Raw genomic sequence first — 57671 nt, 5'->3', positions numbered from 1 at the left:
GCTTCCTCAAACTCCCAAAAATTTAAAAAGAGACGGTGTAGACGAGGAATTCTCTCGTGAGATCGCAGACCAAGCAGATATGGAAGCTCAAGCTAGAGCTAACGCTGCTAATCAACGTCAACAAACAAACAGAAAGTGATAATAGTGTAGAAAAGGAGTGGAAAACCCACTCCTTTTTATTATGTGAATAACTATTGTCGAAAATGTGGATAAGTTTAATTAAAAATTGTGAATATTGTTAATAACTTGTTAATATCTCCAGCAATCGTTTTCATTTTATCCACAATTTTATCCCATAAGCGTTGTCACCCTAACCTAATATGCTGTGGACAATGTTAATAACTTTTCACATTGTTCATATTTTTCACAATAAATACTCCTTTTTCATAATCTATAACGTATTGGTTTGTATTAATAAAATGACAGGGGTGTTTATTAGTTGGCATACGAGATCACTCGAGATTATATTCGTACTGGTAATTCTCGGTCTGGGCAACGTATTGGGACTGTACGCTTTATTGTCAGCCATGATACTGGAAATCCAGGCTCTACAGCTTATGGTAATCGCAATTATTTCGATAATCAGCAACCTTCCGCATCTGCACACACCTTTATTGATGATAAATATATACTTGAAATTATTCCTTTAAGCGAAAAGGCTTGGCATGTTCGTTCTAATGTACCAGGTGACAATAGTCGATATGGTGCTAATTCAAACGATGCTGCCATCGGAGTGGAATTGTGTCACGGCGGGAAAATCAATTTTCAACAAGCCTACAATCGCTATGTCTGGTATCACGCATATCTATGTGATAGATTTAATCTAAATCCGAAATCAGATATTATTGCACACGCAACTTTAGATCCCTCAAGAAGAACAGATCCAATAAATATATTAAGAACACACGGAATTTCCTGGTCGATGTTTATCGATGATGTTGTTGAAGTACTTCGGAACTTCAACGGAGCAATTCCATCAGCTCCTGCTGCACCGTCAGCACTTTCAAAACCACAAACTTCTAAACCACCTGCTTCAGTTGTTAAAGGTACAACCGTTACATTACCGATTGGTGAAGGAGATTCCGGTCCCTTTGTTCGTGATATTCAACAAGAATTAATAAAAGCTGGTTACAGACTTCCCAGATTTGGAGCAGATGGAAAATTCGGAGAAGAAACTGAAAATGCTGTAATGAAATTTCAAAGAGATAATAATCTGGCTGTAGATGGTTTGGTTGGACCCGTTACTTTAAACCGACTACAAGAGGTTAATCATCAAAGAGTATCTGCCTCAGATTTCCCATTACCAACAGGTGTTTATCGTCGTGGAGATCAAGGAAATGCAGTTAAACAAATTCAAAGAGCTTTAAAACAAATAAATTTTAATCCCGGATCAATCGATGGCATCTACGGACCAAATACGGAAGATGCCGTAAAAAGATTTCAATCAATGTATAGAGCACTAGCTGATGATGGTATTTATGGTCCAAATACACGAAAATATATAAGAATGGAATTAGATGATTAATTCTTAAAATTTCATGTATAACTATCGCCAATGCAACATAAAGTATTATTACAACTCAGAACTTACACCACGTTTCTAGAAAGCACGCTGCTCATATAGAGTGGCGTGTTTTATTGTCACAAAAGCGCAAGCGACTTGAACAGCCTCTGGCAAATTAGCTACCAGCTCCAGCGCCTAGCTCATCTAGGGTCTAGCTAATTTAGAATTGAATTCAAAGAACGTCTTCTATTCTAAATATGTCGTGCGCTTATCCACAGTTTAAGCATTTAAGAATTTTCTAAACAATAAAAAAAGCTTGAAGGTCTGACAAATTATATCAGACCATTCAAGCCTATGCTTCAACTAATTCACCTTTATATAATCTGTTCTTTTTCAAAGTTATACCTAGCTCATTTGCCAATTTCTTCAATTCTCTTACTTCTCGTTCTGTTACAATTGACACAACTGTTCCTGAAGCCCCTTGTCTCCCTGTTCTTCCTGAACGATGAACATACTGTGATGCATTAGCTGGAAGGTCAAAATGGATTACATGAGAAAGCCCAACGATATCTAAGCCTCTTGCAGCTACATCTGTTGCAAGAAGAAGTCCTTGTGTATCTGTTCTTAAGCTTTTTAAAGCAGCTTCTCTCTCTTCTTTTTTAGTATCACTGTGCAAGAGGTGTAAATCAACGCCCTTGAACTCTAATTTTTCAGCGAGCACATCAAGACTGCCTATATCTTTCACAAACCCTAAAGCTTTCATTCGAACTGTTTTAGCTAATCTTTCTAAAATGGTTATTTTTTCTCTCTGCTCACAAACAAGATAAACATGCTCCACATCACCTACAGGCACTTCTTCTAAGCCAACTTTTATGATCTCAGGATTACCTTTCATAAGATCTCTCGCCTTTGATTCTGTGCTTTCATTTAAGGTAGCTGAAAACAACACTACTTGGCGTTCATTCAGTGTTGTTTTAATAATATCTTTCATTGTATTTTTATGTTCAGGAGTGAGTAGCTGATCCCCCTCATCTAATACAATTGTTTTCACCTCATGCATTTTTAACTTTTTCATTTTAATCAATTCATGAATTCTTCCTGGCGTTCCGACAATTACTTGCGGGCTTTTTTTCAGCTTCTCAACTTGTCGTTTAATATTTGCACCACCTATAAAAGAAGCGCTTGTTAATCCGCTACCTTCAGACCACTTTTTAATTTCATCAAAGATTTGCATAACAAGTTCCCTTGAAGGGGCAAGAATCACGATTTGGGCATTCTTCTTATTTGCATCAATATTATTTAACAGTGGTAGTACATATGCTAGTGTTTTTCCTGTCCCAGTTGGAGATTCAGCAATAACATCTTTCCCTTCTAAAATAAGGGGAATTGTTTTAATTTGAACCGCAGTTGGCTCTTGAAAATTTGCCTTTTCCCAATTTGTTTGAAGGAATGGTTTTATATCCGTTAAAAAATTCGCTTGTGTCATGAAAAGCTATCTCCTTTACTTAACAAAATTCGTTACTTTCATGATGATAAACTACCTATAAAATTATGTAGTCTTCACGTTATTTTATAAATTGCTAACTCTAGCAAAACCGATTTTTAACTATTGGTCACCCTTTTAGGTGCTGGGAGTTTTACTGCCCGTTAACAATGGGATAAACAGAATAAAAGTCAACCATTATAGTACAGCTAAATAACAATAAAAGCAAAGGGATTCTATAACGCAACAAAATCTATGTATGTTTTTGGAACCTCAAGATTTCTCAAAAAGATAAAGAACGCCATTTTTCGCCCTAGTAATTTTAGGACCACTAAAACCATTTTTAACAAGGTATTTCTGAATATATATCATTAATGCACCATGACTGACAATTAGGATATTCTCCTCTTCATTTTCCATTGCCTTTTTCACAACATATTCAATTCGATTTATTACATCAACTTTCTTTTCCAGTTGAGATTTATGATTCACCATCCATGAGAGTCTTATTAATAGCATCCATAGAGGAAATGGCATTTTCACATTTCGTTTAAATAAAGGATAGATAGGTATTTCTCTTAATTCCTCCATTATATCAATGTCACCTTTATAGATCTGCCTTGCTGTTTTTTCGGCTCTATATAAGTCACTTGAAAAACATCTATCCCATGTGGTTCCTTTAAAATTGACTTCTTTACCTTCTATATCTGATGAATCATATTCCTGTATCCATTGAAATAGCCTCTCTTGAGTTAAACTAGCACTTGGGTAACCTTTCATAACCTTAAAATGACGAACTAAACCAATTTTCATATATTCTCCTCAAAACAATATTTCGGCATATTTCCCCAGAAATAATTATCATTCTGCAAATAAACAGAAAACAATGACAAATTATTTACTAGTTTTCTCTAGAAGAAAAACCTCATATCCAGAATTTTTGATAATTTCCGTGCAACCTACACCCGATTTTTACACCATTCACATCTTTCTTTACTAGTATTCTATTTTTCTCTTTTTTTATGGATCCCACAAAAAAAGAAACACTCTTGTTGAATTTAAAAACAAAATAGCTGACACATTTATATCTAAATTCTAAGAAGAGAAATGTGTCAGCATCTTTGTGTTAACTGAGGCAGGTAGGAAAGTGGGTTAGCTTAACATATGTGAGATCAGGTTAAAATTCCATTAAAGCCACTACTTCTTTATGACTCCTTTTTAATAATCGCCACTTTGAGATAGTTACCCTCTTTAAATTCCTTTATTGTTTTAAAATCATTTGGAAGGCTAAATTCCTCAAGGATTTTGTATGTCTCCCCAGAAGCTTTAAAAGCCTTTTCAATAAAGCCTTTAAATTTACTCATTCCAAATGTGCTACAGTTGGAGGAAGCAACAATGATTCCATTTTTTTCTGTAATGGTTATCGCTTGCTTTAATAAATCCGGATAATCTTTACCTGCACTAAACGTATGTTTTTTTGAACGCGCAAAGCTTGGTGGATCGAGAATGACCATACCGAATTTTAATTGCTTTCTTACAGCATATTTAAAGTAATTAAAGACATCTTCAACAATAATATCGTGTGCCGCGTAGTCTAGTCCATTTACACTAAACTGTTCAATCGTCTTAGGCTTGCTGCGATTTGCTAGATCAACACTCGTTGTTTTTGATGCTCCACCTAATGCTGCTGCAACAGAAAAAGCACCTGTATAAGAGAATGTATTTAGTACATGCTTACCCTCTGAATATTTATCACGAATCGTTTTACGTACATCTCTTTGATCAAGGAAGACCCCAACCATCGCACCATCATTTAAATAAGTCGCAAAGTGAATTCCATTTTGCTTCACTATTAAGGGAAAATTAGCCCTCTCTCCTGCTACAAAATCATCATCTTCTATATATGTACCTTTATCGTCAAATCGTTTCTTTTCATATAGTCCCTTAAAGCTCACTAGGTTTGTCAGTGCCTCAATCACATAGTCTTTAAACCGATAAATCCCCTCACTATACCAGCTCGTGACATAATAGCCATCATAATAATCAATGGTTAAGCCACCAATCCCATCGCCTTCACCATTAAACACTCGGAATGCAGTTGTTTCAGGATCTTCAAAAAGAGCTTTTCTATAATCCAAAGCCTGTTTTATTTTCCCCTGAAAAAAAACTTGATTAATTTCTTCCTGCTTATTTCTAGTTAGAACCCAACCTCTTCCTTTGTTTTGCGTACCATAATATCCTTTTGCAAGAAATTGATTTTTATCATCAAAAAGATCGATAATTGTTCCTTCTACTTTTAATACTTCACTATTTTTAATTGCATCCTTATTTATAAGTGGATAACCTGATTTGAAATACTTTACAAAATCTGATTTCACCTGTAAGTTGATTGTTTTAGTCATTTATTCACCCAATCATTCTTTTATTTAGGGGTATGACCCCTTTCCAACTATTCCATCATACCCATTTTTGCTAGAAAAATAAAACCCCTCTTGTTTTCAAGAGGGGTAGTGTCAGCTTATACCCACCACATTTGTGATGGCGTTTCATTAATTAATACAGTTTTAAGATTTGTAACAGCACGTTCAAAGCCTTCATCAATTGACATGATAGGATCTTCGTGCTCAATGCTCACAACATAATCATAGTTATATGTACGAAGCGCACTCATGATATCATTCCACTCAGTTAGGCTATGACCACATCCAACAGATCTAAATGTCCAAGCTCTTGTTTGAACTTCTCCATATGGCTGCATGTCTGTTAATCCATACATATTCACATTGTCTTGATCGATATATGTATCTTTTGCATGGAAGTGGTGAATTGCATTTGCTTTACCTAAAATTTTAATTGCTCCAACTGGGTCAATTCCTTGCCACCAAAGATGACTTGGGTCTAAGTTAGCTCCGATCGCATCACATGTTGCCTCGCGAAGTTTTAGCAATGTATATGGTGTGTGAACTAAAAATCCACCGTGTAATTCTAAACCAATTTTCACATTATGCTCCTGTGCATATTGGCCAACTTCTTTCCAATAAGGGATTAATTTCTGTTCCCATTGCCATTTTAATACATCGCCGTATTCATTTGGCCATGGTGTAACAGGCCAGTTCGGATTTTTCGCATCTTCATTGTCTCCAGGTGTACCTGAGAATGTGTTAACAACAGGAACATTTAATAAAGATGCTAGTTTAATTGTTTTTAATAATGTTTCATGGTGATCTTGTGCTAATTCTTTATCTGGAGAAACAGGATTTCCGTGACAGCTAAATGCACTAATGATTAAGTCGCGTTCTTGTATCTTAGCCAAGTATTCATTACGCTTTTCTTCACTCTCTAATAGAGTATCTAAATCACAATGTGTATTCCCTGGATAACCGCCTGTGCCGATCTCTACTGCATGTAGTCCAGAAGCCTTCACTCTATCTAGCATGTCTTCAAAAGATTTATCATTAAACAGAACTGTAAATACACCTAATTTCATAGTATTTCCTCCTTATTTTGTCACTTCAGCAGACTTATATATTTGATCGATAATTTGTGATACCTGTAACGCTTCCTCAGGCTTGACAACAAGTTCAGCTTTTCCGAGACAAGTATCAATGAAGTTTTTAGCTTGGGCAAGTCCAGGGTCATCTTCACCAGGTACCCAGGCTGCTTGACTATTCATAAGCATTCCATTTTTTGCTGTATAAAGCTCAAGTGGAAACACACTCAATCCACCTTCAACACCAGAAATACTCACGTGCTCTTGGTCATCTAATATATTAGCTGCCCAAGAGGTTTCGAGTAAAAGTGATGCTCCATTTTCGAATTTAATATAGGCGGTGACATGATCGTCTACATCAAATGTTTCATGGTCAAATGTTCCCCATTGATTAACACTATTAGGGGTTTTACTTAATATATTATAGGTACTACCATTTACAGAAATATGTTTCGGACTACCCATTAACCAAATGGCTAAGTCTAGCAAATGGCAGCCGTAATCAATTAAGCTACCTCCACCTTGAAGGGATTTGTTCGTAAACACACCCCAGCCCGGTACCTTTCGACGTCTCAATGCTTGTACTCTTGTTACAAGGGGTGTTCCAACATCTTGCATCATTTGTTTTGCCGCTTGAGAGTTCTTCATAAATCGGTAGTGGTAGGCAATCGCTAGTACTTTATTTGAACGCTTTGATGCCTCTAGCATTTCCTCACATTCTTCTGAAGAAAGCGCCATCGGTTTTTCACAAAGAACGTTCACACCTGCTTCTAATGCAGCAATGGTAATCTCTGCATGGAACTTATTCGGTGTACAAATACAAACAGCATCTACTTTTTGAAACATATCACGATAATCTTCATACACGTTTTCAATGTTATACTTAGCAGCAACTTCCTGTGCTCTTTCTTTATTCACATCACTAACTGCTGAAATCTCACAATCTTCATTAAGTTTTTGAAAGGCTGGGATATGACGTCCCTGCGCAATGCCTCCCACCCCGATGATTCCAATTCGTAATTTAGTCATCGTAATCACTCAAATACTTTTGCGATTGTTTTCGTGTCGTTCGATTTAATTGCTGCAAGAATAACGGCTAAAGATTTCATGCCTTCTTCTCCATTAATTAATGGCTCTGTGTTATCAACAATAGATGCCACAAAGTTATCAATTACATGTGTTGTGTTTTGGCCGCCCTCAGCATTTGATTGAATTTTGCCAAGCTCATAGTTAACAACTTCACCATTAGTATATTGAACTACAAGTGAATATGTTGGGTTATCTTCTAAACGGATAATTGCTTTTTCTCCGTAAATAATTGTTGAATTATCTTCTTTTGCTGTATAAGACCAGCTAGCAGCCAGTGTACCGATGATCCCGCTTTCTGTTTTTAATGCACATACTGCAGTATCATCTACATCAGCAAATTCCTTTGCAGTTGTTTCAATAAATGCACCAACTTCAACAATCTCTTCTCCAAGTAAATAGCGGAGTAAATCTGTTTTATGGACTCCTAAGTCACCCATTGCACCGATATACGCTTTCTCTTTCTCAAAGAACCAGCTTTCTTTTCCATCAATGCTCCAGCCTTCTGGGCCAGGGTGTCCAAATGCTGTTCTAAAGCTATAAATTTTCCCAATTGTACCGCTTTCAATTAATTGACGAGCAAGCTGGTGTGAACGTACAAAACGTTGATTGTGAGCAATCATTAATTTTTTGCCACTTTTGTTCGCTGCTTCAATCATGGCGTCTGCTTCTTCTTGAGAAGTAGCCATTGGTTTCTCACATAAAACATGTAGACCATTAGTTAGTCCTTCTATTGAAATAGGTGCGTGTAAATAGTTTGGTGTACACACACTTATGGCATCAACTTCTCCACTTTGTATTAGTTCTTTGTAGTCTGTAAATGCTTTTGCGTTATATTTTTCAGCAACTTCCTTCACACGATCCTCAACTATATCACATACCGCAACTAGCTCAACCTCATTATTTAAAGAATACTCAGGTAGATGACGATATTGCGCAATACTTCCACAACCAATAACACCGATTCTTAATTTTGCCATTTTATTTTCCTCCCGTTTTTGTGGAGAGTAGATGGAGCCCTTTGCTCCATTCCTCCCCTACCATTTTCTATATAAATTTTAAAAATCCTGTTCAATTCTTTATTTTGCTGAAATTGTTTCTAACGGCTGTGCATTTCCATAAACAGGGCGTTTACGTTCTACTGGTTTTACATATTTCACCGCATTTTTAATTACTTGTTGTACTTGTTCATTATAATAGGTTGGGTATGTTTCATGACCCGGACGGAAATAAAAAATCTTACCGTTTCCACGCTTGAACGTACATCCACTACGGAAAATTTCTCCACCCTCAAACCAGCTAGTAAAAATCAACTCGTCTGGTGCTGGGATATCAAAGTGTTCTCCATACATTTCTTCTTTTTCAAGTTCAATGTATTCCCCAATACCTTCTGCAATTGGGTGAGTTGGGTCAACTACCCATAGGCGTTCTTTTTCATCTGCTTCACGCCATTTTAAATCACAGCTTGTTCCCATTAACACTTTGAAGATTTTTGAAAAATGGCCTGAATGAAGGACAATAAGACCCATTCCATCAAGTACGCGTTGCTGTACCTTTTTTACAATTTCATCTTGGACTTCATGGTGTGCAAGATGCCCCCACCAAACTAGTACATCTGTATTTTCTAACACTTCTTCTGTAAGTCCATGTTCTGGTTCATCAAGTGTAGCTGTTCTTACTTCATAGTTATCTGACTGTAGAAATTCAGCAATTGCTCCATGAATTCCCTTTGGATAAATCTCACTTACTACAGGATTTTTCTGTTCATGTCTATTTTCATTCCATACAGTTACTCTTGTCATAGTTTTCACCCTAATCTATTATTTTTATATATCGTGTTTACATTCATAAGTGAACCGGTTAACAACTGATAATTTTACAACTTGATTAGATGAACTCACCCCCTTAAATGTTTGTCGTAGAATCTCGAACAACAAGTTCAACAGGCAGCATAATTTGTTTTGGTTGAAGATCCTTATTTTCAATGGCATCAATTGCAGTCTCTGCTGAAACCGCTCCTTTACGAAAAACATCTTGACGTATAGTCGTTAAACTTGGCGATGAATATCTACTAATCATCAAGTCATCAAAACCGACAATCGAAATATCTTTTGGTATCCTTTTACCAGAATCATTAAGCGATTTCATTATTCCTAGTGCAGTAATATCTGATGACGTAAATATTGCGGTCATCTGTTGGTTTTTGGCAATTTCTGTTCCTATTCTATAGCCATTTTCAAAAGAATTAGCTTTTCCTTCAATGATCATACTTGATTTAAATTCAATATTCGCCTCAGACAATGCTCGTTTATACCCTTGGAAGCGCTGTCCATCGACATTACAATCTACTCTCCCATTCGGAACAAAACTAATATTCTTATGTCCTAATTCAATTAAATGCTTCGTTCCTAAATATCCTCCATGTTCGTCGTCTATTCGGATATTATGATAAAAATTTGCATATTCTTCAAACGAATCGACAAACACTAAAGGTGTGGATAACGTTTTCATTTCTTCATATACTTTAAGAGGAAACCTTCCAAATACAAGAAGTGCATCTAAATTTCGTTTCATAACCCAGTTTTTGCATTCCTCTGGCTTTGAGATACCAGAGATTAGAAAATCATAGCCATTTTTACGACATACATATTCTACCCCACTGAGCAGTTCACTAAAGTAATGATTTTCTTTAAAAATTGGTGATAATGAATCATTTACTAAAGGCATAATAACGCCTAACATTTTTGACTTTCGTTTGGATAAGCTAATTGCAGTAAAATCAGGCTGATAGTTTAGCTCTTCAATAGCTAAAAGAACTCTCTCTTTTGTTTCTTCTGATACCTTATTTACTCCATTTAGCACATAGGATACTGTTGCAGATGAAACTCCAGCGTGTTTTGCTACATCTCGTATCGTTATTTTTTGATTCATATTGCCTCCAGTTAAGCGGTTAACTAACTTTAAGATGATTATATAATAGCCTGCCTAGAAGTTCAATAAATTATTTTTGATTTTATTAAATAAAGGCACTTTTCTTAGAGGTTGTTGCTTTTAAAACGAAAACTGTTTAAGTTTGTTTGGAGCGGATTGCGAGACTCCTGCGGGAGTAGCGGGACAGGTGAGACCCCGCAGGCGTTTACGCCGAGGAGACTCACCTCCCTCCTCGCGGAAACGAGCATCTCTCGCTGCAATCAACCACGCTGCACAACTTGGTAAATAGCAACAAAGTTTGGCGAGTCAGCCTAAAAAAGAAAAAGATTCATCTAGTTTACACCTATGAGGGTTTAGGCTACTCTATAGAGATACAATTCAAAAAAAGAAAAGAGGCAGATCATTGAACGGTCAAGAACGAAAGAACATCACAGCTGGGATATCTGTCAAAATTGTTTTGAAGCAACACCAAAGAACTGGTACTTTAACTGAAGGTGTTGTAAAAGATATCCTTACTAACTCGAGTTTTCATCCTCACGGTATTAAGGTAAGGCTAAAAGATGGACAGGTTGGAAGGGTGAAGGAAATTTTAAACTAGGATACTTTTTTCATTTTCTTTTAAGATCCTAAAACTTCTTTAAATCCTACTTTCTGACATACTTATAGCTGCTCAGATATTTAAACCACATTTCCACTTCATAAATAATGAAATGAAAAATCACACTCCAATTTTAAAGAGTGTGATTTTTCTATAACATACCTTTTATAATAAAGCTAAAATCCTCAAACCCTAAGCGAATTTTAATAAAATGATTACCTTAGTAAGTAAATGCAATTTTCACTGTTAAAATAATAAATGTTAGGAATCCTACCTTTGAATTTTTCATTTTGACAGCCCCTTTACCTTTGATACTTTAACAATACAGCATCCAAAAGTACTTGTAAGTATTCACGTCAGGTTATGTAACATGGTTTTTTATTCAATTACTCTTCTTATTTGCCACCTATGTAACAAATACTCACAAAAGCATTTAAGTTCATTTGCATGTCTTGTTGGCAATAATCTCGCTGATGAATGTGCTATTATTTTTTTACTCACTTTTTCAATGTATATACTCTATAAAAATGGTAATAATGTTTTTTATACTTAAGAGATTGTGAGGTTACTAAAATGAAAAGTATATTACCTGCTACTTTTTTAGTATTTTTTACACTTGTTGGATTTTGTTTGTATTTTCTTTATCAACTTAGTATATTCACTGTTAAAGTTATGGTTTTTGCACTATAGAGATTAACAAGCATGGCTAGAAAATCAATATCTAGTTAGTACACCAAGAATGTGAAAATAGTGATTAACGAATGAAGGGAAGCAGCATCAAATGCTGCTTCCCTTCATTTTTAGCCGCTTACCTCTGCCGTAATTGGCTTTCTCTCCATCGCAATCCATGCAAGACCGAAAATGATGACAATGCCACCAATTATTTGTGTAATCAATATTTGCTCATTAAAAAAGAATGCACCAGTTACCGCGGCTGCAGCAGGTACAAAATATCTGTAAAAATTCGATTTTGCTGCACCTACTTTATTCATTGATAGATTCCAAATAACGAATGCTGCAACAGTACATAGTATAACGTTGTAGGCAATTGCCCCCCATACACCTATTGTAAAATCATTCCACTGTATAGTTTGCCACCCTCCCAAAGTTACAGGAAATAAGAGCAATGAACCAAATAATATATACCATGCTGATACACGTAAGGGTGAATATTTTTTCATTAAAGGCATACAGGCTAAATTAAACAATGCTCCTATTAAGCTAATCAACAGTGCAAGTATGTTTCCCAGCATATACTGAGAACTAAAATCAAATCCATCCTTACCACCTAAAATAATAAGGAACACCCCGATTAATGCTACAAATCCACCAATCGCTAATCTAGGTGTCATCACTTCCTTTGTAAAAAGGGGTGCAAAAAGAGCGGCAAAGATTGGCCATGGTGCAACATTTAATAATGAAGCGTTTGCAAGTGTCGTAAACTTTATTGAATACATCACTAATATTTCTAAAACAGTTACCCCAAAGAAACCGATAATTGCCAACTTTAGTAGATCGCCTTTCTCTACTTTCACACTTCCCTCTGTCCATTTCAATACTCCAAACAAAATCGGTAGAGCTAAGCCAAACCTAAGAAAAACAAACACCTCAGGAGAAAACACTTCCATTGCAAAACGAGAAATTCCAAAATTAACACCCCAGATTATGGCCACGAGGATAAGGCCTACATAATAAAATTGAGTATTTTTCACATCGTCCATCCTATTCTTTTAATCTAGCTGAATTTGAGTTAATTATAGCAATATTCGCGATATTAAACCTTATATTTTATATAAAAAAGTGCCAGGCATAGTTACCTAACACTAAATCCCAAGAGCTCCAGCTACATCATAGAGAGATACATCAATCTCTGTCTTCTCCCCTAGTGCCAGTTTTGCAAGCTCAGATCCTAAATATGGACCACTTGTTAACCCCGAGGCACCTAACCCATTAGCCAGTAAGAGCCCTTCGTAATTCGGTAAAGCACCTATAACAGGAAGGAAACCAGGAGTAAACGGCCGAAAACCTACTCTTGTTTCAAGCATCGTACAATTCGCTAAGCCTGGTGCAACTGCCAAGGCCTTTCCAAAAATTTCATTCAGTCCACCAGCTGTTACTCTATAGTCTAGTCCAACCTCATCTTCATGTGTTGCACCGACAACAACTCGACCATCTTCAAACGTTAAAATATATTGGTCATTTGGTGGCATTACAACTGGCCAATGACTCGTATCCGTACCTTGAATTTCAAGGTGAACAATCTGTGCTTTTTGAGCGGTTACTAAAAACCGGATACCTAATGGCTCAATTAATTCCTTTGACCATGCTCCAGCAGTGACAATAACCTGGTCAGCATTTAAAACCTTTTCATTCAGTTTGATTCCACTGACTCGTTCATCTTTATGTACTAGACTGGCGTCACCTAGGTGAAATACAGCACCATTCTTTATAGCAGCATTTATTAAAGCTTTACGGATAGCTCGTCCGTTTACGCGTGCTCCTCCACTCACATGAACAGAGCCATATTCCTCAGAAAGTGGAGGAAATAGTTTTTTTGTCTCAGCCGGCGATAAAATTGTAATTTCACCAATCTCTGGTGCATCCTCACGTCGTTTCTGTGCACGTTCAGCCATCTTTTTTAGCTTTTCCTCATCCGTATGGAGGCTAATTGCCCCAACACACTTATACCCTGTTTCCTTTTCACCGTCATCTTCTAATTTTTTAATCAATTCAGGATAATACTTTGCTCCACCCTTTACAAGCTGATACCATGCTTTATTGCGTCGTTGTGAAAGCCATGGACAAACAATCCCAGCTGCTGCATCTGTAGCCTGACCTTGGTCATGACGATCAACTATTGTAACATCAGCCCCTGCATTTGCAAGGTGATATGCGGTCGATGCACCGAGAATCCCTGCCCCTACTACGATAAATTTTCTCATTCAATACACCTTCATTTTATAATGACTTTTTTTTATTTTACAGAACATTTACATTGTACTCAATTTAGATATTAGATTTAGAGAAGGCTTCCAAAATCAAGTATACAACGAAATACTGACGTTTATGCTTGATGATCTCAGGTCATATTAACCACCAAATACTATATTTAATATTCACATTCAATAATGGGAATATTAAAAAACGGTGTAAATACACCAACTAACTACGATGTGGAGGAAAATGACTATGAATATTCGTGAAGGGTTAATTCCAACTGCATTAGGCTCAGCAGTAACAGCTACAGGTTATGTGTTAAAGCAAAAACGTGGTTCTAATAAAATGGTTGCAAACACTGTTTTTGGTTTTGGTTTAGCTCACGTTGTATTAGGAGCCATTGACCTTGTTCAACATCGTCGTTAGGGAGTAGAAGGATGACTTGAAACCTTGGCTGTTGAGTCATACCTTTTATAAAAAGTAAGAATCCTTGCAATTAAGCAAGGATTCTTTAATTTTGCATTGTTTACTTAAGGTATATCACTTCAACAACTTATTAAGAAATTTCAGTCTACCTTCCGCATTTTCTTTAATAATGATATCTACACCACTATCAATGTTTTTCTCAACCTTTTCTCCCTCTGCAACTTTTAATGCGTTTTCAACACTTAAGTAACCCATATCATATGGATTTTGTGCTACTGTACCAGGTAACGTCCCATCTTTAATTAATTCAAGCATTTCGGTAGTTCCATCTGCTCCTGTAACCGGTATGTTCATTCCACGCTCATTAATAACATCTAGAGCCTTTAGTGCAATCTCGTCATTTGATGCCATTACTCCTTTAATATCATGGTGATTCTTTAAAATTGTTGTCATTGCATTTCTTACTGGTTTAGAATCATTGGATAATTCAGTAATTTGCGCCGCAACTATGATCCCAGCATCTTCTAAACTTTGTTTAGCTCCTCTCATTCGATCACCAGATACAGGGCTTGATAGGTCGCCGCCAATAAGAGCTACTTCATCTCCAGGCTGAAGGTGGGATGCTATTAATGATCCTGCTTTTTCACCTAATTCAAAGTTATTAGTACCAATATAACTTGTTTTATTTGCCCACGGATCATCTGTATCCAAAAGTAATACAGGAATTTCGATTTCAACAAATTTTTCCAATATTGGTATGGCCTCGGATGGTACAATTGGCGAAACGACCAATACATCAGGCTTTTCTTTAAGTACCTGTTCTAATATTGCATTCTGTTCTTCAATTGTCCCGACTCGAGGTGCAAGTACTTTACCATCTATACCAAAGTCTTGAAACCCTTTAATAACACCAGCATTAAGAATTTCCCAATACTGAGAATTTAAATCCTTAAAAACAACGACTACTTTTGGCTTTTCGTCTGCAAATGATTTCGTGATAAATCCTATAATAATGGCAGAAAAGACAAAGACAATAAGCAAAAGTAATTTGCTTTTTTTAAACACGCCATCCTCTCCTCTCTGTATTGATTCATGTCGAAAGAAAGTAGGTCTAATAAATTTGCGAAGGTTTTAGTCTATTCACCTTCATACAATTACTCAATAAGTTATTTTAATTATGATTTAAGTCAAAACGAATCGAGAAAATTGTTCCCATACTACCCGTTTCGATATCAATGTCAGCATGGTGGCGTTCCGCTACACTATAGCAGATAGCTAGCCCTAATCCAGTTCCCTTCTCCTTAGTAGTAAAGAAAGGTGTTCCGATTTTCTCTAAAACCTCAGGGCTTATGCCTGAACCTTGATCTTTTACTTCCAAAATGACTGCTCGTTCTTCTATATACGTTTTTATCGTAAGTTTTCCACCTGATGACATTGCATCAAGTCCATTGAGTGCAATATTTAAAATAAGCTGACGAATCTCCTTTTGGTCAAGGTAAATATCTGGACATTTTCCTAAATCAAGATATATATGCTTACTTGAACGCAATGCTTCTGCTTGAATCAATGGTGATAAAGCTTCGATGATGGTATTTAAATTATGCTTCATCTTAACGCTAACCTTATTCTTAGCCAAATTAAGGAACTCGGTAATGATTGAGTTCGCTCTATTTAATTCTTCTAACATTAAATCAACAATTTCTACAGGTAAATTATCACGGTCATTCCTAGTAACTTGTAAAAAGCCGTGAACCGTTGTCATCGGATTTCGAATTTCATGGGCAATTCCAGCAGCCATCTCTCCAATTAAATTCAAACGATCTAATCGATACATTTCCTTCTCCAAATGAACCCTTTCCGTAATATCAGTCAAAACAATAAGGGTGCATGGCTCTGGATGAATATCTATCATTTCTGTTGACAATAACCCTGCCCGAATCTCGCCATTTTTCGTTTTGTAGCTAATTTTCCTATTACGTATGGTCTGATTGAGATCGATATAGCTGCCATCTGATTCATCGATAAAATGTTGTATATTAATACTTTTGTTTACCAACTCCTCATAACTATATCCAATAATGTTCACCCAGCTTGTATTTATGTCGATAAACATTTTATCTTTAAGTGAAAAAATCGCCATTAAACAAGGACTAGATTCAAAGATTTTCCTAAATCTTTCTTGAGAAAGATAAAGATGATCCGCTATCTTATTTCGTTCTTCTATCTCTTTTTGAAGCTTCTCGTTAGCCTTTAAAAGCTCAAAGGTCCGTTCTTCGACTATATGCTCCATATTATGTAGCTTTTGCCTTTTAACTTCCTCTATTTGCTTTCTTTCAGTGATGTCACGAATTGTACAGACAAAAATCTGTTGATCTTCCACTGTCGTTTCTCCAATTTGAATATCGGCAGGAAAGTAACTTTCATCCTTTCGTAATGAAACAGACTCAATCACCTTGCCTACAGCTTTTTTTATAGAGGAAAAGATAGAAAATGATGATTTATTCTCATTGTCATCCTTCATCTTTAGAAATAGCATTACAATATTTTTACCGATTATTTCTTCAGCTTCATAGCCAAACATGGTTTTTACAGCTGGATTAACCGATAGAATAAAGCCTTGTTCATCAAAAGTCACAATGGTATCCATTAAGGTTTCACCAATAACTTTTGCTAATGCTTCCGTGCGGCGTAAATTTAAAGTTGTTCGATCAAGTTTTTTATTAACTTCATTAAGTTCGACATTACGTTCTAAGTCACTTTGAATAATATTCTCTTCATGCTTTTTGTGAATTTTCACAAATTGTTCAATTTTCTGTTTAAGCGTTTCTGGATGAAATGGCTTAAAAATATAATCAATCGCACCTACAGAATAACCTTGCTGAACATTTTCCATATCTTGACTAATTGCCGTTATAAAAATAATCGGTATATGTCTGGTTTTTTCTCTAGCTTTAATAAGTTTAGCTGTTTCAAAACCATTTAGCCCAGGCATTTGTACATCAAGTAAAATAACAGCAAAATCATGTTTAAGCATACACTTTAAAGCTTCTTTTCCTGAGTTCGCACTAACTAAGTGATAGTTTGGAGATATGAGTACAGCTTCCAATGCTAATAGATTTTCTGGATGATCATCCACCATTAAAATATTAACCTTTTTTGTAGGTGTACTATTTAATTTTGCGATAGAGTTTTTCCGATGCATCAAATTCTCCGTAACAGTTTTCATAACTTGTAAACTTTATCCCCTCTCTTTTACCTAGTCCAAGAAAACCAGATAAGCTTAGGCTATCGTAAAATAGCTTATGGACATCATTTTGAAGACACTTATTAAAATAGATTAGGACATTACGACAAATAATAATATCAAACTCGTTAAATGAATGATCTGTTACTAAATTATGCTGTGCAAATACAACATTTTTTTGAAGAAAGGGATGAAAAAAAACCTTATCATCCACTGCCTTATAATATTCTGAAAAGGCCCTTTTCCCGCCTGCTTCAAAGTAATTTTTTGTATAACGCTGCATTCCATCTAATGGAAAAGTACCTTTCTTCGCCTTATCTAAAATACTTGCATTTATATCGGTGGCAAAAATTCTCGTTTTTTCGTAAATCCCTTCCTCATGCAAAAGAATAGCCATTGAATAAACTTCCTCTCCAGAAGAGCAGCCAACATGCCAAATACGGATATCTGGATAGTCTTTTACTAATGGGATAACTTTTGTCCGAAAAGATTTAAAAAATTCGGGATCTCGGAACATTTCGGTAACGTTTATTGAGAAATCAGAAATTAGGCTCTCCATAACGACAGGATCACGTAAAACCTTTTCCTGTAAAGCAGATACACTAGTTAAATTCTCCTTATTAACACGATGGCAGATTCTTCTTTGAATAAAAGGAGTAGCATAATTTCTAAAGTCATATCCATAGTAGCGAAACACGGCCTCTAGAAGTAAATCTATTTCAATTTTCTCAACCTCTTCTACTTCTGCTTTATTATGATTGTGTATTGTAAATTCGCTCGTGATTTTCTACCCCTCCTTACTATACAACCATACTTGCATGAGAGAGAATAACTGATCTAAATTAATCGGTTTACTAATATAATCTGTTGCACCAGCATTTAGGCACTCTTCTCGACTATGCTTCATTGCTTTTGCTGTTAGAGCTATAATTGGAATTGTTTCAAATTCTGGGATCTTGCGAATTCTTCTCATTGCTTCAAACCCATCTATCTCAGGCATCATAATGTCCATTAGAACCAAATCGGTATCAGGATTGGCCCGCAGCACATCTATGCCTTCACGACCATTTTCTGCGACAATAATATCCATTTCATACTTCTCAAGAGCAATTGTTAAGGCATAAACATTTCGGATATCATCATCTACGATAAGAACTTTCTTATCTTTTAACAATGACTTACCATGTTGCTTCATCGTAACTTCTGCATTATCTTTGGTCGTTAAGTTAAGTTGATAATTCTCAATCTCAAGTCCAACTGCTACTTCTTTTAAAGTAGCTTGCTCATCAATTTTGCCGCTTTGTTCGAAATAGGGCAAATATAATGTAAAGGTACTTCCTGTACCTTTCTTACTCGTTACCTCTATAAACCCACCTAATAATTGAGCGTATTCTCTACTAATAGAAAGACCTAATCCAGTACCGCCATATTGACGACTTGTCGTTCCATCTGCCTGCTTAAAGGCATCGAATATTGTTTCTTGTTTATCATTATCTATACCAATTCCTGTATCGATTACAGAGAAGGCTAGCATAGGTTTAACCTGTTTATCTCCCTCGAATAAGTGCCTTCCATTGCCTTCTTTTACTACTTTATTAATAACTAGGGACACACTCCCACTTTCAGTAAATTTAAATGCATTTGAAAGGAGATTTTTTAACACTTGCTGTAAACGTTGTTCATCTGTATAGAAACTCTCTGGCAAATCAGTTTCCAATTCAACAGAAAACTGAACATTTTTATGACGTGCAATTGGCGAGAATTGGCTAGTAATAAAATCTCTCACCTTTTGAAACTCTACTTCTTTAGGGATAACCTCTAATTTACCTGACTCCACTTTCGCCAAATCTAAAATATCGTTTATCAAATGTAGTAAATCATTTCCAGAGGAGTAAATCGTACGGATATATTCTTCTTGTTTTGCTGTTAGGTTGCCTTGTCCATTCTCAGAGAGGATTTGCGCCAATATTAATAAACTATTAAGTGGTGTTCTAAGCTCATGGGACATATTTGCTAGAAACTCGGATTTATATTGAGAGCTTAGCTCTAGTTGCTGAGCCTTTTCTTCAAGTGCCTCTCTCACCTTTTCTACCTCTTTTTTCTTTTGTTCTGAGGTCTCATATTGCTCTTCAAGTTTTTCGTTAGTTGTCCTTAATTCCTCTTGCTGCAGCTGTAACTCCTCAGATTGCGCTTGAAGTTCTTCTGTTAAAGCTTGGGATTCCTGTAATAATCTTTCTGCCTTCATACGGTTTGAAATACTATTGATTGTAATACCTATATTGCTATTCACTTCCTCAAGAAGCTTTACTTGAGAAGGACTGAATGGTTCAAAGGATGCAATTTCAATAACTGCAAGTACATCATCTTCGAATTGCACAGGTAAAATAATGATATTTTTTGGTGAGCCAACTCCCATACCTGAACGGACTTTTATGTAATTTTCAGGAATCTGGTTAAGTAAGATTGGACGTTTTTCAGCCGCACATTGCCCAATTAGTCCTTCTCCAATTCGAAAACGCTCAAATTCTTTATTTTCATCAGAAAAGGCATATGCGGATAGCTTTTTTAAAAACTGCTCACTTTCTTCAACTTCCTTAATATAGAAAACTCCGAAACTAGCACCCACCATCGGGACAAGCTTGGCAATTAACAGTTCCGCTAGCATTTGAATATTTTCAACTTCTGGATACATTGTTGCTATTTCGGCAATCTTTGTTTTCAGCCAGCTATGTTCTTCTGCTTCGTCTATGAATTTCTTCTCAAGCTTACTATGCTCTTCAAGCGCCTTTGCCATTTTGTTAAACGCGACAGCGATTTCACCTATTTCATCTTTAGAAAAAATCTCAATTCTTGGCAATTTACCGAAATCACTAGTAGAAACACGTTTCATGACCGATGTAACATTGTTAAGATTTTTTGTAATGCGACTAATGATCCATATTGTAAATCCGATTCCAATAGTCAAGGAAATGGCTAAATAGATATAAATAACGGTGACCGCCCAATTGTATGTTTCTCTCGACCTTAAGAGCTCATTTTTCATTTCTTGTTCCTGTAAGCCATGAAGAAGGTCTGCAATTTGCAGCATTCTTTGTCTAGTAAGCTCAGCTTCATTCCACAATGAAGGTTGAATATCGACTTCACTATCTATATTTTGAGTAGTCATGACTTGCTGGGCCATATTCTGATAGGACTTATGCAATGTTTTAAACTTAGCAATCAGTTCCTGAGACTTTTCTTGAGTATCCCTCTTTTCAAGTGACTCAATCGCAAGCTGCATATTTATATGTGATTCTTCCCATGCATTTGTTGCAATTTGTTTGTATTCACTGGATTGAACACTCGTAATCTCTCTTAATTCTCTACCAATATTAGAGGTCTCGTACTTAATATCAGAAGCCATATCAATTCTGTCATACAATTCATTAACAACCACTTGCATATTCACTGTTGATTGTTGAAGTAAATTCATTAAAATAACAACAATTATCGAAATCAATAAAAGTAATGATCCTATGCTCGCATAGAGCTTTGTTTTAAATTTCATATGACCTCCGTATTTACCAAACAGTTTTCTTTCTATACTTAGTTCGAACTATATAAAATTTTAATATTCAAATTAATATTTTTCTTATAATAATACTTTAAAGTGTTGTGCCTGTCACCACCCGGAATTTGTAGATAACTGTCGAATTTTACACAATTATTTTTTTCATCTATTACTATTCCTTTTATAATTAATAAAATAAAAAATGCCTTCCCAAATGGAAAGGCTTTGTATTACCGGTTTCAGTTCTATTTAAAAAATCGGCTGTCATTACTCGGTTTTTGTAGATATCTGTCGAAATCTTAGGGAGCACAATGTGAATTAATGGGATATATTGGATAATATAACTGATTTTAAAGATCTTTGTTAAAGTGATACTCCCAATTAAATTTGAACAAAAATCCGAAATGGTTTTTGTACTCTATTGTTGGGGTCACTGAAGTAAGATTACTTTTACTATTTTACCCTTCTAGCAGCTTTTTGAATCGGATCCCATACGCCATTATATGGCGGGGCATAGGCCAAATCCAAGTCAAGCAATTGGTCGGTAGTCATTGAGTTAAATAGCACAGTTGCTAACACATCTATACGTTTATCCACTCCGTCCCCACCAATAATTTGTCCACCAAGAATCATATGAGTTTCTTTATGATAAATCAATTTCAAAGTCAGCTTTTTATTATTAGGATAATAGCCAGCAATATCAGAAGATTGAATTGTGACTGATTGACAAGGGATGTTTAACAACTTTGCTTCCATTTCTGATATACCCGTCCGACCAAGTGTTAAATTGAAAAATTTAATAATCGACGTTCCTACAACACCTTTAAATGTTTTATGAATATTGACTATGTTTAATCCAGCGATTTGACCCTGCTTATTTGCGTGTGTACCTAAAGGAATATGGTCATCCTTTTCTTTAATACGATGATATTGTATTGCACAATCTCCAGCAGCATAAATATCTTTTATACTTGTTTGCATATAGGCATTTACCTGAATAGCACCATTTACACTTTTTATGATTCCTGTACCTTCTAAAAAGGTAGTATTTGGTCTTACTCCAATAGCTATCAATACAAGGTCTGTTTCATACTCTCCTTTGTCGGTTTTAATAAACTCAACTTGGTTTTTTCCAGAGAATGCTTCAACAGATTCCCCCATTTTGAGAATAATGTTTTGTTTCTCTGCTTCTTCATGGATAAACTGCGCCATTTCATGATCAAAAATTTTTGCTAATTGCTCATTCCTTTCAATTATTGTCACCTTTTTACCTAATTCAGCAAAACACTCAGCCATCTCTAAACCTATGTATCCACCACCAATGACTGTAACGTTTTTAATATCCCTCTGCATATAATCGATTATTTCCTTTGCATCAGGGATGGTCTTTAACGAAAAAATACCCGAAAGACTGGCACCCTCCCAATCCGGGACCACCGGACTTACACCAGTAGCAATAAGAAGACGGTCATAAGACAAGCTAAATGATTCTTCATTTGAATGATCTATCCCACTCACCGTTTTATTTTCCGAATCAACCTGAAGTACCTCATGAAAAATGCGTGCATCTATTCCGTATTTATCACGAAAAGTCTCTTGAGTGCGGGCAATTAGCTTTTCTGTTGAATCAATTTTCCCACTGATCACATAAGGAAGACCACATTGCCCATAAGAATATACTCCGCCTTTTTCAAGAACGGTAATTTCGTGTCCAGTGCTATTCCGTACAATTTGCATAGCAGCACTCATCCCTGCTGCATCACCGCCGATAATTATAATTTTCATCCGCAACCCTCCTATCACTATTTTCCATTTAAATTGGTTTTTTAAACATAGAAAAGTGCTATTTACTATCCCCCGTCTCTATCATCAAGGTGAAGCCTAAATAAATTTCCCCATAAAAAAACTGCACTTCAAATTGTTAGTCTGGTCTAACAATTTGGGTGCAGTTCAACCGCATATAAGAAGATTACCTCTTTATGCTGTTTTGTGAATTTCTATTTTCTTTCCTTCTTTTCGCCACTCTTTATATTCAGCAGCTGCTGTGAAAAGTACGTCTGTAGATGAGTTAAGTGCTGTTTCACTAGAGTCTTGTAGGACACCAATAATAAAGCCTACCCCAACTACCTGCATAGCAACATCATTTGGAATTCCAAATAAGCTGCATGCTAGAGGAATTAGTAATAAGGATCCACCAGCAACACCTGAAGCACCGCAAGCACTTATAGCTGACAGTAAGCTGAGAATGATTGCTGTAGGGAGGTCCACTTCAATACCAAGTGTATGAACCGCTGCGAGTGTTAAAACAGAAATAGTAACAGCAGCACCAGCCATATTGATGGTTGCACCTAAAGGAATGGATACTGAATAACTATCCTTATTCAAACCTAGATTTTCACATAATCTCATATTTACAGGAATATTTGAAGCTGAGCTTCGTGTAAAAAATGCTGTAATTCCACTTTCCTTTAAGCACTTAAAAACTAGTGGATAAGGGTTTTGACGTATATATGCGAACACAATTATTGGATTGACAACCAATGCCACAAGTGCCATACAACCGATCAAAACAGCAAGTAATTTCCCATAGCTTAACAACGACTCAATTCCATTTGTCGTAATAGATTCAAACACTAGCCCCATGATTCCTAATGGTGCAATCTTAATCACCCATGTAACAATTTTTGATACAGCATCTGAAAAATTAGAAATCAATGTTTTTGTCGTATCAGGGGCATTTCTTAAGGCCAAACCAAGGAGTATTGCCCAAGCTAAAATACCAATATAGTTCGCATTATAAATTGCACTAACTGGGTTATCAACAACGTTCAGCAATAATGTTTTGAGAACCTCTACAACACCACCAGGAGCTGTCAAACCTTCAGCACTATCTACAAGATTTATGCTAACTGGAAAAATAAAGCTTACTATAACGGCGATTAATCCAGCTAAAAAGGTTCCTAAAAGGTATAAGAAGATAATGGATTTCATATTCGTTTGGTGACCACTCTTATGTTGAGCGATGGCCGACATAACCAAGAAGAGCACCAATACAGGTGCAATTGCTTTCAAAGCACCTACAAATAAAGAGCCTAAAATAGCAACAGGCTTTGCTGCTTCAGGGACCGTTACAGCCAGGATAATACCAATAATCAAACCTACAATTATTTGTTTAACCAGACTCAATTGACTCCACTTTTTCATTATATTTTTCATAAATGTTCCCCCACTTGTTTAATGTATAATTGCCCATCATTGCTAATATTTCTAATAACCCTTCGATAAGAATGCAGTCTATTCAAGTGCATGCAATTAAATAGTAAATGACTCTTATAAGGGTAGCACCTACCAAAGTAATGAAGTTCTCTTTAAAACCTTCATCTAATAAAGGTCATAATATAAATAAATAGTTTTAAGGAGGATTAATTTTGAAGATTATACACTAACTTTCCACTCCATAAAGACATATGTCCTTCTAATTAATAGTATTATACTGACTTTTTTGGTATATTACAATATTATTATGATAAATTAATATATTCATAATAGTTAAAATATTCACATAAATACAATAGTAACACTTTGCATTTATTATCTCTTTGTTATCTTAAAAGAACTTATAACTCCCAATAACATAAAACCTTAATGATTCCATGTACACATCCACGAATCACCGTTTCGTAAAAATAAATAGCGGTCAGTGCTTTTAATTACTAAAAACAATGCCGCTATCCTAGGTGCTAGTCACCAATTATTTATTTCCATAAATACCTGAGTTCATCGTTTCAAACTATTCTGTAATTAGCGCATAAGCAGAAATTTTCTTAATACTTCTAGATACGAACATTGAGACAAGGTAGGCTAAAATAAGGATGCCTACACAAGGTAGTAGAATAATTGGTAAATGAATAGTAAAATCCAAACGTTTAACCCCTGCACTTGATAGTAATAGGGAAAGCATAGGATTAGTGAAATAAAACCCTAGCACACCACCAATTGCAACACCTGTAATAATCACAGGCAGAAAACTGATGGATATTTGATTCATCAGTTGAATCGTTGAATAGCCAATAGCTTTCATCACCCCAAACTCTTTCTTACGCTTAATAATCATCGTTTTAATAACAAGATACAGAATCATCACAACGACTAGAACGGTAATTGTCAAAACCATCACCATAACAGCAAACACTGCAGTTGTATACATACCTGTCTGGCTTTCTATATTTTCATCGATATCTAACGTTTCAACAATATGATGCCCGTACTGAGACTGGACATTTTTGATAAAGTCTTTGTTCGATATACCATCTAGATATACATAAAGGGACTTACCTTTATAATCTGAATGTAATTGCTGAATGCCTTCCATTGTTACAGCAGCTACCTGCCCTAAATTACCAATTGATTGACTGAGGCCAGTTACTATATAACTACTTGCTTCATTCCCATATTCTACTTCAACCGTATCGCCAATTCCTTTATTGATTTGATTTGATACAACCCATGAGATAGATATTTCATTTTCATGGACTGGCTGTCGCCCTTCATAGACGATATTATTCTCTAATTGTTTATAACGGTCAGTAACGTTTGTATATACAGTTTGATCATCAACTTTTGTTTCAATTAAATCGAATATATTTACTTTCCGTACATGATCCATTTGTTCAATGTCACTCAAAAGGTCTCTTGTATCTGCATCCGACTTAACAGTCAGAAACACATTTGCCGGTTCTGATCCGAATATGTTAACAAATGCGGTTTTGTCTGAAGCAACATTGTAATACAGTACCGCTGAAAAGACTGTAGCAAAAGTTAAAGCAATAATAATTAAAAGAATCATCATATTTTGTTTTGCATTTGCTAGCATTGATTTAATAGCAAGTAAGAAATGAAGGCCACCTCTCGCTTGCTCCAAAGGAAAGTGATTTTTTCTAAAACTATGAGTATGAATACCTCCACGAAGTGCCGCAACAGGGAGAATTTTTCGAACTCGAAAGGCGGATAGTAATGTAACGATTACAACACAAAAACTAACAAGATTGATACTGACTAAATTTATGATGATGTCAAATTCTTGAACCCATATTAAGCCAGTTAAAGTTAAATAATTCCTCCGAAGAATGGCATTAGTACATATGACAATGCAATCCCAACCACACTCGCACAAAGAACAATTAAGATAAACTGTAAAATAATTGATGAGAGAATTTGCCAACTTGTATAGCCAATAGCTTTAAGTGCTCCTATATTTTCCATCCCATCTTCTATGCTATTTGAAACACGGAATCTAATGACAATTAGTGATACGAGCACGATAATGGTGGCAAAAGCTACTAATATTGTAGCAATAATATTAATGGTCAATGAATTGACATTTTTCACTAATCCAATATCTAATCCCAAAATATATGAAGTTGATTCATTTGCTTGAGATTGAACTTCCTGTATAAAATCATTATTTAAATTTGAAGATTGTATTTTATCTTCCATCATTGCAGAAAGTATCAACGCTTTTGATCGATTATCCAGTTCGTCTGCTAATTGTCGATACGAAGTTTCTGGTAACATAAATTTCATAACACCTATGTTGTTTGTACCCATCATCGTTGTTTCAAAGAATCCAGAAATTCGATATTCATATTCCTTGTCTTGATATGTGAGGGTAAAATGATCACCTAATTCATACCCCCCATTTGTTTTAAAACTGTAAGGAGCAAAGATATCATTGGTACTCGATGTATTTAGCTTTTCAACCAACTTTAACTTTCCAATATTACGATTTGTATCCGCATTAAAAATAATGGCACTACTCGTTAATTCACCATTACCAAATGTAAAATTAGCAATGTCCATATTTATAATATCTTCTATTTCCGTCTCTGTTACCCCAGGATAGTTCTCTAAAAATTCCCTATATGTCGGTTGATAACTTTCATGATCCATAACAAACGTTACATGAGGATCTTTTAATTGTTCAATTTTATTATCAAAAAATGTATTTAGTTGAGTAATGACCATTAGTCCTATATTTAGTAGTAGCGAAGCCACCAAAATAAATATAAATAAAGAAGCTGTAGCAGATTTACTTTTTCTAATATTCGCCATAGCTAGATTCATAATCTTCACCTTACCACCCCATTTCTGCAAGGAAGTGTTTGAGCTTTCCATGGCGCTCAAATTTCTCATTCTCACTGTATACACCTAAATGCAAGTCACCGCAAATTACGCCATCTCTCAAATATATAATTCGATTTCCACGTAATGCAGTTTTAATATCATGAGTTACCAAGACAATACTTTGTCCATTACGATTTACATTCGTTAATACATCTAAAACACGATCACTAGATGCAGAATTTAACGCACCAGTTGGTTCATCTGCAAATAATACTTTCGGGCTGTTAATTATTGCTCTTACAATCCCAACTCGTTGTGCCTCACCACCAGAAAGCTGAGTTGGAAATTTAGACCATGAGTTTTCACTAATCCCTACTTGTAGTAATCGTTCTTTCGCTTTTTTAACGAGTTCCCGCTTATTTTTATTTATTAAAAGACCACTTGCCAGTACATTATCGAGTACGCTCATATTGTCTAGTAAATAAATTTGTTGGAAGACAAAGCCACAATGATTTCTTCTAAATACCGCTAATTGGTCGTTGCTTAAATTAGCTAAATTTTTTCCAGCAAAATCGATTTCACCTAATGTCGGTTTATCCATACCACTAATTGCGTAAAGTAAAGTAGATTTCCCAGACCCTGAACTCCCCATTATGATTGTAAAATCCCCTTCTACTAAACTGATATCTAGGTTTTTTAAAACATGCTGCTGAATTCCACCGCTAGAGAAGGTTTTACACAGCTTCTCCGTTCTAATAATTGTTTTTGTCATAATTTGCTCCCATCCCCCTTTATTTTAATATTTCTTATTTTCGCGCTATAAAAAAAAGACTGTAAAGTAGATTACAGTCTTATCATACAAAATGAGTTCTTATTAAGTCTTTGTGCAATTCTTAACTAATTCTTAATTCATCATGCAAGCTTGATTTTCAATGCTACTGTAAAACCATCTTCTCGGTTGTAACAGCTAATATGGCCATACATATTTTCCATGAAGTACTTTGATATATATAGACCAAGTCCTGAACCATTCTTACCTTTCACATTTCTTCCTCGATAATATTTATTGAACAGGAGAGGTAATTCTTCTTCACTAATTCCTGATCCGAAGTCTATAACGTGGAGTTCAAGATAACCCTGATAGATTTGAGACTTAATAGTGACCTTTGTACCTGCATATTTATATGAATTACTTATAATATTGTCTATTACCTGCTGCATACGGACGGGATCCGTTAAAATAATACATTGTGGAATTGGATCATAGAAGATTTGATCATCATAATTGACGTTCTCAATCATATCAACAAGCATTTCACTCGATACTTCAGTTACCGTTAATTTTAATTGTTGCAGTTCTTCTAATGTGGCGTGAAACATATCCGTAACAAGTAAGTCAATTTGCTCTGCTTTCGAATAGATCGTATTCACTTGCTTAATCACCTTATCCTCATTTGCCTGCATTAGCATTAATTCACTAATCGCTTTGATTGAAGCGACAGGTGTCTTAACATCATGACTTAATGTAGCCACAAGCTCTTTCTTACTACGATTGGATTCATACTCTCTTTGGCGTGCACACCCTAGTTCTTCACGCAATAAATCAAAACTTTCCGTGAACGCACCAAAGTAATTGTTCTTGTCCATATTTAAAGGTATATCTAGATTCCCTCTAGCAACGCTCGCTGCAAAATTTTGAAGCTGCTGAAATGGTTTCAATATCGTTCTATAAATATAGATAATATAAAGAATACTAAAAATCATTAATACACCAAATATCAAACTTACAAATGTGACCAATTCACTTTTCATTTGTTGCACTATTTCTTGTTCGTTGTTGTGAATAATTATTTTCCCTACACTCTCGTCATCTTGCTTCAGATCTATAATTGTGTCCCTATTTTTTATGGAATCGTATAAATCGATAAAGTGATTATCTGATGTTTGATAAATCACGTTTCCCAAATGATCTATTATAGAAAATGGTTGTTTTAAGTCACTGTTTTGAAAAGTTTCTTCACTAACTTGTCCCCAATTTTTCTCGACAGTTTTAATCACATCATTTATGGCTACAACATCTACATCTGTAAAATTTTTATTTTTAATAACTATTACGGAGAGAACAATACTCACACTAAAAACAACCAGAATTGTTACAATTAGAAATTTTATTTTCATTAGTTGCTATCCTCTAGAACATATCCTGTTCCCCAAACAGTTTTTATAAATTGCGGATCCTTTGGATTACTCTCAATTTTCTCCCGTAAATGGCGAATATGAACATTTAGGGTCCCATCCCCTACAAAAGAATCTTCCCATACATTTTGAAACAATTCATCTTTTGTGATGATCCGGTTTTTATTTTTTGCAAGGTAAGACAGAAGTTTATATTCCATCGTTTTTAGTTGAATAACAACACCATTTACTCGTACACGGTGCAGCTTTGTATCAATTTGGATCTGTCCAAACTCTAAAACTTCTTGTAGGTTACTAGAACCACTGCCATATCTTTTGAGTACTGCTTTTACTTTTGCTAGTAAGATGCTTAATGTATATGGCTTTTGAATGTAATCGTCTCCACCTATGTTTAGCGCAATTAGAACATCATCATCGCTAGAACGTGCACTGATAAAAAGAATCGGAACCTGCGTTGTTCGGCGCAATTTTTTACATAAATCAAATCCAGAAGAATTCCCAAGATTAATATCAAGAAGAATCAATGATGGTTCATGTTCCTTCAAAAAACGTTCACACTCTTCAGTACCTGTCACAAATGCCGTTTTGACTTCAAACATATTAAAATATTCACAAGTTGTTTCAGCTAAAGCAATCTCATCATCAACAATCAAACAATCTAATTTCATCGTAAAACTCCTAGAAAAAGATTATCCTAGTTTGTTAACAGGATATTTACAGTATACATTAGAGACAATAGAAATTCGATGAAATACTGAATCGGCAAGGTTTTGAGCAGAAAAAGACCCCGAAATCGCAAAAGATTTTTCAAACGAAATCAGGGTCGGTTTAGCAAGAGTTTATTTATAGGTTACATTTTTAAAACTCACTGTGACACACACTCCACATGGGCAGATGCATTTGGCAACACAAAGGTGCTGGTGGGTTTATTACATTCTTAAGATCTTTTTCTTTTTAGAAAACAGACTTTATCAAAACAAAAGTTGCCGCTGCAAAGGAACTTGAAACTGAATAAAATAAGTACATATGAGTTGATGTGATTCATTTTTTCTCTAAATTTTTGAGAGTTACATCATTTCACTGTCCCCGTTCCATCAACATTCTTTTTCAAAGTTATCAAGCAATGCACGCACTTCATCTGTTGATTTCGTGTTCATCAATTGATTTCTTAATTCACCAGCTCCACGGAATCCTTTGACATAAATCTTGAAAAAGCGATGAAGCCCTGTGATTGAACGTGGTAGTGCTTCCGCATATTGATCTTGAAGATCAAGCTGCAGTCTTAAAAGATCAAGGTATTCTTTACTGCTATGCTCTTTAGGCTCTTTTTCAAAAGCAAAAGGATTTTTAAAAATACCTCGCCCGATCATAACGCCATCAATTCCATATTGTTCAGCAAGCTGCAGCCCAGTTTGACGATCAGGAATGTCTCCATTGATTGTTAGCAGCGTATTTGGTGCGATACGGTCACGTAATTTTTTAATTTCCGGAATTAGCTCCCAATGCGCATCTACTTGGCTCATTTCCTTTCTTGTACGTAAATGAATAGAAAGGTTCGCAATATCCTGTTTTAAAATATGCGTTAACCACTCCTCCCACTCCTGAACGTCCTTATAGCCAAGTCGTGTTTTCACGCTGACAGGCAGTCCGCCCACTTTTGCTGCTTGAATAAGTTCTGCGGCAACGTCTGGACGCAGAATTAGGCCACTACCCTTCCCTCTCGATGCTACATTCGGTACAGGGCAGCCCATATTAATATCGATGCCTTTAAATCCTAGCTCTGCCATGCCAATACTCATTTGACGGAAATATTCGGGATTATCCCCCCAAATATGTGCCACCATTGGCTGTTCATCTTCTGTAAAAGTCAAACGGCCACGCACACTTTTCATGCCCTCTGGATGACAATAGCTATCCGAGTTTGTAAACTCTGTGAAAAATACATCCGGTCGACCGGCTGCACTAACTACGTGACGAAAAACAACATCTGTCACATCTTCCATTGGTGCAAGTACAAAAAATGGTCGTGGTAAATCACGCCAAAAATTATCTATCATTTCAAACTCAAATCCTCTCACTATGGATACAACTTCAAACTCTCGGTCCAAAGATATAAAGCCAAATGTTCTATTTCTTTTACACTTATATCATGCTTAATAACTTATTATCAAACACAAGTACATTTGAACATTTATAATTTGTTAAAAACTATTGAGAAAATCGCACAAAGGCAACTAGCGATTGTTAGTTGCCTTCTTTTAAAATGAGTTGCGAGACGCACTCCACATGTGCCGTATGCGGAAACATATCCACCGGCTGAATATACTCAACCTTATAATCCTTGGACAAATAATCTATATCCTTAGCAAGCGTTGAAGGATTACATGAAACATAAACAAACTTCTTCGGCTTCACCTTTTTTATCGCATCCAACAACTTACGGTCACATCCGGTCCTTGGAGGATCGACAACTACAACATCTGGGCGCCATCCTTCATCAACCCATTTTGGAAGCCAATGTTCCGCAGTTCCTGTTACATAGGTCGCATTCTCAATTTCATGCCTTTTTGCATTATACTGGGCATCAATAATCGCGGCTTCAATTGTATCCATCCCACGAACTTCGCTAGCACCACTTGCTAGCCATAACCCAATTGTTCCTACACCACAATATGCATCAGCAATTTTTTCCTTACCAGTAAGGTTTGCTGCCTTTTTCACCTCGTCGTATAGCTTAACGGTTTGAACAGGATTTAGCTGGAAGAAGGCACGTGCTGAAAGTTCGAAGCTAAGATCTCCAAGTGTTTCTTGGATTACTTCCTCACCACTAAGGTGAATCGTTTTTTCTCCAAAGATTAGAGAAGTCTTATTTCCATTTATGTTTTGCACGAGTGATTTTACTTCTGGTAATCTTTTCTGAATCTCAGCCATAATTAATTTTTTACGCGGAACTTCTTTTTGCGTTGTAATTAGAACCACTTGAACTTCACCTGATTGAAAACCTGCACGGGTCACAATTGTTCGGACAATACCCTTCCGTTTTCGTTCATCATAGATTGGTACATTGAAGTCTTCGAGAATTTGTTTTACTTCCTCTGATACTTTATTTGTTAGTGGATGCTGAACCATACAATTTTGAATTGGAATTAATCGGTGTGAGTCAAGACCATATAAGCCTGCAATTACCTTCCCATTTTTTTGTTGGCCGACTTGAAATTGACTTTTGTTGCGATAATTCCAAGGCTCTTCCATACCAATGGTAGGACGAATATCGAGTTTATCTACCTTTAGCTTTGTATGACGTTCCATCGACTGCAAAACGATATCCCGTTTTTCCTTAAGCTGTTGGTCATAAGCTAAATGCTGAAGCTGACATCCTCCACATTCTTCATAAATTGGACATGGTGGTTTTACCCGGAAAGGTGATTGCTTACGAATTTTTTTTACTATTCCCTCTGCGAATTTCGGTTGAATCTTTGTAGCTTCAACTAGTACCTCTTCGCCTGGAAGTGCACCAGGTACGAAGACAACCTGCCTTTTAAAATATCCAACTCCTTCCCCATTGATTCCTAGCCTTTTAATTGTTAACGGAAAGGTTTGACCTTGGGTTATTTTTATTTGATTGTCCTGCTTTTTATCTTTCATTATTAAAACGCTCCGTTTCTACTCAATGCTTCTCCATAAATATAATGTAGCGTAGCTTAAATATGGCGCCCATAGCTTACTATATTGATCCATTTCCTCACTTGTTGGCTTTCTCTCAAGGTTGAAATGCTTTTGAATGGCTTTTTGAATCCCAATATCAGCTTTCGGAAAAAGGTTTGGTCGCCCTAATCCTGCTAATAATAGATTTTGAACTGTCCAAGGGCCAATCCCCCGTACTTTGATTAGCTTTTTCATAATCTCTTCATCAGACAGCATGTCCAGTTCGGATAAATTTAACTTCCCCTGTGAGATAAGTCGTGAAGTATCAATGACATATTCTGCTTTTCTACCACTGAATTGCAAAGCCTTTAAGTCTTCATACTCTAAAGCTGCTATAGTTTCCGGTTTTGGATAAAACCAAACATCGTCAACTTGATAGCCAAATGTAGTCACAAATCGCTTTGTTAATGTGTGAGCAAACGCTAAATTCAACTGTTGATGAATGATACATTTCATTAAACAGCTATAAAGATTAAATTCTAACACAATTGGTGTCCCTGCATGCTGCCTAAAGATTTCTGCAATGTTTGTTGATTGAAAGTGTAATCCAAGTGTATGTAATGAAAAATCCCACTGAAAGATCCTTTGCACTGCCTTTAACGCAAGTTCTTTCACACTTTCATCACTTCCACTAATTTCAAAGCTAGGATTCATTATTGAACCAACAGCTTGTACTTTTATGACAAAAGGATTTTCGTCTATGACTACTGGAACCTTTACAAATCTATCATCTTTATTAAGAAAAATAACAGGATCTAATGAAAGTCGATCTAACACTCGATCAAAATCATATGGGCCTTCGGCTGCAACAATTTCCTTCCACATTGCTTTCGCATCCTTTGCTTCTTTTTATTGCCTATTATAGCATTACGTAATGTTTGCTTTCTATGACCAACAAAAAACCCTGTGAGATCTATCATGAACCTCTCACGACTAAAGTCGCGAGTTTCTAACAGCCCTTCGGACTGAAAATAACTCGATTATTTGACCTTATTTATGCCGTAAAATTCCTGTTTCATTGAGAACTGCATTCCATTATAGAACGTCTTACACTCTCTCCATTAGTAAGCCGGAGCTCACTAAACAGCACCTTTGATGCTGACAGGCACACCCCGCAGTTCCTGCGGTGAAATAGAAAATATTATGCTGGTTATGGAAGGTTTTGCAATATGCGAATGCCTTCTTCTTTTATATTTTTCGCTGAATTTTCATCTCTATCATGTTCTGTACCGCAGTTTGGGCACACCCAAATACGATTAGAAAGGGATAAAAGTGTATTTTTACTTTTACAACTATTACATTGCTTCGAAGAGGCAAAGAAACGGTCAATGAGTACAACTTTTTTACCATCCCAATTAGCTTTGTAAGAAACAAAGGCAACAAACATTGACCAACTTACATCGGAGATACTACGAGCCAATTTTTTGTTTTTAATGAGACCTCTTACATTTAAATCCTCCAACACGATAACTTGGTTTTCGTTAACGAGTTTCCTTGATTGTTGGTGCAAAAAGTCTTTTCGAGTATTACTGATTTTTAAGTGTAGTTTTGCTATCTTTTTTTGCAGTTTTTTGTAATTAGAAGAACCCTTTATTTTGTTTTTTAATTGACGTTGTAATTTTGCTAATTTGTACAGATCGTTTTTTAAATAACGGGGATTATCGATTTTATTCCCATTAGAGTCAATTAAAAAATGGGTTAAACCCAAGTCGCAGCCGATGATTTGGTCATCAGAAATAGAAGACCAATCTGTTTCTTGTTTCATTGGGATTACTTCTTCTAATTTCATTGAAATATGGACTTGGCCACTGCTATGAATGGAAACAGTAGCACCTTTAATTTGAGCGTTAAAGCCATTTTCCTGATACAATTTACGTTGTTTCTTTGAAAATTTAACTTTAACCCACCCAATTTTAGGGAGTTTGACTTGATTATTTTCAACATCTAGTTTGATGTTTCCGTTTGTTGATTTGGTAGAGAAACTTTGTTTAGAATTATGTTTTGATTTAAACTTCGGATATTTGTTTTGCCCTTTAAAAAAGCGGTCAAACGCATCCTCCACTTGTTCCATCCCACACTCTAAAACAAATTTATCTGTTTGTTTTAACCAAAGAAATTCAGGATGGTCTTTCAGTCCATTAAACGCTTTTTTGAACTCACCATATTTGAGAGTTTCTCCCGTTTTACGGTAAACCTCTTGTTTTTCATTAAGGTAAAAATTATATGCAAAACGAGCACAACCAGCAAATTGATACATTTTCTCTAATTGTTCAGGCGTTGCTATGGCACGCATTTTAAATCCATAATGGTGTAATTGAACTCCATCTTTCGCTAGTTCTTTATTACGTTGTTTTACTGTTTTACGTGCCATGTCCACACCCCTTGCTCGATAAGATATAAGATAGTTAAATTATAACAATAGGAACACTTGTTTGTATTTAGTTTTTCATTTTATTTTAAAAAAAATTAAAAAAAACGCCCTAACCCATCACTGAAGTAACGGGTGTGCGGGCGTTGATTATCAAAGGGAAAATAAATAAGGGTGATCGATCATTTTATTGATCATCAAATCATCCAAGCTTTTAAAAATATAGCCTTGCTTCTCTAAATCAACAATTGCTTGATCAAGCGCTTCAGCATTATCTTTCGAAACTGTGTGAAGCAAAAGAATCGACCCTGGATGGATTTGGCGCATTATATTATCGTAAGAGTATTTCCAACCCTTTTGTGCATCAACTTTCCAATCTATAAATGCTAATGACCAAAAGACAGTTGTGTAACCAAGCTCCTTAGATTTAGCGAGAACTCGTTCACTAAAGATCCCCCTTGGTGGACGCAGATAGCTCATCCCTTTTTGCCCAGTAAGCTCCTCAACTTTTATTCGCACGGACTCAAGTTCCTCTTTAAGCTGCTGATCACTTTGTGTTGTTAAATCCGGATGATACCAAGAGTGATTCCCAACGATATGCCCTTCTTTTACCATCCGTTTTACCAATTCTGGTTCAGTGTTTAAATAATGACCTGTGATAAAAAATGTAGCAGGAACATTTCGTTGCTTTAATACATCAAGTACTTTAGCTGTATATCCATTTTCATATCCATTATCAAACGTTAAGTAAATTTCCTTTTTTGTAGGATCACCTAAATAAAACGAACCATATTTGCTTAAGAGGTCATCTAATTCCTTACCAGCAGAAGCAGGCTCATGATTTTGACTCTTCTTAAATCCCCAATGAATTGGTTTATTGGATTGGGCGGAAACAGTACTCATAGAAAGAAAAATGAGACAAAATAAACTAACAGCGATGGACCATTTTTTCATCTTTGTTCTCTCCTCATTATTGTCATTATGTATAGTGTTTATTTAGAGAGAATTTCCATACTGAAAAAAAATTCCAAGGATTATTTGTTCTAGATTTTAGAGGTCTAATGATTTAGTTTAATGATATGCTCCCACTCACATCAAAAAAGAAGACCCAGGTCACCCAAAGTCTTCTTCTCAATCAATTATTTATTTAAATACTGGCTCTTTGAATTGCGCAAGCTTCTCTAATGAAGATTTATCAACATCTGCATGTAGACTATTACCATGAGAGTCCATTGTAACAACAGCGGTAAAGCCTTCTACTTTCAAGTGCCACATTGCTTCTGGGATACCGAATTGCATAAGGTCGACACCTTCAACAGATTTGATACAATCTGCATAGTATTGCGCGGCTCCACCAATAGCATTTAAGTACACTCCACCGTGCTCACCTAGGGCTTTTAGTGTTTTTGGTCCCATGCCACCTTTTCCAATAACTGCCCGAATTCCGAAGCGCTTCATAATGTCACCTTGATAAGGTTCCTCGCGAATACTTGTTGTTGGTCCAGCTGCTTTTACATGATAGTTGCCGTCTTCATCCTTCATCATTACAGGACCACAGTGGTAAATAACTTGTCCATTTAAATCAACTGGTGAGTCATTTTCAGAAAGATATTTATGGATCGCGTCACGTCCTGTATACATCATGCCGTTAATTCGAACAACGTCTCCAACTTTTAGCTCTCTAATTTTCTCTTCTGTAATTGGTGCTTCAAGAACAACTTCTCTCGTTTGAAGGGTTTGTTCTTCAGTAGCTGCCACTTCATCATGACCAAAATCAATCTCTTCTCCATCTTGGTATAGCCACTCATTAATTGAACCATTGTCAGGATCAATGAATACACCAAGTCGACGATATGCCCAACAATTGTAGGCAACCGATACAAAGAAGCTTGCTGGGATACGGTTGATTACACCAATTTTACAGCCAAGTAATGTTGTTTCTCCACCGAAGCCCATTGTACCAATTCCTAGTTCATTAGCATGTTCAACTACATATTCTTCAAGCTGACGTAAGTCTTCACGTTGATTTACATCATCTACTCTTCTAAAGAGCTGTTCTTTAGCTAGTTCATAGCCACTAGTACGATCTCCGCCAATTCCTACTCCGATAAACCCGGCACTACAGCCTTGTCCTTGTGCTTGGTAGACAGAGTGCATAATACATTTGCGAATACCATCAAGGTCTCGTCCAGCTTTCCCAAGACCATCAAGTTCACAAGGTAAGCTGTACTGGATATTTTTATTTTCACAGCCACCGCCTTTTAAAATAAGACGAGCATCAATATAGTCATTTTCCCATTGCTCAAATTTAATAACAGGTGTTCCATCTCCTAGATTGTCCCCACTGTTATCACCTGAAATTGAATCTACTGAGTTTGGTCGAAGTTTTCCATCTTTCGTTGCTTGTTCGATTGCACGCTTTATTTCTTTTTTCATCGCTAGTTGATTAGCACCAACTGGAACCTTTAATTTAAATGTAGGTAGGCCTGTATCCTGACAAATAGGTGAAATATTGTCATCAGCCATTTTTATATTATTCGTAATTGTTGCAAGTGACATCGCTGAACGAGTTCCAGCGCTTTCTCGTTGCTTTGCAGCTGCAATTGCTCGTCTTACGTCTTTTGGTAAGTTAGTCGATGTTTCTACAATTAATTGATACATACTTTCATAAAAGTTCTCCATCTCGATTCTCCCCTTATAGAACAGCAAGCGTCACGACATTTTGTCAGTGAACGATGAACTGCTTCTTTATTTAGTCTCATTTTCAGTTTTGTTAACTTTCGGTCTTTTCTCTCAATTTTTATTATACTCCTTCCCATATTTGTTGAAAAGATGTATTCAAAGCGCTTTCAGCTTAACTAAGATATCGACCGTTCCACAATAAACTACACCTTTCTCGAAAATCTCTCCACCAAATAAAAAAGAGCCGGCACAATTGTGTCCAGCTCTCCCACTTATTTTTCCCAACCCTTTTTAAACTGATCATGCTTAAATTCAAGGTCATCAAGCATTTGTAATAAACGATCTATATCATCTACATCTGTAGATTCAGGATCCATTGAGTCAAGTACTTCTAAAAACATATTTAAGCGATTTTTTAAATAAGATAGTTGTGAATCTTTATCTTGAACTGCGTTACCCATCTTATCTCTCCTTTCAGATAATTTAATCGTAGCTTAAACGTAATTTTTTGACAACCATATTTCCAACTCCCACCTATGATAACGAATAGGGTTCATGATAAAATGGTTGTTATGCTATAAATAAAGGAGTATCCTCATGAATGCTATAAAATCTTTAAAACAAATTTCAACTTCATTTGACCCATGGGAAGCTTACTTAGATGTTGAGCAATATGGAAAAATGTCGTTGACAAATATTGAGTTCACAACTACTACACTATGCAATATGCGTTGTGAGCATTGTGCTGTTGGCTATACATTACAACCTAAGGATCCTAACGCTCTGCCACTTGAGCTTCTATTAAAAAGATTAGATGAAGTACCTACACTCCGTTCTTTAAGCATTACCGGTGGAGAACCGATGCTCTCGTTAAAATCAGTTGAGCAATACGTTGTTCCTCTTTTGAAGTATGCCCATGAACGTGGAGTGCGTACACAAATAAATTCAAATTTAACACTTGACTTAAAGCGATATGAAAAAATCATTCCTTACTTAGATGTATTACATATTTCTCATAATTGGGGAACGATCGAAGAGTTTGTAGAGGTTGGATTTGCTGTAATGGATCGAAAACCAACTTATCAGCAAAGAGCTGCATTATTTGAAAGAATGATCGAAAATAGCCGCGCTCTCGTTAAAGCAGGTGTGATTGTATCAGCTGAAACAATGCTTAATAAGCGGACACTCCCCTATATAGAAAAGATCCATAAACAAATCGTTGAAGAGATGCTTTGTCAGCGCCATGAAATCCATCCTATGTATCCAAGCGATTTTGCAAGTAGCTTAGAAACGCTATCCTTATCAGAAATGCGAAATGCAATTCATCATTTATTAGATATCCGTGATGAAAATGTTTGGATGCTATTTGGAACATTACCGTTTTATGCATGCAGTAATGAGCAGGTTGATTTAGAATTAATTAATCGCCTTCGTCAAAGTAAAAACGTAACGGTTCGAAATGACCCTGACGGCCGTTCACGTCTTAATGTTAATATTTTCGATGGAAGTATTATCGTTACTGACTTTGGTGATGCACCTGCATTAGGTAATATTCAAGATAATACACTCCAATCTGCATACGATAAGTGGATGGAGTCTAAATTAGCGAAGTCGCTTAATTGCCATTGTCCTGAAGTAAAATGTCTAGGACCAAATATACTTGTAAAGAATAGCTATTATCAAGATGTTGATTTTTCTACACGAAAATCAAATATATAAGGTGACCAAATGGAGCAATTAAAGGAACTCATGGATTTGAAAGTCTTTCATATTTTACTTGTTGCCGTTATTTTATGGATTAGTGTTTTTCTCATAAATATTATTATCGGTAAATTTTTCCAAAAGACAAACTTTATTGAAGAACGAAAAGAAAAAACAATTGAGAGTATGATCCGGTCTTTAACTAAGTATACAGCCTCAATTAGTTTTATTTTGTATGTAGTTTCTCAATTTGTTGATAACTTTGGCTCAATTATCGCTGGTGCTGGGGTTGCTGGAATTATCATTGGTTTTGGTGCACAAAGCCTTATAAAGGATATTCTAGCCGGATTGTTTTTCATCTATGAAAAACAGATTCATCAAGGTGACTTTATCACAATTAATAATACGTTTAATGGGACAGTTGAAGAAATTGGCCTTCGCTCTTTAAAGGTACGTGAATGGAGTGGAAAGCTTCTTACCATTAGTAACGGGGAAATTAAACAAATCCAAAATTATAATATCGACAGAATGAGGGTAATTGAACGAGTGATTGTAAGGTTTCGAGAAAATCCTGAAAAAGTATGGTCTGTCCTTGAGAAGGCATGTGTAAAAATTAATCAAGAATATGACCACTGCTTAAAGCGAGATCAAGAGGATTGTGTCATTGAGCCCTTTCAACTATACGGAATAACTTCATTAAATTCAGGATATCGTGGATATGAATATACGATTACTGGACTTGTTGATGATCAAGCCTATTGGAGTACTGCTAAAGAAGCAAGAAAGATAATTGCCCAAACACTCTATGATGAAAAAATTGGTCTTGCGGAGGAGCAAATCTTACTGAATCAACATGAAGACTCTAGCTCAAGATGATTAGTGAAATAAATAAGAACTGAATCCGAAAATGATTCAGTTCTATTGTTTTATTTACCTACTCTATTCATCGTAAAGTGTAATCACATCAATATTTTCCAACCACTTTTTAGCATTGGCACCATTCGTATCTGAAATCCATATATCGCGATTCTCATCGGTTATTGACTTCCCTCTAAACCAAATGAGCTTTTTAGCAGATTGAATACTCATTGGATTATAATCGCCAAAGCCCACTGGTGGCTTGGATATTCTCTCCTGCTTGTTATTATCAATATTTACTGAATACAGAGAAGGTAATGGATGCTCATTAAAGTCATTTGACCACTCCTTTTCTTTTACTCTGGAAGTAACAATTGAATGGTCATTAATCCATGTGAAATCTAGCTCTGTGTAATTTTGCGGGGTAAGTGAGCCTGATACTGGCATTTCCTTAATCTTCAAGTCTTTATCTTTAAAACCAAATACAATTCTACCGCCTCCAGCAATATAGGCGATGATATCTTTTGTTGGTGCCCATTTTGGTTCACCAACTCCAAAGATTACTTCATCTAATACTTCAAATTTTTCCCCTTCTCTTGAAATGACACAAAGCATATTGCTATCCATCGACCAGGAAGCTGTTGGTGAAACAATGAAGGAAATCCACTTGTTACTAGGTGAGAATTCAAAATTATCGGCATATATAGCAATGATTTTCTTTTTATTAATGCCAATCTCTTTTGGAAGAGTAAAAAAATGATCTACTCCACCAAATAAAATAATATCATCGTAAGACTCATTTACCTTTTTAGTATAAAGAATCGCACTTGTCCACCCATCTGGTCGGAGTACTCCCGCAGACGAAAGTAAAAATCCACTTCCATCAGGTAACCAGGTGTAACTGTCAACACCAGTTGCCATATTATAAAATCGTTTAAAATTTGAAATATTTAATATACCCTTTGCATTAAAAGCTATGACATTTTTACTTGGTGACCATGAAGGAGAATATCCATCATAAAAAATTTTCTTCTTTACACCAGATTCAATATGATAAGCCCATACTTCAACCTGTTGTCCATTATCTTGTGCTTCAGAAGAGTTTTCAATTTGATATGCTAGCCAGGTTCCATCATGTGACCATTGAAGAGTTGGATAAACTCTCCCTGTATTCGTAATTTGTTTTTCTTCCCCATTAACCAATGTCCACAAATCACCATCACGTATAAACGCAATTTTAAGATCCTTTAGTTCGGATATACCTCCAGCTACTATTATATTTGGAAAAAGTATTGCCATAATAATGACAAAGAAAATAACTCTATACACTCTCTTGCACTCCTTAACCATATAGACATTAAAAGATACGATTTTTGCATAAAAAGCCTATTAAAAAGACCAACACGCACTGCGCATTGATCTCCTTTTTGTTTTTATCTAGGTCGGTCTGATGTCACAAAACCAAAAGATGCATGGTCTTGCAATGGAATCCAAGCACCAATTCCTTGTGAGGTAATATTTTTTACAACAATGCTTTTTTTGTTTCCTTTTAGCACTAAGTAAACTTCTCCATATGTTACTTTTCCTTTTTCATTAACTGCAGGCGCATATGCATATAAATAGCCAAGTTTTTTTGATGGAATATTATATACTTGGTCCTTTTTCGTTCCAGCACCAATAATCGTCTCAAATGAAAGTGGCAGATTTGTTTTCTGCATCGCCTTTAAGAGCATCATTTTTTTCACATGCTCCGACTCAGGTACTTTTGCAGTTAGTCCACCTTTAATAGACTTCTGTGCTTCCTGCTTATAATGTACCTGAACAGGTGATTTCCCACCACGATTATCTTGATAGTTTGTATTAATTTTTTGATATTCCCAATTTGTTGCAGTTTCAGTGGATTCGTAATTTAGCGCCCATTGTCCTAAAAATATCGTTGCGCGATATCCAAATGCAAGAGGAGCATCGGAAATCGTCGTCTCATTTAGGATCCTGATTAAATCGGGGTTTTCAATTGGAACATCTGACGTATCAATTAAGCTTTTAGTTAGCTCACTTGGTTGAAGATATGGCAAATCCTGTGTTGGATTCGGATACGTATTTTCCTTTGATATCTCCATAACCGAACTTGGAATCTTTGGCTTTTGTTGTTTTCCCTCTGCTAGAACAGCACTTGAAAAACTAAATGATAAAAGCAATACTAGAGAAACGAGCAACCATTTTTTCATACTTTCTACTCCTTTCAAAATGCTTACCATTAGTGTTTTCAAGTGTGAATTTGTTTATCCAATTTTTTTATCTTTTGAGTAACATTTCATATCTTTTTGATACTGGAATGTTAATATATTGAATAATAGGTCCGATGAGGAATGTAATAATAATCGTCCCTATTCCAATTGGGCCTTGTAGGAAAAATGCTAGTATTAACGCACATACCTCACCTATTGTTTTAGACACCATGAAGTTTAAATGAAACCTTTCATGTAATGAAATCATTAATTGATCAATAGGATTTGCAGGGAATTTAGTTTGAAGGTACATCGCTACACCAATTGCAATAAAGACAATACCACCTATGAGTGAAAAAACTTTATATATAAGCAACTCAAATTGAAAATTCTCCAATACAACCAACAACCAAAAATCAACTGAAAATCCAATTAGTAAAATTGTTGCTAACGCAAGTAGCTTAGGCTTCCCACGCACAATAAATGCATTTAAAAACATTAAGACAATTCCTATAATAATGACCCAACTACCAACTGTTAGTCCTATTTTAGTAGAAAGTCCAACGTTCAATGCATCCCATGCTCCTGCGCCGAGATCAGCTTTAATTGTTAAAGTTACTCCAAACCCCATTAAAAAAAGGCCAATTAAATAAAATAAAATTCTTATTTTCATCATCAGTTTCCTTTCTTGCAAATGCTATACATTATGCGTAGCATTTTACTTTAAGACATGTTATTCAAATAAATAAACAGAATATTTACAAACCTTATAAAATGATGTATGATAATATCATACGAAAGATTATCACCTAGTAATTTGGCAATGTTTTTTTGCAAGCGTTACCAATATCTCTAGTTATCTGTTTCGTCCTACACATTGTAAGACTCTGTGCATTTGCACAGAGTCTCTTTTTATCTTCTAATACTATCATATCCTTCTACAAATCCACAGTAAATATTGCTTAATTATCCAAATCTATCAGCATTATGTAAACAAATGACAAGCAGTAATCTTGTTTTTCACCTTAAATTCCTAAAGTGGCTGCACAAATAAAAAAGAAGTGAAAATCTTATTGATTCACACTTCTTTCTCAATATGGTTATTCACATAATCATTTAGTAGCATTAACATTTCTATAGTAGATAAAATCCAATCCCCATAATGATATAAGCTGCTAATAGTGTTGCACCTTCAAACCAGTTTGTATCTCCATCATTTGTTATCGAAATCGTTAATAGTACAGCTGTAACCATAGAGATCAATTCTGGTAACGTGAAGACTAGCGGCATATTTTGAGGAAAAAAAAGTGAAATTAACACTAATACTGGAGCAACAAACATTGCTACTTGCAATGTTGATCCAACAGCAATTTCTACAGCAATGTTCATCTTATTTTTATAGGCCATAATAATTGCAGATGCATGTTCTGCTGCATTTCCAACAATCGCTACAATGATAACACCAATAAATAACTCTGACCATCCAAACTTCTCACCAACCGATTCAAACGTATGGACAAGATTTTCAGATACGTATGCTACTGCAACTGTTGAAAGCAATAAAATAACAAGGGCCTTCATCTTTGACCATTCTGGTTCCTCATGTTCTTCAACAAGATCTGTCTTATGCTGATACACTCCACGATGTGTAACAAGCTTGAAGAACAATGCAGCTAAATAAAGAATAATTAGAATGACAGAAATCCCTATACTCAGTGATAACGTTTTTGTTTCGTTCATATCCATCGCAAATACTTCAGGAATAACAAATGCAACAATTACCGCGAACATTAAAAGTCCTGAATTATGACGAGCATCATAAACATTAAACTCCTGGCGCTTAAATTTCAATCCACCAACAAAAAAACTTAAGCCAGCTACTAAAAGAAGGTTCCCTAATACAGAACCAGTCAAGGAAGCTAACACAACCCCCACTAACCCAGCTTTTAAAGCAAAAATTGAAATAATTAACTCAACAGCATTTCCAAACGTTGCATTTAACAATCCGCCGACCCTCGGACCTGTTACGATTGCCAAACTTTCTGTTGCTCTACCCATAAAACCAGCGAGGGCAATAATTGTTAGGCAATAAACACCAAACATAACTACTGAGGGCCAGTGAAATATGCTCCCTAAAACTGAAAGTGGAATACCAATTAAAACAACAAGCGTAAAAATTCGATTTACCAATAGATTCACCTATCCTCACATTTAAAATGATACTTTTCTACAATTGAGACAATACCTTTTCTACATAATTTAAAAACCTATAAATACGATTGATGTAACATTTGCACTTTAAGTTGTATTATAATTGTTTTCGTCTATACAGGAAGTAATATCCTTTTAAGTATTTATTAACCAATATAAAATTTTATGTGTAAACAGTTTGTCATGATATTTTATGGAATAAATAAGAAATTTATCCAAAGAATTAATCGAGGAAGAAATGAAAGGGACTGACCATCTAAAGAGGAATGGTTCAGTCCCTATAACGGAGTAGCCTTAAATTAGTTCAAACGTTTCTTCAATCTTAATACTTTCCTTAACTGATTGAGCCATTGGACAATTTTTACTTGCTAGTTCAATTGACTGTTGGATCTTATTAGGGTTTAAATTGTTTCCCTTAATACGGTAATGGATATGTATTTTTTCAATTCGATTTGCTTCTGCTTCAATACGTTCAACCTTTGTTGAGATCGTCATATCATCTATTTCAATTCTTTTTTTCGTTAATATCTTTCTCAAAACACCACCACTACATACGGCGATTGAGGCTACCATAAGCTGATAAGGACGGTAACCATAAGCCTCATCTCCAGCTACATGCAATTCGCCATATTCTGTTGTTGTATGAAAGCCGACTTCCTTCATTTTAAATTCCACACTATTCACTCCTGCTTTTTTAACATAATTGTATATGAAAAATTTTTTATAGGAAAGTTTGTTGATTCTTTTGTTTCTTGTAATCTTTCTTATTTCATTATACTATTCAGATGGTAACCTATATTTTTAGAAACAGGGGTAACTACAATGAATAAACAGCGCATGAGATTTTGGATACTGATATCGATTGTTGGTATATCAGGATTTAGCCAAGGAATGCTACTTCCTTTAATTGCAGTTATTTTTGAAAACAATGGCGTTTCATCTGCGTTAAACGGCTTGAACGCAACTGCATTATATATTGGTATACTTTTAGTATCACCTTTTATGGAATATCCTCTTCGAAAATTTGGCTTTAAACCAATTATTCTCCTTGGCGGACTATTAGTTGCCGTGTCACTTGGGTTATTTCCAATTTGGAATTCATTTTGGTTTTGGTTCATTCTCCGTCTTTTGATTGGAATTGGTGATCATGCCTTACATTTCGGGACACAAACATGGATTACATCTTTTTCACCAGAAAATAAACGTGGAAGAAACATATCTCTTTATGGCTTATTCTTTGGAATTGGTTTTTCAATGGGACCATTAATGACTCCTTTATTACACTTACATGAGACATTACCATTTATTGTATCTTCTGTACTTTGCTTTATCGGATGGCTTTTAATATTCCTGTTAAAAAATGATTTTCCTGAACAAACAATTGAAGTAAATTCAATAAATGAAACGATGAAACGATTTCGAAATGCTCTTAAATATGGTTGGGTGGCATTTTTACCTCCTCTTGGTTACGGTTTTTTGGAATCATCACTGAATGGAAGCTTTCCTATCTATGGATTAAGAATCGGACTAGAAGTTTCTAGTATTTCTATCTTATTATTTTCATTTGCCATAGGAGCAATTGTTTTTCAACTACCACTTGGTTTACTCAGTGATAAATTTGGAAGAAGAACGATTTTAATGGCGATACTTTTCCTTGGCTTCGTTAGCTTTACGTCCGCAAGTTTTCTTGAAGAGTCTGTTATCGCATTAACAATTTGTCTTTTTATTGCAGGAATGGTCGTTGGCTCAACCTTTTCCCTAGGAATTAGCTATATGACCGACCTAATGCCAAAAAATCTATTACCTACAGGGAACTTATTATGTGGAGTCGCATTTAGTGTCGGTAGCTTAGCAGGTCCCTATGTTGGTGGAGTTTTTATCGAGTATACAGAGAACATTAGCTATTTCCTCATTATTAGTAGTATGTTATTAATGATTTTCATCGCAATTACGGCCTTTAAACCTAGCCAAGTCTCACAAAGTCAAATGAAGAATGAAAAAGTTTCACTCTCAAATTAAGATCGAAGCTGACAATCCGTCAGCTTCTTTTTATTCCGAAACTTTTTTCAATATTTACAAAATATGTTTGAACATTTTGTTTCAACTGTTATATAATACAATTAATAATAATAAACTGTACCATAACAATAAAGGGAGTTGGTTGAAATGATGAACAGACAAGAGCGAAAGAATATGATCCAATTTATTGAAAGAATGAAGGACATTGACAAAGACTCACTTATTTATATGACAGATGCGGATATCGAACATATTTATAGCGCAGTATATAACAGTTATATCGAGCTTGCTGAATAGAAAAAAACGGCTGACTAGGAAGTATTCCATTGTCAGCCGTTTTTGTTATTTAATGATAGCCATTTTGTCCGTTTGCGCTACCACTTGTCTTATTTTTTGGCTTGTGTTTTGAATTTTGTTTATTGTGGCTTCCGCCCTTTTTCGTTTGTTTTGTCATTCTTAATCCCCCGCTTTCATGGAAGTAAAGACTATTTGTCTTCAATAATTACTATTCCACAGGAGTTGTGACTTTATGTGAATTAATAAATGGAAACCTTTTAAGCTGCATGCTTCCTTTTATATAACAGTGCATTTAGCTCTCCACCTAAGATAATGATCATTCCAGACAAATATAGCCAGATCATTAACACAATAACACCACCTATACTCCCATATGTGGCACTGTAGTTTGCAAAGTTTCCTACATAATAAGAAAAAGCCAAGGATACAACGATCCAACCTATCGTTGCTGCAAAGGATCCCGGTAATCCATCTTTAATATGTAGGTGCTTATTAGGTGCTACATAGTAAAGTGCAGTAAAGACAATAAATAAAATGATGCCACTAACGAGCCATCGTAAAGTATTCCATATTGTTAAAAACTCCTCAGAAAAACCAAAGTTCGAAAAGATAAATAACCCAATTTCCCTACCAAACACAGGTAATAATAACGCAACAACAATGACAAAGACCATTGCAACTGTCAGTAAAATTGCCATACCACGCGCAACAATAAATGATCTAGTTTCATCCACATCATATGCTTTATTAAAAGCTCTTACTATGGCATTAATTCCATTGGAGGCTGACCAAAGCGTAGCAATAATACCAAATGAGAGTAATCCACCATTTTTTTTATTTATAATTTGGTTTAAGGTACTGTCAATTAATTCTAAAGATTCTCCTGGTGCAAACTGCCTAATATTAACAAGTACATCCTCTTGTGAAATTGGTAAATATCCAATTAAAGTAATCAAAAATATAAGAAATGGAAACAACGACAAAAGGAAAAAATAAGAAAGCTGTGCAGATAACCCAGGCACTTCATCACTAGTAAATCGTTTGATTAATTCCTTTAGAAACGAGCCTTCACTTATCATGTATTCACCTCACGATTGTTGTCGTTTTGGAATGAATCTGTCCCTAGTTTCTTGAATCATATTTACTACTTGTGGTGTTGTTTCTTTTAGCTCGTTTACCTTCTCATTAATGAATGTTACATCCTCTGATACTTCCTTTACAGTATCTTTTACATCCTCAATTTTTTGCTTTACATCATTTGCAAAAGTTGCAGGTTGTTCAATATAATCCTTAATTTTAGAAGAGACCTTTTTTCCGGACTGAACAACATCTTGTCGAGTACGTTTGTCCAAAAGTGATACTGCTGCTCCGACAAGGGCTCCTACTAGCATTCCTGTTAACAACTTATTATCATTTGCCATAAAGTTGTCTCCCCTTTATAGATGATATTTTGCTTTTATTTCATCTAACAAATTTTCACAAGCCTTACTAACCATTTCATATACTTCTTCAAAATTACCAGTGTAGTAAGGGTCGGGTACATCTGCAATAGGATAATCTTCAAGATAATCGAGAAGTCGCACAATTTCACCTGTTTGTTCATACCCTGCTAGTCGTCTAATATTCCCAACGTTCTCAATATCCATGCCAATAATGTAGTTGAAGCTAGTTAAGTCCTCTGCTATTACTTGTCTTGCCTTTTGTCCTTCATAAGATATATGGTACTTGTTTAAAATATGACAAGTTCCCTCATGTGGTGGCTTTCCAATATGCCAATCACCTGTTCCAGCAGAGTCGACAACGATTTCCTTCTCTAATCCTTCCTTTTGGATTAAATGTCTCATAACAGCTTCAGCCATTGGTGATCGGCAGATGTTTCCTAAGCAAACAAATAATATCTTTATCATTATATTTCCTCCTATCTTTATCTACCCATTTTTTATTAAGAAAAAACGACAGCTCCTTATAATCATAATATTTTTCTCTTAAGATTTCCCTAATTCATTCTTTAAATTGTAGACATTTACGTTACACTCTAAGAATATCCTTCATTAAGTGGCCTAAAAGGACAGTCTTGACAAGAGGTCACATTACAATCAATTAGGGGGATGTTATGGAACAATTTGAAGCGTTCATCGGTGATGTGAGTAGCTTTGTTTGGGGTCCACCGCTTCTAATTTTATTGGTTGGTACAGGTTTATATTTAACAATCCGTCTAGGCTTTCTCCAATTTAGGATGCTGCCTTATTCATTAAAGCTTGCCTTTTCAAAAAAGCAGGACAAAAAGTCAGAAGGAGATATCTCTCACTTCCAAGCACTCATGACTGCCTTGGCCGCAACAGTTGGAACTGGTAACATTGTTGGGGTTGCAACAGCTGTCTTAATGGGTGGACCAGGAGCAGTCTTCTGGATGTGGGTTACTGCACTAGTTGGAATGGCAACGAAATATTCCGAAGCTATCTTAGCTGTAAAATATCGGGTGAAGGATAAAAACGGAGAAATGTCCGGTGGTCCTATGTACTATTTAGAACATGGATTGAAACAAAAATGGCTCGGTGTGCTATTTGCTATTTTTGGTGCGGTCGCTGCGTTTGGGATCGGAAACATGGTTCAATCTAACTCTGTTTCTGGTGTAATGAAGGCTACCTTTTCTGTACCTACTTTTGTCACAGGTATCATTATTACGATCTTTACTGCTTTAGTTATTTTAGGCGGAATAAAATCGATCGGAAGAGTAACTGCCTACTTCGTACCAATTATGGCTTTATTTTATTTAATTGCCGGATTAATTGTTTTAATTATGAATGCTAACCTTGTCCCGGATGCAATTGGTCTTATTTTTACAGATGCTTTTACAGGTGAAGCAGTCGCCGGTGGTGCACTAGGCTCCGTCATCCGCTGGGGTGTTGCACGTGGTGTATTCTCGAATGAAGCTGGTTTAGGTTCAGCACCAATTGCTGCAGCTGCTGCAAAAACAGACTACCCTGGCAGGCAAGCTCTCGTTTCAATGACTCAAGTATTTATCGATACAATTTTAATATGCTCAATAACAGGTATTACGATTGTTATGGGAGATCTTTATACAAGTGGTGCAGAAGGAAATGCCCTTACCTCAGTTACATTTGAACAATTCCTCGGCCCAGCAGGTTCAATCATTGTAGCAATCGGAATGCTATTTTTCGCTTATTCCACCATACTAGGCTGGTCCTATTACGGGGAAAAATGCTTCTCCTATCTCTTTAGCGAATCCGTTATTAAATATTATCGTTATGCATTTGTTCTGGCAGTATTCTTAGGATCCATAACAACCATTGACATAGTTTGGGGTATTGCAGACGTTATGAACGGACTAATGGCCTTCCCTAACTTAATTGGACTCCTTGGCTTATCAGGAGTAGTTGTAGCAGAAACGAAAAGATTCCTAGCAGTAGTCAAGGAAGAAAAGAAACAAGAAAAAGAAGGATCTGTCTCGTAACTCGTTGTTTAGGCTTTTGCACAAATTTTTGAATGCTTGTCAATAAATCATGTTACAATAACAGTAATTCTAGTGGATACCGAGAAAGGAATGAAGTAAGTTGAACCTAACAGAAAAATCTGTTGAAAACGTCGAGTATATGATCGAGCAAATTAAAGAAAAGCTTCGAGTTCTTAACTTTGGTGCAATTAAGCCTTCACACTTTGACGAAAATATGTATGAAGAGCTTAAAGATATTTACGACCTTGTTATGAAAAAAAATTCATTCAGCCCGAATGAAATGCAAGCGATCGTTGAAGAACTAGGAAATCTTCGCAAAGGTTAGTATTATTATTCTGACCTCTCCCTTATCTACATATTAATGGAATAAGGGGGAGGTTTTTATGTTAAATTGGTGGTTAGCAACAATCAGTTTAGGCGGATTCCTCGTAATTTCAATTGGTCTTGTTCTTTACACCTTAAAAAGTTCTGTCAGCTCGGATGATGCATATCGTGTGGATCCAATACCTAATGACGATTCCGAAAATAAGTAATGATTGAAAACCCCCTATTGAGCTTAATTCTTGCTCAATAGGGGGTTTTATTTCCAACAAATAGCTTAATTAGATGGCTTTCAGGCGTTAATTAAACGTTTGTTTAAATGTTAATTAATCAATTTCAAAGCTTCTCTTGTAAATGCAGGAAGATCCTCAGGAGTTCGACTTGTTACAAGCTGGTTTCCACAAACGACTACCTCTTTGTCATGAAAGTTTGCTCCTGCATTTTTCAAATCAATCTGAATGGATTTGTAGCCTGTTACATCTCGGCCCGTTAATGTTTCAGATGAAATCAAAAGCTGTGGACCATGACAGATTGCAAACACTGGTTTTTTGTCATCCATGAACTCCTTCGTAAAAGCTACATAACGCTCGTCTGCTCTTAATATGTCTGGAGAAAATCCACCAGGAATGAATAATGCATCAAATTGATTTGGGCTGACATCATCAATTCCAGCATCAATTTCAACTCTTGCTTTCCCCTGTTTGCCTTCTACCGTTTTACCTTTTACCTCCTCAATCACGGTTAAGCTATGTCCTCCTTCTTTAAATGCTTTGGCTGGATCAGTATACTCTACATCTTCAAATGAATCTGTTAATAATACGGCGATTTTTTTTGACATGCTGTACATAACCTCCAATTTATTTTTATATTGATCTATACCCGGGCTTGTATGGGATAAACATTTAAATTTTTTCACATCTAAATTTGTAGGGTTGTGTAATTAATGGTTTTTTCTTACATAATTGATTCAACCTATCTTTACACCTCTTATTTTGTTACCGATTGAACCATCTTAACGTTGTATTAAATCCGTTTTCAAGAGGATTGAATCACTTATTATAATTATTGAACCAATTTTCATCTTTTTTGAATCTTCTCTTGGTTATAACCCTCAATTCGGTACCGGATTGAACAAGCTGATTATATAAATTAAACCACTCCTTTTCTAAACCTCCAAAAAGGAATTCCAAATCTTATAAAGAATTAGTAATTAAAAAGGAAACGAGCTGATGTTATGAATATTAAAATAAGACAAGCAACCAAAAAGGATATCACCTTCTTATGGGACATGTTATACGAAGCGATTTATGTTGGTGAAGGTGAAGTAAGGCCTCCAAGAAGTATTTTAGATAAGCCGGAGCTTGCACATAGTGTTGAAAACTGGGGAAGGCATGGTGATCATGCTCTCATTGCCATAGATTCTGACGACAATAAAGTAGGAGCTATTTGGATCAGACTTTTTAGTGAGCAAAACAAAACGTATGGTTATGTTAATGAAAATATACCTATTCTTAGTATGGATATTTTACCCAAATATCGCGGAAAGGGTATTGGCACAAGGCTCATTCAAGAGATATGCACTCTTGCCAAGATAAATGGGTACAAAGCTGTTTCCCTTAGCGTTGACCCAGCGAATCCTGCTTTACGCCTATACGAACGATTTAATTTCAAAAAAATTGGAGTTGATGGCACTTCATGGGATATGAAAGCCAACTTATAATAAGTTGGCATTTTCCTTTAGCCAAGCTTGTTCAATGTCCTTAATAAATTCAATAACCTTTTTTTCATAGCCTTTAGGATCTGTATTATAAGCCTCAGCGTGCCCAGCTCGAGGGACCAAATATAGCTTTTTATTATCTTTCTTACGTTTAAACATATCTAAAGTCATTTGCAGCGGAATAAACGAATCTTCTTTACCGTGAATGAAAAGAATCGGAGTTTTTGTTTTTTCTAGATCCTTTATTGGTGAGATATCTGGAAAACTCCAGCCATGACGAAGCTTTACAAAAAAGCTTACCAAATCAATTAGAGGATATAATCTTAGCTTTGTATCCATTTTAAGTCTTAATCTTAATAGAGATTGAAAGTCACTAAACGAACAATCCGCAATGCAAAATTTCACACGACGATCTCGCTTACTAGCCTCTAAGGCTGAAGCAGCTCCTAGCGATTCTCCCGATAATCCAATAAATACCCCTGCCCCCATTTTTTCGGTTAAATAATCAATCCATGCTTTTAGGTCATCCTTTTCATAAAAACCATATGATGTATATTTCCCACCGCTTAATCCATGATATCTATGATCACATAACAAAACATGGAAGCCTCTTTTTTGAAACATTTCTACATATTTAAAGCTACCGAACAACGACCATGTAATACCATGTGCAATTATGATAACCTTTTTTCCCTTTTCTACAGGAAAAAACATTCCATGAAGCTTATATCCATGATATGACTGAATAAATAACTCTTCTTTTATTATCGAATGAAAAATGCTATCATCAATTTCTCCCTTTTGAATCCCTAACTTATAGGTTTTTTCATATGACACCCGTTTTGGTGAAAGAAGAAGACGGCATAATAAACACACAACCAGCATACTGACTAAAGTAACAATCAGAATTGATTGAAAAAGCCAATGCAACATCTACTTCTCCTCCCTTCTAGGCTTTTTTATATCCTATTAAAAAAGACTGAAGGGTGTGAAAAACTTTCTTACTTCTATTTCATTCAATTCAAACTAAAAACCACCGCGGTCAACCTTTTAACGGGTTCAGTTTTAAGGTAAAAAATTACAATTATAAGCTGAAAACGCATCAGTTTTAACAATCAAATTGACTAGGTTAATCACATTATATTTAGCATAAAGTTAGCTTTACACAGAAGAGTTTTCAGGATTGAACTTTCTACGGATATATGCGATACATAACAATAGTATTGGTATGATAATTTGTAACGGTATATGTAAATAAGGTTGAATAATATTCGTACCCAATTCCCTGGCTTCCACATAATTAGCTGAATATAAAAATGATAAAGGAATAATTATAGTACCGATTGCAAGCAGTGTGGAACGATTATCCTTTAGATTAAATAATTGTGTAATACCAACAGAAACGCCATACATCCACCCTCCAACCTTAAAAAACACACCTGCCACCATCATTAAAATAACTAATACATCGAATCGTTCAAGAAAATCTGCGATAGAAACCATTCGTGTTGAAGACATAAGAGGATAAGATTGCTTACTATAAATTTCTGGTCCTAAAACTGCAATGTTAATCATTGAATTAATGATTAACAAAATACCCCCAATCAAAATGACAGCCATGCCTACCTTTTTAGCATGCTGTTTTTTATTTAGCATTGGAAAAAACATTGTAATTAAGACTGTTTCGCCAAATGGAAACGTAATAGCATACGGAAAAACTTCCTTTAATACCGGTTCTACACCATTACCTAATATAGGGGCAAGGTTCGTCATGTTAAAGTCTTCAACAGTTAATAAAAGGATCCAAATCACGATAAGTGAGAAAATATAAATGGGAAAGACTGCTTCTCCCATACGGGCAAATGTCTCAACACCACCCCTGAGACAATAAATCATTAACACCATAAAACTTACGGATATAATCGGCATAGGGGTCTCCGTTAAAATGGTTGTATATATTAAATCACTGAAGTCTCGGCAGGCAGTTGCGGCAAGAAAAGTAAAATAACAGAGATAATATAAAATGATTGGATATGCAAGATACTTCCCAATGATTTTTGGGATCATTTGAATTAATGTGTCACCTGGATAATAGTCAGATAATTTCACATAGATTAACATTAATATTAATCCGAATAACATACCTAATAAGATTGTTATCCAGGCGTCCTGTTTTGCGGGTGCGCCTCCTCCGAAAATAAACTTATTTCCTACTTCAAATCCAATAATGATATAGAAAAGTTGAAGGGCACTTATTTTTTGTTGGCTCATTTTGTCTCCTCAGTATGAAAAAGCTTTCGATTATTCCAAATCAAAACGAAACTTTATTTTTGCTTATTATTACCAAGTGCAAACACTTTATGCTAGACGAACAAGCTCCCGATGTCTCTAATGAATACCATATACAAAACCAGTTAACATAATGTCAATATAAAGAAGTTAGCAAAAAGACCAAATCCTTATGTGCATCCGTTGGACTTAGATCCCGTCAACTAAACTGTTCACCCCCTACTGGTAGAAACATGTTTGAGGCTGCTTGGGACTGACATGAGATCTCGTATAACAAGTGAAGCTATGATACTACTAGGAGGAATTAGGGGGTACTGGCAAGTACATTTGAGGAGGAGATTTAAAATGAATCCAGTCATTGGTCTGGATGTTTCAAAAAGGGAAAGTGAAGTTCAGCCATTTTTTGATTAGGGAAAACCTTTCCGTAGAAGCTTTAGTATCAAACATGATGTACAACCTTCGGTAGTTTTAGAAGCGACTGGACATTATCATACACCAGTTGTTCAATTTCTAGAGGAACATCAGTATTTATTAATCATTGTTAATCCTTTGATCTCTCACAGAGCAAAAAAGTTCTAATTTACGAAAAGTAAAAACAGATGCCATTGATTCCTATCGTCTTAGTGAGCTTTACTACAAAGACGATTTAGAGCCATACAAGAAACGTGGGATTCAACTCTTGAACCTTCGTAAGCTTACAAGACAACGTTGGCTAATAGAATAAAGGAATTATGTAAAAGTCGTTTGAAAAGATGGGCAGTAGTAGAAAAGCCTCAAAAACTAAAGGCAGCAGCTACACGAAATCCATTTCAAAAGACACTATATCAGAGTCATTTTACTGAGTCTGAGTATGTATATAAATATGCTTCTTCAATACAAAGAGCATCTATCAGAGCTGGACGCTGAGAAATAGAGCCCCCTTTTTTAAAAAAAACGGGCTTTTAAGAGTGCATTGGATTACAATCATTCTTCAACTCTGTCAGTTAGTTTAAGTACAAAGATTCTCATTACATTATCTCAACATAAATATCCATTTACCTATGTTTTACAGGTGGAATTTATTTAAACCTTGTTAAATCAGTGAAAATAAGCATTCCAATTAATGTGTTAATTGGAATGCTTAAAGGCTAGTTAATTAATTAATGCTTTGTACTCTTAATCCGAACCCGTGGTCAACATTTTGCGGTGGTTTCACATATTATATCGTCCACTGATCATGCACAATCGCTACAAGCTTCCATTCACCTTCTGCATCTTTTTCAAACACAAGGTTTAACGCCTTCCAATCCATATTCCCATTCTCCTCTGTACCTTTCACATAGTATTCGACAGAATGTGAATTTGGAAATACCTCAGCAATATTTCTAATCGTATTACCTCTTGCTTCTTTGCGATCAAACTCAATCTCGTCTGCTTGATCATATTTACTGTCATATATGAATTTAGAATAATAATCACTCGATGTTAACTTAATTGGTTCACCGCTGCCATCTTGAGTTCCCCAAGTATAAGTCTCCGCGTCTTCAAAAAATCCTTCAACTTTTTCTATATCGAATGTTACTGCCTCTTTATCGACAAATGAATAAGGGGAAAACAGAACACCTTTTTCAAAGTGCACATAATTTGCTAATTCCTTTGCATTTTTCTCCTTTAAAAGCTTCAAAACTTCATCAGCCTTCTCCATGATGATTTCCTTTGCCTCTTCTTCTGTTTGTTCATCATTTTCAACTTCTTCAGAGCTTGATGTATCCTCTTTATTAGCTTCATCTTCAACTTGGTTAGAATCTTCACTCTTTGGTTCATTTTCATTTGAAGTTTGATTCCCACAGGCTGTTACAGTAATAAACACGGTCAAAAGCAATAATGTAAAAATAATTTTTTTCATAGTGCTCCTCCTCATTGTTTATTTTAAACTCTCTAACCTCTTCTTTAGAGGCCACTTAAATTCCTGTTTTAGAAACTGTAGAAAGTTATCTTTGTACAAGGTTTATGTTAGAAATCATTTCTTCATCACAGCCATTTTATTCTAAAAGTAAAATGAAAGCGTTAAAATTTTCAGTGTTATTGAATTTATGAACATTATCTAAGCCATATTTCATAAAATTTTTTAAGTGAATTTGCTCAGATTTTTTAAAACGCAAAAGGCTGTGACGACTCTATTGTATTTCGAGACCCGAAAGAGTATTATGAGTACGGTAGATTACTAGAATTGAGGTAGCAGCAATGAGAATA

At 35.6% G+C, this 57671-nt stretch carries 53 protein-coding genes and 2 pseudogenes (2 of these 55 running past the window's edge); 15 read left to right on the top strand and 40 right to left on the bottom strand.

What is annotated here, in order from left to right; genetic code table 11:
• The 3 genes and pseudogenes from HUW50_RS11950 to HUW50_RS27080 form a co-directional block, all read left to right on the top strand.
• Window positions 1–139, top strand: partial view of a YfhD family protein gene (locus HUW50_RS11950; protein WP_066335972.1) — the 3' portion only. The gene continues 53 nt to the left of window position 1, outside the view; the window shows 139 of its 192 coding nt (coding positions 54–192); its start codon lies off the left edge, out of view; it ends in the stop codon at window positions 137–139.
• Window positions 140–439: 300 nt separating this feature from the next.
• Window positions 440–961, top strand: a pseudogene (locus tag HUW50_RS27085) (peptidoglycan recognition protein family protein); the annotation flags it as partial.
• A gap of 9 nt (window positions 962–970) precedes the next feature.
• On the top strand, window positions 971–1525 hold the full coding sequence (locus HUW50_RS27080) for a peptidoglycan-binding domain-containing protein (RefSeq protein ID WP_396652632.1): 555 nt from the start codon (window positions 971–973) through the stop codon (window positions 1523–1525).
• A gap of 331 nt (window positions 1526–1856) precedes the next feature.
• Here the strand turns inward: HUW50_RS27080 and HUW50_RS11940 are convergent, their stop codons facing one another.
• The 8 genes from HUW50_RS11940 to HUW50_RS11905 form a co-directional block, all read right to left on the bottom strand.
• Complete coding sequence (locus HUW50_RS11940) at window positions 1857–2990, bottom strand: DEAD/DEAH box helicase (RefSeq protein WP_066328454.1); 1134 nt, start codon at window positions 2988–2990, stop codon at window positions 1857–1859.
• 270 nt (window positions 2991–3260) lie between these two features.
• Window positions 3261–3800, bottom strand: coding sequence for a histidine phosphatase family protein (locus HUW50_RS11935; RefSeq protein WP_066328452.1), 540 nt, complete (start codon window positions 3798–3800; stop codon window positions 3261–3263).
• 392 nt (window positions 3801–4192) lie between these two features.
• Complete coding sequence (locus HUW50_RS11930) at window positions 4193–5389, bottom strand: class I SAM-dependent rRNA methyltransferase (protein WP_066328450.1); 1197 nt, start codon at window positions 5387–5389, stop codon at window positions 4193–4195.
• Between the two features lie 116 nt (window positions 5390–5505).
• Window positions 5506–6474: a sugar phosphate isomerase/epimerase family protein gene (locus HUW50_RS11925; protein WP_066328444.1), complete on the bottom strand. Its 969-nt coding sequence runs from the start codon at window positions 6472–6474 to the stop codon at window positions 5506–5508.
• 12 nt (window positions 6475–6486) lie between these two features.
• Window positions 6487–7506 (bottom strand): Gfo/Idh/MocA family protein, encoded by a 1020-nt coding sequence (locus HUW50_RS11920; RefSeq protein WP_066328441.1) that lies wholly within the window; start codon window positions 7504–7506, stop codon window positions 6487–6489.
• Between the two features lie 5 nt (window positions 7507–7511).
• A complete protein-coding gene (locus HUW50_RS11915) occupies window positions 7512–8543 on the bottom strand; it encodes a Gfo/Idh/MocA family protein (protein ID WP_066328439.1) in 1032 nt (343 codons plus the stop codon).
• A 99-nt stretch (window positions 8544–8642) separates the two neighbouring features.
• Window positions 8643–9365 (bottom strand): ThuA domain-containing protein, encoded by a 723-nt coding sequence (locus HUW50_RS11910; protein WP_066328437.1) that lies wholly within the window; start codon window positions 9363–9365, stop codon window positions 8643–8645.
• A gap of 103 nt (window positions 9366–9468) precedes the next feature.
• Window positions 9469–10494 (bottom strand): LacI family DNA-binding transcriptional regulator, encoded by a 1026-nt coding sequence (locus tag HUW50_RS11905; RefSeq protein ID WP_066328435.1) that lies wholly within the window; start codon window positions 10492–10494, stop codon window positions 9469–9471.
• A 403-nt stretch (window positions 10495–10897) separates the two neighbouring features.
• On the opposite strand from HUW50_RS11905, the gene HUW50_RS11900 reads away from it, so the two are divergent.
• Window positions 10898–11092, top strand: coding sequence for a YwbE family protein (locus HUW50_RS11900; RefSeq protein ID WP_066328433.1), 195 nt, complete (start codon window positions 10898–10900; stop codon window positions 11090–11092).
• A gap of 800 nt (window positions 11093–11892) precedes the next feature.
• On the opposite strand, the gene HUW50_RS11895 is transcribed toward HUW50_RS11900, so the two are convergent.
• Window positions 11893–12804, bottom strand: a complete 912-nt coding sequence (locus tag HUW50_RS11895) for a DMT family transporter (protein WP_396652612.1) — start codon at window positions 12802–12804, stop codon at window positions 11893–11895.
• 111 nt (window positions 12805–12915) lie between these two features.
• Window positions 12916–14034 (bottom strand): NAD(P)/FAD-dependent oxidoreductase, encoded by a 1119-nt coding sequence (locus HUW50_RS11890; protein ID WP_185653942.1) that lies wholly within the window; start codon window positions 14032–14034, stop codon window positions 12916–12918.
• Between the two features lie 247 nt (window positions 14035–14281).
• Here HUW50_RS11890 and HUW50_RS11885 point away from each other — a divergent pair, with 247 nt between their 5' ends.
• On the top strand, window positions 14282–14455 hold the full coding sequence (locus HUW50_RS11885; RefSeq protein WP_066328428.1) for an asparagine synthase: 174 nt from the start codon (window positions 14282–14284) through the stop codon (window positions 14453–14455).
• Window positions 14456–14569: 114 nt separating this feature from the next.
• Here the strand turns inward: HUW50_RS11885 and HUW50_RS11880 are convergent, their stop codons facing one another.
• The 18 genes from HUW50_RS11880 to HUW50_RS11795 form a co-directional block, all read right to left on the bottom strand.
• Window positions 14570–15520, bottom strand: coding sequence for a sugar ABC transporter substrate-binding protein (locus tag HUW50_RS11880; RefSeq protein ID WP_185653941.1), 951 nt, complete (start codon window positions 15518–15520; stop codon window positions 14570–14572).
• A gap of 106 nt (window positions 15521–15626) precedes the next feature.
• Window positions 15627–17657, bottom strand: coding sequence for a PAS domain S-box protein (locus HUW50_RS11875; protein ID WP_066328425.1), 2031 nt, complete (start codon window positions 17655–17657; stop codon window positions 15627–15629).
• The gene (locus HUW50_RS11870; protein WP_066328419.1) at window positions 17623–18483 is read right to left on the bottom strand and encodes a CheR family methyltransferase; all 861 of its coding nucleotides are present in this window, start codon (window positions 18481–18483) and stop codon (window positions 17623–17625) included. The genes HUW50_RS11875 and HUW50_RS11870 overlap by 35 nt, the downstream gene beginning before the upstream one ends.
• 3 nt (window positions 18484–18486) lie before the next feature.
• Entirely contained in the window at window positions 18487–21246 is a 2760-nt protein-coding gene (locus HUW50_RS11865) for a response regulator (protein ID WP_185653940.1), read from the bottom strand.
• 456 nt (window positions 21247–21702) lie between these two features.
• Entirely contained in the window at window positions 21703–23034 is a 1332-nt protein-coding gene (locus HUW50_RS11860; RefSeq protein WP_185653939.1) for a CoA-disulfide reductase, read from the bottom strand.
• A gap of 192 nt (window positions 23035–23226) precedes the next feature.
• On the bottom strand, window positions 23227–24465 hold the full coding sequence (gene sstT, locus HUW50_RS11855) for a serine/threonine transporter SstT (protein WP_066328260.1): 1239 nt from the start codon (window positions 24463–24465) through the stop codon (window positions 23227–23229).
• Between the two features lie 574 nt (window positions 24466–25039).
• The gene (locus tag HUW50_RS11850) at window positions 25040–26170 is read right to left on the bottom strand and encodes an ABC transporter permease (RefSeq protein ID WP_185653938.1); all 1131 of its coding nucleotides are present in this window, start codon (window positions 26168–26170) and stop codon (window positions 25040–25042) included.
• A gap of 185 nt (window positions 26171–26355) precedes the next feature.
• On the bottom strand, window positions 26356–27372 hold the full coding sequence (locus tag HUW50_RS11845) for an ABC transporter permease (RefSeq protein WP_185653937.1): 1017 nt from the start codon (window positions 27370–27372) through the stop codon (window positions 26356–26358).
• 10 nt (window positions 27373–27382) lie between these two features.
• Entirely contained in the window at window positions 27383–28144 is a 762-nt protein-coding gene (locus HUW50_RS11840; protein ID WP_066328255.1) for an ABC transporter ATP-binding protein, read from the bottom strand.
• Window positions 28145–28284: 140 nt separating this feature from the next.
• The gene (locus HUW50_RS11835; RefSeq protein WP_066328252.1) at window positions 28285–29550 is read right to left on the bottom strand and encodes a HAMP domain-containing sensor histidine kinase; all 1266 of its coding nucleotides are present in this window, start codon (window positions 29548–29550) and stop codon (window positions 28285–28287) included.
• Window positions 29550–30236: a response regulator transcription factor gene (locus HUW50_RS11830; protein WP_066328250.1), complete on the bottom strand. Its 687-nt coding sequence runs from the start codon at window positions 30234–30236 to the stop codon at window positions 29550–29552. Before HUW50_RS11830 ends, HUW50_RS11835 begins: the two co-directional genes overlap by 1 nt.
• Window positions 30237–30662: 426 nt before the next feature.
• On the bottom strand, window positions 30663–31625 hold the full coding sequence (locus tag HUW50_RS11825; protein ID WP_066328485.1) for a tRNA dihydrouridine synthase: 963 nt from the start codon (window positions 31623–31625) through the stop codon (window positions 30663–30665).
• 187 nt (window positions 31626–31812) lie between these two features.
• Window positions 31813–33213, bottom strand: coding sequence for a 23S rRNA (uracil(1939)-C(5))-methyltransferase RlmD (gene rlmD / locus HUW50_RS11820; protein ID WP_066328248.1), 1401 nt, complete (start codon window positions 33211–33213; stop codon window positions 31813–31815).
• Between the two features lie 18 nt (window positions 33214–33231).
• On the bottom strand, window positions 33232–34098 hold the full coding sequence (locus HUW50_RS11815) for a DNA-3-methyladenine glycosylase family protein (protein ID WP_066328246.1): 867 nt from the start codon (window positions 34096–34098) through the stop codon (window positions 33232–33234).
• A 325-nt stretch (window positions 34099–34423) separates the two neighbouring features.
• A complete protein-coding gene (locus HUW50_RS11810; protein WP_083964486.1) occupies window positions 34424–35644 on the bottom strand; it encodes an RNA-guided endonuclease TnpB family protein in 1221 nt (406 codons plus the stop codon).
• A gap of 150 nt (window positions 35645–35794) precedes the next feature.
• On the bottom strand, window positions 35795–36544 hold the full coding sequence (gene pdaA / locus HUW50_RS11805) for a delta-lactam-biosynthetic de-N-acetylase (RefSeq protein WP_396652631.1): 750 nt from the start codon (window positions 36542–36544) through the stop codon (window positions 35795–35797).
• Window positions 36545–36784: 240 nt separating this feature from the next.
• Window positions 36785–38323 (bottom strand): fumarate hydratase, encoded by a 1539-nt coding sequence (locus HUW50_RS11800; protein WP_157094308.1) that lies wholly within the window; start codon window positions 38321–38323, stop codon window positions 36785–36787.
• A gap of 272 nt (window positions 38324–38595) precedes the next feature.
• Complete coding sequence (locus HUW50_RS11795; RefSeq protein ID WP_066328242.1) at window positions 38596–38784, bottom strand: SE1561 family protein; 189 nt, start codon at window positions 38782–38784, stop codon at window positions 38596–38598.
• Window positions 38785–38920: 136 nt separating this feature from the next.
• On the opposite strand from HUW50_RS11795, the gene yfkAB reads away from it, so the two are divergent.
• Complete coding sequence (yfkAB, locus tag HUW50_RS11790) at window positions 38921–40042, top strand: radical SAM/CxCxxxxC motif protein YfkAB (protein WP_066328241.1); 1122 nt, start codon at window positions 38921–38923, stop codon at window positions 40040–40042.
• Between the two features lie 9 nt (window positions 40043–40051).
• On the top strand, window positions 40052–40900 hold the full coding sequence (locus HUW50_RS11785) for a mechanosensitive ion channel family protein (RefSeq protein WP_066328240.1): 849 nt from the start codon (window positions 40052–40054) through the stop codon (window positions 40898–40900).
• 63 nt (window positions 40901–40963) lie between these two features.
• On the opposite strand, the gene HUW50_RS11780 is transcribed toward HUW50_RS11785, so the two are convergent.
• The 5 genes from HUW50_RS11780 to HUW50_RS11760 all read right to left on the bottom strand — a co-directional run bounded on the left by HUW50_RS11780 (window position 40964) and on the right by HUW50_RS11760 (window position 45996).
• Entirely contained in the window at window positions 40964–42211 is a 1248-nt protein-coding gene (locus HUW50_RS11780; RefSeq protein ID WP_083964485.1) for a TolB family protein, read from the bottom strand.
• 104 nt (window positions 42212–42315) lie between these two features.
• A complete protein-coding gene (locus HUW50_RS11775; RefSeq protein WP_185653936.1) occupies window positions 42316–43110 on the bottom strand; it encodes a YfkD famly protein in 795 nt (264 codons plus the stop codon).
• A 67-nt stretch (window positions 43111–43177) separates the two neighbouring features.
• The gene (locus HUW50_RS11770; protein ID WP_311774048.1) at window positions 43178–43786 is read right to left on the bottom strand and encodes a YczE/YyaS/YitT family protein; all 609 of its coding nucleotides are present in this window, start codon (window positions 43784–43786) and stop codon (window positions 43178–43180) included.
• 458 nt (window positions 43787–44244) lie between these two features.
• Entirely contained in the window at window positions 44245–45300 is a 1056-nt protein-coding gene (gene cax / locus HUW50_RS11765; protein ID WP_066328227.1) for a calcium/proton exchanger, read from the bottom strand.
• Window positions 45301–45615: 315 nt separating this feature from the next.
• Window positions 45616–45996, bottom strand: coding sequence for an OsmC family protein (locus tag HUW50_RS11760; RefSeq protein WP_066328220.1), 381 nt, complete (start codon window positions 45994–45996; stop codon window positions 45616–45618).
• A 147-nt stretch (window positions 45997–46143) separates the two neighbouring features.
• Between HUW50_RS11760 and HUW50_RS11755 the strand changes: the two genes are divergently transcribed.
• Both HUW50_RS11755 and HUW50_RS11750 read left to right on the top strand, forming a co-directional pair.
• A complete protein-coding gene (locus HUW50_RS11755; RefSeq protein WP_066328215.1) occupies window positions 46144–47340 on the top strand; it encodes an MFS transporter in 1197 nt (398 codons plus the stop codon).
• A 150-nt stretch (window positions 47341–47490) separates the two neighbouring features.
• A complete protein-coding gene (locus HUW50_RS11750) occupies window positions 47491–47637 on the top strand; it encodes a BH0509 family protein (RefSeq protein WP_066328473.1) in 147 nt (48 codons plus the stop codon).
• A 257-nt stretch (window positions 47638–47894) separates the two neighbouring features.
• Here the strand turns inward: HUW50_RS11750 and HUW50_RS11745 are convergent, their stop codons facing one another.
• From HUW50_RS11745 to HUW50_RS11735, 3 genes are read right to left on the bottom strand one after another with little or no spacing between them, the layout of a single operon-like run.
• Window positions 47895–48716 (bottom strand): YihY/virulence factor BrkB family protein, encoded by an 822-nt coding sequence (locus HUW50_RS11745; protein ID WP_066328214.1) that lies wholly within the window; start codon window positions 48714–48716, stop codon window positions 47895–47897.
• Between the two features lie 9 nt (window positions 48717–48725).
• The gene (locus tag HUW50_RS11740) at window positions 48726–49058 is read right to left on the bottom strand and encodes a YtxH domain-containing protein (RefSeq protein ID WP_066328209.1); all 333 of its coding nucleotides are present in this window, start codon (window positions 49056–49058) and stop codon (window positions 48726–48728) included.
• A gap of 15 nt (window positions 49059–49073) precedes the next feature.
• The gene (locus HUW50_RS11735; RefSeq protein ID WP_066328208.1) at window positions 49074–49544 is read right to left on the bottom strand and encodes a low molecular weight protein-tyrosine-phosphatase; all 471 of its coding nucleotides are present in this window, start codon (window positions 49542–49544) and stop codon (window positions 49074–49076) included.
• A gap of 206 nt (window positions 49545–49750) precedes the next feature.
• Here HUW50_RS11735 and HUW50_RS11730 point away from each other — a divergent pair, with 206 nt between their 5' ends.
• The 3 genes from HUW50_RS11730 to HUW50_RS11720 all read left to right on the top strand — a co-directional run bounded on the left by HUW50_RS11730 (window position 49751) and on the right by HUW50_RS11720 (window position 51645).
• Window positions 49751–51112: an alanine/glycine:cation symporter family protein gene (locus tag HUW50_RS11730; RefSeq protein ID WP_066328206.1), complete on the top strand. Its 1362-nt coding sequence runs from the start codon at window positions 49751–49753 to the stop codon at window positions 51110–51112.
• A gap of 100 nt (window positions 51113–51212) precedes the next feature.
• The gene (locus tag HUW50_RS11725; RefSeq protein ID WP_066328204.1) at window positions 51213–51437 is read left to right on the top strand and encodes a DUF1128 domain-containing protein; all 225 of its coding nucleotides are present in this window, start codon (window positions 51213–51215) and stop codon (window positions 51435–51437) included.
• A 58-nt stretch (window positions 51438–51495) separates the two neighbouring features.
• A complete protein-coding gene (locus HUW50_RS11720; protein WP_157094307.1) occupies window positions 51496–51645 on the top strand; it encodes a hypothetical protein in 150 nt (49 codons plus the stop codon).
• A gap of 110 nt (window positions 51646–51755) precedes the next feature.
• On the opposite strand, the gene HUW50_RS11715 is transcribed toward HUW50_RS11720, so the two are convergent.
• On the bottom strand, window positions 51756–52271 hold the full coding sequence (locus HUW50_RS11715) for a type 1 glutamine amidotransferase domain-containing protein (protein ID WP_066328194.1): 516 nt from the start codon (window positions 52269–52271) through the stop codon (window positions 51756–51758).
• Between the two features lie 396 nt (window positions 52272–52667).
• On the opposite strand from HUW50_RS11715, the gene HUW50_RS11710 reads away from it, so the two are divergent.
• Window positions 52668–53153, top strand: a complete 486-nt coding sequence (locus HUW50_RS11710) for a GNAT family N-acetyltransferase (RefSeq protein WP_185653935.1) — start codon at window positions 52668–52670, stop codon at window positions 53151–53153.
• On the opposite strand, the gene HUW50_RS11705 is transcribed toward HUW50_RS11710, so the two are convergent.
• Window positions 53148–54083 carry an alpha/beta hydrolase gene (locus HUW50_RS11705; protein WP_066328190.1) on the bottom strand — a complete coding sequence of 312 codons (936 nt, stop codon included), beginning with the start codon at window positions 54081–54083 and terminating at the stop codon, window positions 53148–53150. The two genes, HUW50_RS11710 and HUW50_RS11705, sit on opposite strands and share 6 nt — an antisense overlap.
• Window positions 54084–54311: 228 nt before the next feature.
• Window positions 54312–55421, bottom strand: a complete 1110-nt coding sequence (locus HUW50_RS11700; protein ID WP_066328180.1) for a GerAB/ArcD/ProY family transporter — start codon at window positions 55419–55421, stop codon at window positions 54312–54314.
• A gap of 363 nt (window positions 55422–55784) precedes the next feature.
• On the opposite strand from HUW50_RS11700, the pseudogene HUW50_RS11695 reads away from it, so the two are divergent.
• A pseudogene (locus HUW50_RS11695) lies at window positions 55785–56346 on the top strand (IS110 family transposase); the annotation flags it as partial.
• Between the two features lie 291 nt (window positions 56347–56637).
• Here HUW50_RS11695 and HUW50_RS11690 read toward each other — a convergent pair.
• Entirely contained in the window at window positions 56638–57324 is a 687-nt protein-coding gene (locus HUW50_RS11690; RefSeq protein WP_185653934.1) for a hypothetical protein, read from the bottom strand.
• Between the two features lie 338 nt (window positions 57325–57662).
• On the opposite strand from HUW50_RS11690, the gene HUW50_RS11685 reads away from it, so the two are divergent.
• Window positions 57663–57671, top strand: the 5' portion of a protein-coding gene (locus HUW50_RS11685) for an MDR family MFS transporter (protein ID WP_066328177.1). The gene runs 1269 nt beyond the window's last position; the window shows 9 of its 1278 coding nt (coding positions 1–9); the start codon lies at window positions 57663–57665; its stop codon lies off the right edge, out of view.

The sequence above is a fragment of the Metabacillus sp. KUDC1714 genome (assembly GCF_014217835.1).
GTDB lineage: Bacteria > Bacillota > Bacilli > Bacillales > Bacillaceae > Metabacillus > Metabacillus rhizosphaerae.
Note: the sequence above shows the minus strand (reverse complement) of the source record. Positions and strands in the feature narration are given on the sequence as shown.

What these genes read in the sequence shown, in the direction of transcription:
- HUW50_RS11930 (WP_066328450.1), bottom strand. Translation starts at nt 5,389, where the DNA reads ATGACTAAAACAATCAACTTACAGGTGAAATCAGATTTTGTAAAGTAT.
- HUW50_RS11835 (WP_066328252.1), bottom strand. Translation starts at nt 29,550, where the DNA reads ATGAAAATAAAATTTCTAATTGTAACAATTCTGGTTGTTTTTAGTGTG.
- pdaA (WP_396652631.1), bottom strand. Translation starts at nt 36,544, where the DNA reads ATGAGTACTGTTTCCGCCCAATCCAATAAACCAATTCATTGGGGATTT.
- HUW50_RS11705 (WP_066328190.1), bottom strand. Translation starts at nt 54,083, where the DNA reads ATGTTGCATTGGCTTTTTCAATCAATTCTGATTGTTACTTTAGTCAGT.
- HUW50_RS11730 (WP_066328206.1), top strand. Translation starts at nt 49,751, where the DNA reads ATGGAACAATTTGAAGCGTTCATCGGTGATGTGAGTAGCTTTGTTTGG.
- HUW50_RS11865 (WP_185653940.1), bottom strand. Translation starts at nt 21,246, where the DNA reads ATGAAATTTAAAACAAAGCTCTATGCGAGCATAGGATCATTACTTTTA.
- HUW50_RS11885 (WP_066328428.1), top strand. Translation starts at nt 14,282, where the DNA reads ATGAATATTCGTGAAGGGTTAATTCCAACTGCATTAGGCTCAGCAGTA.
- yfkAB (WP_066328241.1), top strand. Translation starts at nt 38,921, where the DNA reads ATGAATGCTATAAAATCTTTAAAACAAATTTCAACTTCATTTGACCCA.
- HUW50_RS11920 (WP_066328441.1), bottom strand. Translation starts at nt 7,506, where the DNA reads ATGACTAAATTACGAATTGGAATCATCGGGGTGGGAGGCATTGCGCAG.
- HUW50_RS11925 (WP_066328444.1), bottom strand. Translation starts at nt 6,474, where the DNA reads ATGAAATTAGGTGTATTTACAGTTCTGTTTAATGATAAATCTTTTGAA.
- HUW50_RS11845 (WP_185653937.1), bottom strand. Translation starts at nt 27,372, where the DNA reads ATGAATCTAGCTATGGCGAATATTAGAAAAAGTAAATCTGCTACAGCT.
- HUW50_RS11800 (WP_157094308.1), bottom strand. Translation starts at nt 38,323, where the DNA reads ATGGAGAACTTTTATGAAAGTATGTATCAATTAATTGTAGAAACATCG.
- HUW50_RS11700 (WP_066328180.1), bottom strand. Translation starts at nt 55,421, where the DNA reads ATGAGCCAACAAAAAATAAGTGCCCTTCAACTTTTCTATATCATTATT.
- HUW50_RS11840 (WP_066328255.1), bottom strand. Translation starts at nt 28,144, where the DNA reads ATGACAAAAACAATTATTAGAACGGAGAAGCTGTGTAAAACCTTCTCT.
- HUW50_RS11940 (WP_066328454.1), bottom strand. Translation starts at nt 2,990, where the DNA reads ATGACACAAGCGAATTTTTTAACGGATATAAAACCATTCCTTCAAACA.
- rlmD (WP_066328248.1), bottom strand. Translation starts at nt 33,213, where the DNA reads ATGAAAGATAAAAAGCAGGACAATCAAATAAAAATAACCCAAGGTCAA.
- HUW50_RS11785 (WP_066328240.1), top strand. Translation starts at nt 40,052, where the DNA reads ATGGAGCAATTAAAGGAACTCATGGATTTGAAAGTCTTTCATATTTTA.
- HUW50_RS11750 (WP_066328473.1), top strand. Translation starts at nt 47,491, where the DNA reads ATGAACAGACAAGAGCGAAAGAATATGATCCAATTTATTGAAAGAATG.
- HUW50_RS11815 (WP_066328246.1), bottom strand. Translation starts at nt 34,098, where the DNA reads ATGTGGAAGGAAATTGTTGCAGCCGAAGGCCCATATGATTTTGATCGA.
- HUW50_RS11770 (WP_311774048.1), bottom strand. Translation starts at nt 43,786, where the DNA reads ATGATGAAAATAAGAATTTTATTTTATTTAATTGGCCTTTTTTTAATG.
- HUW50_RS11860 (WP_185653939.1), bottom strand. Translation starts at nt 23,034, where the DNA reads ATGAAAATTATAATTATCGGCGGTGATGCAGCAGGGATGAGTGCTGCT.
- HUW50_RS11745 (WP_066328214.1), bottom strand. Translation starts at nt 48,716, where the DNA reads ATGATAAGTGAAGGCTCGTTTCTAAAGGAATTAATCAAACGATTTACT.
- HUW50_RS11875 (WP_066328425.1), bottom strand. Translation starts at nt 17,657, where the DNA reads ATGCATCGGAAAAACTCTATCGCAAAATTAAATAGTACACCTACAAAA.
- HUW50_RS11890 (WP_185653942.1), bottom strand. Translation starts at nt 14,034, where the DNA reads ATGAGAAAATTTATCGTAGTAGGGGCAGGGATTCTCGGTGCATCGACC.
- HUW50_RS11810 (WP_083964486.1), bottom strand. Translation starts at nt 35,644, where the DNA reads ATGGCACGTAAAACAGTAAAACAACGTAATAAAGAACTAGCGAAAGAT.
- HUW50_RS11740 (WP_066328209.1), bottom strand. Translation starts at nt 49,058, where the DNA reads ATGGCAAATGATAATAAGTTGTTAACAGGAATGCTAGTAGGAGCCCTT.
- HUW50_RS11710 (WP_185653935.1), top strand. Translation starts at nt 52,668, where the DNA reads ATGAATATTAAAATAAGACAAGCAACCAAAAAGGATATCACCTTCTTA.
- HUW50_RS11795 (WP_066328242.1), bottom strand. Translation starts at nt 38,784, where the DNA reads ATGGGTAACGCAGTTCAAGATAAAGATTCACAACTATCTTATTTAAAA.
- HUW50_RS11830 (WP_066328250.1), bottom strand. Translation starts at nt 30,236, where the DNA reads ATGAAATTAGATTGTTTGATTGTTGATGATGAGATTGCTTTAGCTGAA.
- HUW50_RS11720 (WP_157094307.1), top strand. Translation starts at nt 51,496, where the DNA reads ATGTTAAATTGGTGGTTAGCAACAATCAGTTTAGGCGGATTCCTCGTA.
- HUW50_RS11775 (WP_185653936.1), bottom strand. Translation starts at nt 43,110, where the DNA reads ATGAAAAAATGGTTGCTCGTTTCTCTAGTATTGCTTTTATCATTTAGT.
- HUW50_RS11690 (WP_185653934.1), bottom strand. Translation starts at nt 57,324, where the DNA reads ATGAAAAAAATTATTTTTACATTATTGCTTTTGACCGTGTTTATTACT.
- HUW50_RS11905 (WP_066328435.1), bottom strand. Translation starts at nt 10,494, where the DNA reads ATGAATCAAAAAATAACGATACGAGATGTAGCAAAACACGCTGGAGTT.
- HUW50_RS11715 (WP_066328194.1), bottom strand. Translation starts at nt 52,271, where the DNA reads ATGTCAAAAAAAATCGCCGTATTATTAACAGATTCATTTGAAGATGTA.
- sstT (WP_066328260.1), bottom strand. Translation starts at nt 24,465, where the DNA reads ATGAAAAATATAATGAAAAAGTGGAGTCAATTGAGTCTGGTTAAACAA.
- HUW50_RS11910 (WP_066328437.1), bottom strand. Translation starts at nt 9,365, where the DNA reads ATGACAAGAGTAACTGTATGGAATGAAAATAGACATGAACAGAAAAAT.
- HUW50_RS11935 (WP_066328452.1), bottom strand. Translation starts at nt 3,800, where the DNA reads ATGAAAATTGGTTTAGTTCGTCATTTTAAGGTTATGAAAGGTTACCCA.
- HUW50_RS11755 (WP_066328215.1), top strand. Translation starts at nt 46,144, where the DNA reads ATGAATAAACAGCGCATGAGATTTTGGATACTGATATCGATTGTTGGT.
- HUW50_RS11915 (WP_066328439.1), bottom strand. Translation starts at nt 8,543, where the DNA reads ATGGCAAAATTAAGAATCGGTGTTATTGGTTGTGGAAGTATTGCGCAA.
- HUW50_RS11825 (WP_066328485.1), bottom strand. Translation starts at nt 31,625, where the DNA reads ATGATAGATAATTTTTGGCGTGATTTACCACGACCATTTTTTGTACTT.
- HUW50_RS11735 (WP_066328208.1), bottom strand. Translation starts at nt 49,544, where the DNA reads ATGATAAAGATATTATTTGTTTGCTTAGGAAACATCTGCCGATCACCA.